The organism is Bacillus sp. R45 (assembly GCF_021729365.1).
GTDB lineage: Bacteria > Bacillota > Bacilli > Bacillales > Bacillaceae > Bacillus > Bacillus velezensis.
The window spans coordinates 691004-748674 of record NZ_CP091421.1; the positions used below are offsets into that span (position 1 = coordinate 691004).

General features: G+C 48.6%; 39 protein-coding genes and 2 pseudogenes (2 of these 41 running past the window's edge). 31 read left to right on the plus strand and 10 right to left on the minus strand.

Translation table 11 applies throughout. The annotated features are described in order from the left end of the window. From L3V45_RS03600 to L3V45_RS03630, 7 genes are all read left to right on the plus strand, one after another. Positions 1–1263, plus strand: the 3' end of a protein-coding gene (locus L3V45_RS03600) for a bifunctional cytochrome P450/NADPH--P450 reductase (protein ID WP_236837256.1). 1920 nt of this gene lie to the left of the window's left edge; only the last 1263 of its 3183 coding nucleotides appear in the window; its start codon lies beyond the left edge, outside the window; its stop codon occupies positions 1261–1263. A gap of 427 nt (positions 1264–1690) precedes the next feature. Then, positions 1691–3619 carry a lipoteichoic acid synthase gene (locus L3V45_RS03605; protein WP_003155677.1) on the plus strand — a complete coding sequence of 643 codons (1929 nt, stop codon included), beginning with the start codon at positions 1691–1693 and terminating at the stop codon, positions 3617–3619. A 214-nt stretch (positions 3620–3833) separates the two neighbouring features. Beyond that, positions 3834–4598, plus strand: a complete 765-nt coding sequence (locus L3V45_RS03610) for a glucose-1-phosphate cytidylyltransferase (RefSeq protein WP_003155676.1) — start codon at positions 3834–3836, stop codon at positions 4596–4598. A 6-nt stretch (positions 4599–4604) separates the two neighbouring features. Continuing rightward, positions 4605–5573 (plus strand): GDP-mannose 4,6-dehydratase, encoded by a 969-nt coding sequence (locus L3V45_RS03615; protein WP_032865771.1) that lies wholly within the window; start codon positions 4605–4607, stop codon positions 5571–5573. 24 nt (positions 5574–5597) lie between these two features. Continuing rightward, a complete protein-coding gene (locus tag L3V45_RS03620; RefSeq protein WP_015388567.1) occupies positions 5598–6509 on the plus strand; it encodes a putative nucleotide-diphospho-sugar transferase in 912 nt (303 codons plus the stop codon). 28 nt (positions 6510–6537) lie between these two features. After that, entirely contained in the window at positions 6538–7698 is a 1161-nt protein-coding gene (locus tag L3V45_RS03625) for a glycosyltransferase family 2 protein (protein ID WP_043866901.1), read from the plus strand. A 15-nt stretch (positions 7699–7713) separates the two neighbouring features. Continuing rightward, positions 7714–8652, plus strand: a complete 939-nt coding sequence (locus L3V45_RS03630) for a putative nucleotide-diphospho-sugar transferase (protein ID WP_003155671.1) — start codon at positions 7714–7716, stop codon at positions 8650–8652. 28 nt (positions 8653–8680) lie between these two features. Here L3V45_RS03630 and L3V45_RS03635 read toward each other — a convergent pair whose 3' ends face one another. After that, positions 8681–9910, minus strand: a complete 1230-nt coding sequence (locus tag L3V45_RS03635) for an MFS transporter (protein ID WP_003155670.1) — start codon at positions 9908–9910, stop codon at positions 8681–8683. Between the two features lie 117 nt (positions 9911–10027). After that, complete coding sequence (locus L3V45_RS03640; RefSeq protein WP_057080055.1) at positions 10028–11413, minus strand: branched-chain amino acid transporter BcaP; 1386 nt, start codon at positions 11411–11413, stop codon at positions 10028–10030. Between the two features lie 244 nt (positions 11414–11657). Between L3V45_RS03640 and L3V45_RS03645 the strand changes: the two genes are divergently transcribed. The 3 genes from L3V45_RS03645 (at position 11658) to L3V45_RS03655 (ending at position 15012) form a co-directional block, all read left to right on the plus strand. Next, complete coding sequence (locus L3V45_RS03645) at positions 11658–13115, plus strand: benzaldehyde dehydrogenase (RefSeq protein WP_003155667.1); 1458 nt, start codon at positions 11658–11660, stop codon at positions 13113–13115. A 465-nt stretch (positions 13116–13580) separates the two neighbouring features. After that, positions 13581–13985, plus strand: a complete 405-nt coding sequence (locus L3V45_RS19615) for a methyl-accepting chemotaxis protein (protein ID WP_369719111.1) — start codon at positions 13581–13583, stop codon at positions 13983–13985. Between the two features lie 127 nt (positions 13986–14112). Further along, on the plus strand, positions 14113–15012 hold the full coding sequence (locus tag L3V45_RS03655; protein WP_069473190.1) for an SDR family oxidoreductase: 900 nt from the start codon (positions 14113–14115) through the stop codon (positions 15010–15012). Positions 15013–15058: 46 nt separating this feature from the next. Here L3V45_RS03655 and L3V45_RS03660 read toward each other — a convergent pair whose 3' ends face one another. Further along, positions 15059–16126, minus strand: coding sequence for a glycosyltransferase (locus L3V45_RS03660; protein ID WP_060658614.1), 1068 nt, complete (start codon positions 16124–16126; stop codon positions 15059–15061). Positions 16127–16284: 158 nt separating this feature from the next. Here L3V45_RS03660 and L3V45_RS03665 point away from each other — a divergent pair, with 158 nt between their 5' ends. The 3 genes from L3V45_RS03665 to L3V45_RS03675 all read left to right on the plus strand — a co-directional run bounded on the left by L3V45_RS03665 (position 16285) and on the right by L3V45_RS03675 (position 20035). Beyond that, positions 16285–18174 (plus strand): ABC-F family ATP-binding cassette domain-containing protein, encoded by a 1890-nt coding sequence (locus L3V45_RS03665; protein WP_043866904.1) that lies wholly within the window; start codon positions 16285–16287, stop codon positions 18172–18174. Between the two features lie 190 nt (positions 18175–18364). Beyond that, positions 18365–18787: a MerR family transcriptional regulator gene (locus L3V45_RS03670; RefSeq protein ID WP_003155658.1), complete on the plus strand. Its 423-nt coding sequence runs from the start codon at positions 18365–18367 to the stop codon at positions 18785–18787. Between the two features lie 63 nt (positions 18788–18850). After that, positions 18851–20035 (plus strand): MFS transporter, encoded by a 1185-nt coding sequence (locus tag L3V45_RS03675; RefSeq protein WP_014304592.1) that lies wholly within the window; start codon positions 18851–18853, stop codon positions 20033–20035. Positions 20036–20076: 41 nt separating this feature from the next. On the opposite strand, the gene L3V45_RS03680 is transcribed toward L3V45_RS03675, so the two are convergent. Next, positions 20077–21633: an ABC-F family ATP-binding cassette domain-containing protein gene (locus L3V45_RS03680; RefSeq protein ID WP_003155656.1), complete on the minus strand. Its 1557-nt coding sequence runs from the start codon at positions 21631–21633 to the stop codon at positions 20077–20079. A gap of 171 nt (positions 21634–21804) precedes the next feature. On the opposite strand from L3V45_RS03680, the gene L3V45_RS03685 reads away from it, so the two are divergent. Continuing rightward, positions 21805–22935 carry a DEAD/DEAH box helicase gene (locus tag L3V45_RS03685; RefSeq protein ID WP_003155655.1) on the plus strand — a complete coding sequence of 377 codons (1131 nt, stop codon included), beginning with the start codon at positions 21805–21807 and terminating at the stop codon, positions 22933–22935. A gap of 72 nt (positions 22936–23007) precedes the next feature. After that, a pseudogene (locus tag L3V45_RS03690) lies at positions 23008–23454 on the plus strand (GNAT family N-acetyltransferase). Between the two features lie 52 nt (positions 23455–23506). Here the strand turns inward: L3V45_RS03690 and L3V45_RS03695 are convergent. Both L3V45_RS03695 and L3V45_RS03700 read right to left on the minus strand, forming a co-directional pair. Further along, positions 23507–24526, minus strand: coding sequence for an NADP-dependent oxidoreductase (locus tag L3V45_RS03695; protein WP_003155653.1), 1020 nt, complete (start codon positions 24524–24526; stop codon positions 23507–23509). A gap of 128 nt (positions 24527–24654) precedes the next feature. Beyond that, a complete protein-coding gene (locus tag L3V45_RS03700; protein WP_024084993.1) occupies positions 24655–25005 on the minus strand; it encodes a DUF3212 family protein in 351 nt (116 codons plus the stop codon). A gap of 191 nt (positions 25006–25196) precedes the next feature. Between L3V45_RS03700 and L3V45_RS03705 the strand changes: the two genes are divergently transcribed. The 6 genes from L3V45_RS03705 to L3V45_RS03745 all read left to right on the plus strand — a co-directional run bounded on the left by L3V45_RS03705 (position 25197) and on the right by L3V45_RS03745 (position 38155). After that, positions 25197–25544 (plus strand): YflT domain-containing protein, encoded by a 348-nt coding sequence (locus L3V45_RS03705; protein WP_003155650.1) that lies wholly within the window; start codon positions 25197–25199, stop codon positions 25542–25544. A gap of 163 nt (positions 25545–25707) precedes the next feature. Next, positions 25708–26973 (plus strand): pectate lyase, encoded by a 1266-nt coding sequence (locus L3V45_RS03710; protein ID WP_003155647.1) that lies wholly within the window; start codon positions 25708–25710, stop codon positions 26971–26973. A 125-nt stretch (positions 26974–27098) separates the two neighbouring features. Then, entirely contained in the window at positions 27099–28535 is a 1437-nt protein-coding gene (locus L3V45_RS03715) for an anion permease (RefSeq protein ID WP_003155645.1), read from the plus strand. 106 nt (positions 28536–28641) lie between these two features. Next, a complete protein-coding gene (locus L3V45_RS03720) occupies positions 28642–29349 on the plus strand; it encodes a hypothetical protein (protein WP_024084994.1) in 708 nt (235 codons plus the stop codon). A 114-nt stretch (positions 29350–29463) separates the two neighbouring features. Next, the gene (locus L3V45_RS19490; RefSeq protein WP_272904917.1) at positions 29464–36153 is read left to right on the plus strand and encodes an NTTRR-F1 domain; all 6690 of its coding nucleotides are present in this window, start codon (positions 29464–29466) and stop codon (positions 36151–36153) included. 181 nt (positions 36154–36334) lie between these two features. Continuing rightward, entirely contained in the window at positions 36335–38155 is a 1821-nt protein-coding gene (locus L3V45_RS03745) for an exosporium glycoprotein BclB-related protein (RefSeq protein WP_442863053.1), read from the plus strand. A 153-nt stretch (positions 38156–38308) separates the two neighbouring features. Here the strand turns inward: L3V45_RS03745 and L3V45_RS03750 are convergent, their stop codons facing one another. Next, positions 38309–39445 (minus strand): response regulator, encoded by a 1137-nt coding sequence (locus L3V45_RS03750; protein ID WP_257262503.1) that lies wholly within the window; start codon positions 39443–39445, stop codon positions 38309–38311. A gap of 15 nt (positions 39446–39460) precedes the next feature. Continuing rightward, positions 39461–41344, minus strand: a pseudogene (locus tag L3V45_RS03755) (sensor histidine kinase); the annotation flags it as partial. A 234-nt stretch (positions 41345–41578) separates the two neighbouring features. On the opposite strand from L3V45_RS03755, the gene L3V45_RS03760 reads away from it, so the two are divergent. From L3V45_RS03760 to nosA, 9 genes are all read left to right on the plus strand, one after another. Further along, complete coding sequence (locus L3V45_RS03760; protein ID WP_236837257.1) at positions 41579–42655, plus strand: response regulator; 1077 nt, start codon at positions 41579–41581, stop codon at positions 42653–42655. A gap of 180 nt (positions 42656–42835) precedes the next feature. Continuing rightward, a complete protein-coding gene (locus L3V45_RS03765) occupies positions 42836–48745 on the plus strand; it encodes a SpaA isopeptide-forming pilin-related protein (RefSeq protein WP_236837258.1) in 5910 nt (1969 codons plus the stop codon). Positions 48746–48852: 107 nt separating this feature from the next. Further along, positions 48853–49506 carry a class A sortase gene (locus L3V45_RS03770; RefSeq protein ID WP_024085002.1) on the plus strand — a complete coding sequence of 218 codons (654 nt, stop codon included), beginning with the start codon at positions 48853–48855 and terminating at the stop codon, positions 49504–49506. Positions 49507–49747: 241 nt separating this feature from the next. Further along, positions 49748–51352 (plus strand): sensor histidine kinase, encoded by a 1605-nt coding sequence (locus L3V45_RS03775; RefSeq protein ID WP_236837259.1) that lies wholly within the window; start codon positions 49748–49750, stop codon positions 51350–51352. Further along, entirely contained in the window at positions 51349–52029 is a 681-nt protein-coding gene (locus tag L3V45_RS03780; RefSeq protein ID WP_015388549.1) for a response regulator, read from the plus strand. Before L3V45_RS03775 ends, L3V45_RS03780 begins: the two co-directional genes overlap by 4 nt. A gap of 12 nt (positions 52030–52041) precedes the next feature. After that, positions 52042–53004 carry a tripartite tricarboxylate transporter substrate binding protein gene (locus L3V45_RS03785; protein ID WP_165625933.1) on the plus strand — a complete coding sequence of 321 codons (963 nt, stop codon included), beginning with the start codon at positions 52042–52044 and terminating at the stop codon, positions 53002–53004. Positions 53005–53196: 192 nt separating this feature from the next. Beyond that, positions 53197–54495, plus strand: a complete 1299-nt coding sequence (locus tag L3V45_RS03790; protein WP_014304607.1) for an Mg(2+)/citrate complex secondary transporter CitM — start codon at positions 53197–53199, stop codon at positions 54493–54495. A gap of 51 nt (positions 54496–54546) precedes the next feature. After that, entirely contained in the window at positions 54547–55341 is a 795-nt protein-coding gene (locus L3V45_RS03795; RefSeq protein ID WP_003155613.1) for an MBL fold metallo-hydrolase, read from the plus strand. Positions 55342–55464: 123 nt separating this feature from the next. Continuing rightward, positions 55465–56556, plus strand: a complete 1092-nt coding sequence (gene nosA / locus L3V45_RS03800; protein ID WP_044052979.1) for a nitric oxide synthase — start codon at positions 55465–55467, stop codon at positions 56554–56556. On the opposite strand, the gene L3V45_RS03805 is transcribed toward nosA, so the two are convergent. Beyond that, positions 56550–56822, minus strand: coding sequence for an acylphosphatase (locus tag L3V45_RS03805; RefSeq protein WP_003155611.1), 273 nt, complete (start codon positions 56820–56822; stop codon positions 56550–56552). The genes nosA and L3V45_RS03805 overlap by 7 nt on opposite strands. Before the next feature lie 67 nt (positions 56823–56889). Here L3V45_RS03805 and L3V45_RS03810 point away from each other — a divergent pair, with 67 nt between their 5' ends. Continuing rightward, positions 56890–57549 (plus strand): MOSC domain-containing protein, encoded by a 660-nt coding sequence (locus tag L3V45_RS03810; protein WP_032857481.1) that lies wholly within the window; start codon positions 56890–56892, stop codon positions 57547–57549. 40 nt (positions 57550–57589) lie between these two features. Here the strand turns inward: L3V45_RS03810 and L3V45_RS03815 are convergent, their stop codons facing one another. Next, positions 57590–57671, minus strand: partial view of a YflJ family protein gene (locus L3V45_RS03815; RefSeq protein WP_003155609.1) — the 3' portion only. Its footprint extends 53 nt past the window's final position; the window shows 82 of its 135 coding nt (coding positions 54–135); the start codon falls outside the window, past its right edge; the stop codon is at positions 57590–57592.

Here is a 57671-nt window from a genome sequence, read left to right on the forward strand (position 1 = left end):
AAGCTGAATGAAAATGCCGAAAAAGAGCGAAGTGCGCTGGGCCTTCAATTTGTCAGCGGGCTTGGCGGGTCTCCGTTGGCACAGACGTATGAAGCGGTTTACGCATCCGTTGCGGAAAACAGGGAACTTCAGGCGCCGGAAAGCGGCCGGAGCACAAGGCATATCGAAATCACTCTGCCGAAAGAGGCTGCCTATCATGAAGGGGATCATCTCGGCGTGCTGCCGGTAAACAGCAAAGAGCAGGTCAGCCGTGTTCTCCGCCGGTTCAATCTGAACGGGAATGATCAAGTGCTGCTGACGGCCAGCGGACAGAGCGCGGCTCATCTCCCGCTCGATCGGCCCGTCAGGCTGCATGATCTTCTGAGCAGCTGTGTCGAATTGCAGGAAGCGGCATCAAGGGCTCAAATCCGGGAAATGGCCGCTTATACGGTCTGTCCGCCGCACAAACGGGAATTGGAAGATTTTCTTGAGGAGGGCGTCTATCAGGAGCAAATCTTAACATCGCGCGTCTCAATGCTCGATCTCCTTGAAAAATATGAAGCGTGTGAACTTCCGTTTGAGCGATTTCTGGAGCTTTTGCGCCCGCTGAAGCCGCGGTATTATTCGATTTCAAGTTCGCCTCGGAAACATCCCGGGCAGGCCTCAATTACCGTCGGCGTCGTTCGCGGCCCCGCCCGGAGCGGTTTGGGTGAGTATCGCGGAGTCGCTTCGAATTATTTAGCGGACCGCCGCCCTGAGGATGGTATCGTGATGTTTGTCCGCACTCCGGAAACACGATTCCGGCTGCCGGAAGATCCGGAAAAACCGATTATTATGGTCGGTCCCGGCACAGGAGTCGCCCCGTTCCGCGGATTTCTGCAGGCTCGGGCAGCGTTAAAAAAAGAAGGAAAAGAGCTGGGGGAGGCTCATCTGTATTTCGGATGCAGAAACGATCATGATTTTATTTACCGTGACGAGCTTGAAGCTTATGAAAAAGACGGAATCGTGACGCTTCATACGGCTTTCTCCCGCAAAGAAGGCGTACCGAAAACATATGTGCAGCACTTAATGGCGAAAGACGCCGGCGCTTTAATTTCCATCCTCGGCCGGGGAGGGCACCTCTACGTATGCGGCGACGGCAGCAAAATGGCGCCCGATGTAGAGGCAACGCTGCAAAAAGCGTATCAGTCGGTCCGCGAAACAGACGAACGGCAAGCGCAAGAATGGCTTTTGGACCTCCAGACAAAAGGCATTTACGCAAAAGATGTTTGGGCGGGGATTTGAGCGATGTGATGAAAAGGACTGGATGACTCCGGTCCTTTTTTTACATCACCCAAAAAAAACCTTCAAGTTTTTCAGTCCCTTTGCATACAATAACTTCAGCCCGCCTGTTGGGCGGCTGTCTTTGATATTCATTTTTCGTTTTTAGAAGTTTGTGTTATTCTTATATTTGGTATCTCCTATTTTCAGACCGGGTCTGATAAGGTACCTTTTAATGCCAGAAAAAAATGTGAAACGAAGAACGGATATCCTGCGTCTAATGGCTGGCGGGATAAGATGTTCAATAGGCATGACACGAATGATAAATATATCGTTTTTTAAAATGGTGTGTTTATGGGGCTGTGTGATGCTTTCGTTTTGCTCGGAAAGCAGGAATTGAAGCAAAAAGTAAGAATACAGATTTAAAGTGTTTAGGAAAGTAGAGGTTGCCATGAAGAAATTATTTTCTTACAGACTTAGTTTTTTTGTACTGGCTATTATTTTGTTTTGGGCCAAAACGTATTTAGCCTATCATGCTGAATTCAACCTTGGGGTGAAGGGTCCGACGCAGCAGTTTCTGCTTGTGATCAATCCGTTCTCAAGCGCCATTTTCTTTTTAGGACTGGCATTGTTTGCGAAAGGCCGCAAATCAGCGATTATCATGGTGATTATTGATTTCATCATGACGTTTATTTTGTATGCCAATATCCTATTCTATCGATTCTTCGATGATTTCTTGACATTCCCGAACTTAAAGCAATCCGGTAATGTCGGAAATATGGGAGACGGCATCTTCAGCATTATGTCCGGCCATGATATTTTATACTTTGTTGATATTATTATTTTAATCGCGCTTCTGGTGTGGAGACGTGAGCTGAAGGAATTCAAGCTGAAAAAACGGTATACGTCATTAATTATCGTGACGGGTATTGTGTTGTTCTTCGTGAACCTGGCGATTGCCGAAGAGGACCGCCCGGAGCTGCTGACAAGAACGTTTGACCGCAATTACATTGTAAAATACTTAGGCCTTTATAATTACACGATTTATGACGGCGTACAGACGGCGCAGACGGAATCACAGCGTGCATATGCCAGCAGTGATGACCTGACGAGCGTTGAAAACTACACATCGTCGCATTATGCGAAGCCGAACGCCGAGTATTTCGGCAAGGCCAAAGGCAAAAATATCATTAAGATTCACCTGGAGAGCTTCCAATCATTTTTGATCAATTACAAACTTGACGGAAAAGAAGTTACGCCGTTCCTGAATAAACTCGCCCGCGGCGGAGAGGACATGACGTACTTTGATAACTTTTTCCACCAAACGGGCCAAGGTAAAACATCTGACGCCGAGCTGATGATGGATAACAGTCTGTTCGGACTGCCTGAAGGGTCAGCCTTCGTGACAAAAGGGGAAAACACGTATCAATCGCTTCCTGCCATCCTTGACCAAAGTGAGGGCTATACAAGCGCCGTTTTACACGGTGACTACAAATCATTCTGGAACCGTGACCAGATTTACAAACATATCGGCTACGATAAATTCTTTGACGCCAGCACATACGATATGTCTGATGACAACCTTGTCAATATGGGACTGAAGGATAAACCGTTCTTCAAAGAATCTATACCGAAGCTTCAGTCGCTGAAACAGCCGTTCTACGCGCATTTGCTCACGCTGACGAACCATTATCCGTTTACGCTTGATGAAAAAGACGCAACGATCGAAAAAGCGAAAACGGGCGACGCGACTGTGGATGACTATTTCCAGACGGCGCGTTATCTTGACGAAGCGCTTGAACAGTTCTTTAAAGATCTGAAGTCATCCGGTTTATATGACAACTCGGTGATTATGCTTTACGGAGACCATTACGGAATCTCTGAAAACCATAACCGCGCGATGAAAGAAATTCTCGGCAAAGAAATTACGCCTTATCAAAACGCGCAGAATCAGCGTGTGCCGCTTATGCTTCGCATCCCCGGCAAAAAAGGCGGGGTGAACCATACGTACGGCGGTGAAATGGACGTTGTGCCGACGATCCTTCACTTGGAAGGCATCGATTCTAAGAAATATATTAATTTCGGCACCGATCTCTTCTCGAAAGACCATGATGATACGGTGACGTTCCGCAACGGAGATTACGTCACGCCGAAATATACTTCCATCTCCAATGTCGTATACGATACGAAGACAGGGAAAGAACTGAAAGGCAATCAGGAAACGAAAAACCTGAAAGCCAGAGTCACAGAGCAGCTGAAGCTGTCTGACAGCGTGATGTACAAAGACCTGCTCAGATTCCACAAATTGAGCGACTTTACGCCGGTTGATCCGTCTAAATATCATTACGGCAAAGAAAAGCTGAATCAGGATAATAAATAATAGAAAGAGCCTTACGGAATTTCCGTGAGGCTCTTTTTTTTGTGTATCTTCACCAATCTGAAAAAAGAGAGAGCTTTTGGTCACAAAGGGCGCCAATCTCTCATATCTTACAGTAGATTTTGAAACCGGTGGTAGAGAATCGGACAAATTATCGGGTTGGTTTCTCTTATACGGGCGGTTTCGAATCCAATATTCACAGAGAAGAGGGGTAGAGATGAAAGCAGTCATTCTCTGCGGCGGAAAAGGAACGAGAATGAGCGAAATCACCAATGAACGTCCCAAACCGCTCGCCATGATAGGCGGCAAACCGATTCTATGGCATATTATGAAACTCTATCAATACTATGGCGTGAACGAATTTATCCTGCTTCTTGGTTTCAAAGGAGAAATGATTAAGGAATATTTCTTAGATTATGACTGGAAGAATCACAGCATGACGCTGGACAGCTCTACCGGAGAAGTGCGGATATTGGGAACATCCGAGCCGTGGAAAATCACTTTTTTAGACACGGGGGAACACACGCAGACAGCGGGGCGGCTTCTACAGGCGAAGGACATCATCGGTGATGAAACCTTTCTTATGACGTACGGGGACGGACTGGCGAACATCAACCTGTTTCATCTGATCAGCTATCATCAATCAAAAGGGGCTGCGGCAACCGTCACCGGTATAGAAAAGACCTCGCAATTCGGAACGCTGACGGTTGAAGACGGTATGGCGAAAAGCTTTTCTGAAAAAACCTCAAGTGACGGCATCATCAACGGCGGATTTTTCGTGCTCAGCCCGAAGGTATTTGATTATCTGCCGAAAGACAGGGACGTCATGTTTGAAGAAGAACCGCTGAAGGAGCTGGCAAAGGACGGCGAATTGGCGGTATACCGGCATTACGGTTTCTGGACGGCGATCGATACGTATAAAAATCTGCTGGAAATCAACAAGATGTGGGACCGGGGACAACATGTATGGAAGGTATGGTGATCAAGTTTGAGTTTCTGGAAAAATAAAAATGTGTTTGTGACGGGATGTACAGGTCTTTTAGGAAGCTGCTTGGTGAAGGAACTGATCGATCAGGGGGCTAATGTGACGGGACTTGTCCGTGACACTGTGCCCAAGTCGAACCTGTATCAGGGAGAACAAGTGAAGCAAATGAATATCGTGCACGGCGCGCTTGAAGATCTGGATGTGATTGAGCGGGCGCTGGGCGAGTATGAAATTGACACGGTCTTTCATTTAGCCGCTCAGGCGATCGTCGGCGTCGCAAACCGCAATCCGATTTCCACATTTGAAGCCAATATTCTCGGCACATGGAACATCCTTGAAGCGTGCCGCAGGCACCCGCTCATCAAGCGGGTGATCGTCGCGTCCAGTGATAAAGCGTACGGCGACCAGCCGACACTGCCGTACGATGAAAACATGCCTCTTCAGGGCAAACATCCGTATGACGTATCAAAAAGCTGTGCCGATTTATTAAGCCACACATATTTTAATACGTACGGACTTCCGGTCTGTATTACGCGCTGCGGCAACTTGTACGGCGGCGGAGATTTGAACTTCAACCGGATTATTCCGCAGACGATTCAGCTCGTGCTGAACGGTGAAGCGCCGGAAATCCGCAGCGACGGCACATTTATCCGTGATTATTTTTACATCGAGGATGCGGTCGAGGCATACCTTTTGCTGGCGGAAAAGATGGAGGAGCTCAATCTTGCGGGAGAAGCGTTCAACTTCAGCAATGAGATTCAGCTGACGGTGCTGGAACTTGTAGAAAAAATTCTTAAGGCGATGGACAGTGACCTCAAGCCGAAAGTGCTTAACCAGGGAAGCCACGAAATCAAGCACCAATATTTATCAGCGGAAAAGGCGAGGAAGCTTCTGAATTGGACGCCCGCGCATACCATTGATGAAGGATTAGAAAAAACGATCGAATGGTATAAAGCCTTTTTTCAAAAGTAACAGAAACAGAGGTGAGAGAAAGACGTGACAAGCGCATATTGCACAGTTTTATCAAAAGGAAGGCTGTATCAGGCTATCGCTTTGTTCGGCTCATTGAAAGCGGTTCAGGCGGACGCCCCCATTTTTACTTTGTGTATGGATCAAGACACCTATGACGTGCTTCAGGCAATGCGTCCGGATAATGTCACCTTGATTCAGGTGTCCGCACTGGAAAATGAGGAGCTCCTTGAACTGAAGCGGACGAGGGATCAGAGCGAATACTGCTGGACGGTGAAGCCGGTATTTCTCGAATTCGTGCTGGACGGACATCCGGAATTAGAGCGTGTCACGTACATTGATGCCGATTTGTTTTTCTTCGCTGATCCGCGCGCGATTTTTGACAATCAGCCGGATTGTTCGGTGCTTCTGTCACGGGGCGATATCGTCATTCCCTCATTTGAAAAACAGGAAATCGACATGCTGCAGCGTCTTTTAGGCCGGTATAATTCCGGTTTTCTCAGCTTCAAAACCGACAGTGCCGGCACAGATTGTCTCAGATGGTGGAAAGAACGCTGCCTTGAAGAATGCAAAAATGCGCCGGGCGAAGGAAAATTCGGAGATCAAGGCTACTTGGATTACATGTCCGGTCTGTTCCCGAACGTGTGTGACATCACCACGCCCGGCGTGAATATCGGCCATTGGAATTACGGCCGCCACACGTTTTCATGGAAGGACGGGCGTCTTGTGCTCGAAGACGGAAATCCGCTGATTTTCTATCATTTCAGCGGATACCGGATCGTCACAGCCGGCGACATTCGGCAGATTCATGAGACGGACCGGACCGACCTGCCTTTTGTCCATCAGCTTTATCAGGACATTCTGAAGCGGGTGATCGGGACGGTCAGCGCCGTCTGCCCGGAGTTCAGCGGCTTTGCATCTGAGGATGATAACAAATAAATGATCATATACAGGAAGTGAACGAAAAGTGAAGGCAAGCGTCATTGTTCCCGCATATAATTCCAAGGAGAGGCTTTATAACAGCCTGCTGTCCCTGAATGAACAGGAATGCACAGAGCCGTTCGAAGTGATTGTGGCTGACAACGGTTCGGAAGACGGAACCTTATCCATGCTTGAATCATTCAGCGCGAATTTTCCGCTGATTTTTGTGAGAATTAAAGAAAACAGAGGGATCGCTTACGGCCGGAATCAGGCGGTCCGCAATGCCAGAGGCGATATTTTGATTTTCCATGACAGCGACATGCTTGCCGAAAAGGATTTGGTGGCGAAGCATATCAAGGCTCATGAGAACCGGGACGATCTTGTCGTATGCGGTATGTTCTGGAAGCGGATTTACAGCTTTTATTATGACCGTTTTGAAAAAGAGCATAAGGAAAAACTCGCCGAACTGTATGAAGAGCTGCCGGGCGATAAAGAGCCGCTCCTTGATGAAAGTGACATCAGAGACGGAAGCTTTCTTGAACGATGCTTTGATTTAGATACCGACTTTATCCGGGTGCTGAAAAGCATTTTGGAAAAATACGGAGATGATTTGAACGGCTACCGTCTGCCATGGCGTTTTTTCATTACGAACAATTCATCAGTTAAGAGGCAGCACGTGGCAGATCTCGGCCTGTTTGATGAAGGCATTGTCAGATACGGCTTTGAAGATTATGATCTCGGCATCAGGCTTCATCAGTCGGGAATGAGATTTCAGCTGCGGCGCGATATCATGAGCGTCCATCAGGAGCATCCGAGCAACTGCGCTTCCGTTGATGACATCAGGGCGAATATCGCGTACATGTGCGACAAGTACAATGACATTCATTCGCTTGACGTGCACCTCGCGTTTAACGGCCCGTTTGACGCGGAGTTAACCAACAGCATAATGGCAGACATCGAAGTGCTGCTTGATTATGAGAAATATGAAAGCTTGCTGCACATTTTTCTCGAGCTTCTGCACGCGGTTAAAGACCGCAACCTCGATCCGGACTGGAAGACGAAAAGCCCGCGGATCACGGCGAACAGCTTCCAGCTGCCGGAGGTCGGAAAGCTTTTGGCAAAAGCGGAAAAAAAGCTGGGCGTCACGCACTTTGCAAGGGCGTTCAAAGCGCTGACTGCTGATTTACTGCATGTGGATCTTAAATAAATTGGATGTGATATGGTGAGTAAATATCATTTTTCAACCATTGTTTCCAGAACGCATATCTTTAAACTGATGCCGATGATTCATTCTCTCCATGAGCATTGCCGGGATTTTCATCTGTATGTGCTGTGTGTCGATCAGAAAGCGTACGAACTGCTTCAGCAGGTGCCGTGGGAACATGTCACGGCGGTTCAGCTCCATGAAATGGAGGACCCGGAGCTGCTTGAAGCAAAGGGCGGCCGGACGTTTCATGAATATTGCTGGACGCTGAAGCCGGCTTTTCTGTTCCATGTGATGACGGAGTATGATGAAGCCGAATATTTTGCCCATTTGGACACCGATCTCTTTTTCTTCTCAGATGCGGGCGAGCTGTTTGCGGAAAAGCCGGATGCTTCCCTTTTTCTGACGGATCACCGCAATTCAGAACGGTTTGCGTCTTATTACAAGCTGACGGGGCAGTACAACACCGGGTTTGTCGGCGCGCGGAATACCGGGGAAGCGTATCGGGCGGTCTGGCAGTGGAGACAGGATTGCATCTCCTATTGTACGGTGGAGATGAATGAAGAAAAAAAGACATACGGTGACCAAAGGTATGTTGAAAAGTGGCCCGCGCAGTTTGAACACGTGCATGTCACGGAGTCGATCGGCGCGAATGCGGCGCTGTGGAATATTGAGCAATATGACGTCAGCCTGCGCGACGGGGCTGTATATGTCAATGACACCCCGCTGATTTTTTATCATTTTTCAGGCTTTACGCTCGTCACGGAGAACGAATTCAATCTCTGCTGGTACTATCACATTGATGATGAGGCGACAGTCAGTATGATTTACGTCCCGTACATCAAAAACGTAAAAAAATGGATTGATGAAATTCAAAAAGCGTTTCCTGATTTCAGAGACGGGTTTATTCCGAAATATGCGGTTCCTGACACTCATTTTTATACGGTTGAAACATAAAATCCCTGCCTTTTCGGCAGGGATTTTTTTATGAATGCCATTCTTTTAATGTTTTGTCGCTCGGCAGGACAAAGGCGAGCAGACCTAAAACGGGCAGAAAGGCGACGGCTGTCATGGTCGGCGTCAATCCCGCTGAATCAATAAGAGCTCCGAGCGCAACCGCTCCGATCGCGCCCATTCCGAAGGCGAGCCCGACCGTAAGCCCTGACATCGTTCCGATTTTGCCGGGAACAAGCTCCTGCGCGTAGACAACCGTCACGGAGAAGCTGGACATCAGAACAACGCCGATCAGCGCCAGTACGCCATAGGCGATGACAGGTCCCGCAAACGGAAGGAAAATCGTCAAGGGAGCCGATGCCGTCATGGAAACGATGATGACGTTCCGCTTTCCGAAACGGTCTGCAAGCGGCCCGCCGAGAAACGTTCCGACAGCTCCGAAAAATAAAAAGACGAAGATGTAGCTCTGTGCCTGCTGAATGCTGACATGATAGGCATTCATCGCATAGAACGTATAGAAGTTGCCGATCGCGCTCACATACCAGGAGCGCGCGAAAATTAAGAAGATAATCATGATAAGTGCAAGAATAATCGGTTTTGTAATCACGGTCTGCACAGCGGCGGCCGGTGATTTTTTACTTGCGGCGCGCAAATGAATAAGGCGGCCTTTATACCATTTGGCGATATAAATGAGAAACAGCACAGCGATTGCGGCGACTAGCGTAAACCAGACAGAGCCGAATTGACCGAGCGGAACGAGAATCAGCGCGGTAATCAAGGGCGCCATCGCCTGGCCGGTATTCCCTCCGACTTGGTAAATCGATTGCGCCAATCCGCGCTTTTCGCCGGCGGCCATGTAAGCGACACGCGATCCTTCAGGATGAAAGACGGCGGAGCCAAGGCCGATAAAAAAGACACAGCATAAAATCGTCAGAAAAGACGGGGCGAACGCGAGACCTAAAATGCCGAGCATGCTTGCGGTGAGTCCGAGCGGCAAAGCATACGGCATCGGGCGTTTATCCGTATACCAGCCGATGACGGGCTGCATCACGGAAGACACCATATTCAGCGTAAAGGCGATAATTCCGAGCTGCGTAAATGTAAGATTCATGGAACGTTCCAAAATCGGAAACATCGCCGGAATCACCGCTTGCAGTGAATCGTTCAGCAGATGACAGATCCCGATAATGAACAAAATAGAATACATGGTTGTCTCGGGACGATGGACAGGTTTTTCTTTAAGCGGGGCGGCAATTGCCAAAGTGATTCTCCTCCTTTTTATGTAAACGAAGCATACACCATATTATTCATAAGGTGAATGAATTATCAAGGGCAAAAAAGGCTCTTCTTTCTCAAACAGAAAAAAGAGCCTCCCTTTTTATTTATTTAACAAACTGTGTTTTCTCGAATACATCATATATACCACGATCCCGGCGGCGATCCAGATGACAAAGGCGAGCCATGTCACGCCCGGCAGGCTGCTTGCGAGATACAGGCATAAGCATGCGCTGATGATCGGCACAAAAGGCACGAAAGGAACACGGAAGGAAGATTTGATCTCCGGATGTTTCTTTCTTAAAACGATGACGGCGATCGCAATGACCGTAAAGGCCGCCAAGGTTCCCATATTGACGAGATGCGCCAAGGTTCCCAGATCAATAAAACCTGCGATCCCGGCGGCAGCGATCCCCGTCACCCATGTGTTTTGAAACGGTGTTTTAAAACGCGGATGAACCTTGGAAAACATGCGGGGCAAAAGGCCGTCTCTGCTCATCGCAAATGTAAGGCGCACCTGAGCGTAAAGCAGAGCGAGCATGACCGTTGTAATCCCGATAATCGCGCCGACGGAAATAATGCCTGCTATTTTGTTCTGGCCGACAAATTGGAGCGCGAAAGATACCGGATCTCCGACATTCAGCTTGGTGTACGAAAGCATTCCTGTCAGGACGAGCGATACCGTAATGTAAAGAACGGTGCAGATGGCAAGCGCGCCGATGATTCCGATAGGCATTGATTTCTGCGGGTTTTTCACTTCTTCCGACGCGTTTGACACGGCATCAAATCCGAGATACGCGAAGAAAACGGTCGCGGCGCTCGTGATGACGCCTTTCATTCCGAACGGCATAAACGGCGACCAGTTTTCCGGTTTCACGTAGCCGAAACCGACGACGATAAACAGCAGAATGATCGCAATTTTCATCAATACAATGACATTGTTAAAGCGGGTGCTTTCTTTCACGCCCCTTGAAACAATCGCGGTAATGACCAAAATAATGATAACGGCCGGCAGGTTGAACACGGCACCCGTTTTGCTGCCGGGTGCGGCGGTCAGCGCCTCCGGAAGATGCAGCCCGAAGCCTGCAAGAAGCGACTGGAAATAGGATGACCAGCCGGTTGCGACGGCGGCGAGCGCGATAACATATTCAAGCATTAAGTCCCATCCGATTAAAAACGCGAGACACTCCCCGAGAGTGACATATGAATACGTATATACGCTGCCTGAAATCGGAATGGATGAAGAAAATTCCGCATAACAAAACGCGGCGAGCGCGCAGGCAAGGCCCGCGAGCACAAACGACAGAATCAAAGCCGGTCCTGCGCCTGTCGCGGCCACAGTCCCGGTAATCACAAAAATCCCCGTGCCGACAACACAGCCAATTCCGAGCAAAACCAAGTCAAAAGCGCTTAACGAGCGGGACAGGCTGGTCTGTTTGCTCTGGGCCTTTAAGTCGGCCAGCGGCTTTTTCCGAAATAGTAAAGACATATGGGTCCTCCTGAAAATTCATAATATTCTTATCATTATATACACTGACGTTTGTATTATATTGTCGAAATTTCTCGCAGTCAATTAAAGAATTTTCCACTTTAAAAGGACAAAGCTAAAAAGCGTCGATGCACGGAAGGAAAGGGAATTTTATTGTGAAATAGTTCAATTTTCTCACCTTAAGACCGATACAAAAGATGACTCATCAACTAATTTCAAGTTTCGGTGAAAGGGAGATGTTTACATGTTTCAATATGAAGAACTAAATAAGCAGTTTATCGGCGGCCGATGGAGGGATGGGAGCAGCCGGAACGTATTGGAAAACAGAAATCCTTATACTCAAAAAGTCATCACCTCATTCCGAAAAGCGACGCCTGATGACGTGGATGCGGCATATCGCGCCGCGGCTCTTGCGAAACAAGAATGGGACAAAGTAAACCCTTTTAAAAAGCGGGCCATTTTGGAAAAAGCCGTTTCTTTCATTGAAGAGCACGAAGAAGCGATTATTTACTTAATCATGGAGGAGCTTGGCGGAACACGGCTGAAGGCTGAGTTTGAAATCGGACTTGTCAAAAATATGATAAAAGAAGCCGCAACATTTCCGGTGCGGATGGAAGGGAAAATTCTCCCGTCCACGATTGACGGAAAAGAAAACAGGCTGTACAGAATACCTGCCGGAGTCGCGGGGGTAATCAGCCCGTTTAATTTCCCGTTTTTCCTTTCGATGAAATCTGTTGCGCCGGCACTCGGCGCGGGGAACGGCGTCGTGCTGAAGCCTCATGAAGAAACGCCGATCTGCGGCGGAACGCTTATCGCGAAAATTTTTGAAGCGGCCGGCGTACCGGATGGGCTGCTGAATGTCATCGTGACGGATATCGGGGAGATCGGCGACAGCTTTGTTGAGCATCCCGTGCCGCGGATAATCTCATTTACAGGCTCAACCGGAGTGGGCAGCTATATCGGACAGCTTGCGGTCAAACACTTTAAAAAACCGCTGTTGGAGCTTGGCGGAAACAGCGCGCTGATCGTGCTTGAGGATGCTGATCTTGAATACGCCGTCAATGCGGCCGTATTCAGCCGGTTTACGCATCAAGGCCAGATCTGTATGTCGGCGAACCGCGTGCTCGTTCACACATCTGTTTATGACAAATTTACAGAGCTTTACGAAGCGAAAGTGTCATCGCTGAAAGTCGGCGATCCGATGGACCCTGATACGGTTATCGGTCCTTTAATCAATGAGAGACAGGCGGAAGGCCTGAGACGGTCTGTCGAAAAAGCGATAGAAGAGGGAGCGGTTCCGGTGCTGTCCGGCCGATTCAGCGGAACGGTCGCTGAGCCCGTCATTTTAAAAGATGTGAAACCTGAGATGAGCATCGCGAAGGAGGAGCTGTTCGGACCGGCCGTCTGCATCATGCCGTTTGAAACGGAGGATGAAGCGGTAAGCATCGCAAACGCGACACCGTTCGGTTTAAGCGGAGCCGTGCATACGGCAAACGTGGAGCGGGGCGTTGAGTTTGCTAAGCGGATCGAAACCGGCATGATTCACGTCAACGATACGACCATTAATGATGAACCGAACGTCGCGTTCGGCGGCGAGAAACAATCAGGTCTCGGCAGGCTGAACGGCGAATGGAGCCTTGAAGAATTCACCACGCTGAAATGGATTTCGGTTCAGCATGAAAAACGCCAATTCCCATATTAAGAAGGAGTGAAAGAAATGAGTATACAGACGGAGCAGCAAACGCACAGCCTGCTTGACGCTTTTGTCAAAGTTGCGCCTTTTTTAAACAGCCTGATCCAAGATGACATCACCATCGGAATTTATGATACAGAAAAATTAATCGTGAATATTCCGGCTAAAACGTTTTCTCTTAATGTAAAGCCGGGAGATCCGCTGCAAAAAGGGGACATCATTACAGACGCGATCCGCATGAATCAGAAGAAGACAAGCATGGTGCCGAAAGAGCTGTTCGGATTTCCGCTGATCGCCAGAGCGATTCCGCTTCATGATGAAAACGGAAAAGTCATCGGCGGCGTCGGTCTCGGCACGAGCCTTGAAAAATCAGCCAAGCTTCATGATGTCGCTGAAAGCCTGTCCGCCGTCGTGGAACAGACCGCTTCGGCGATCGCGGATATCTCAGAATCCATCAGCGGTTTCTCAGCACAGATGACCGGGATTTCCGCTCAGGCGAAACAAGTCAGTGAAAGCGCGGGAGAAATCGCCGACATTTCCGTCACTGTCAAGGGCATCTCGGATCAAAGCAATCTGCTCGGTTTGAATGCGGCCATTGAAGCCGCGAGAGCAGGAGAATCCGGCAAGGGCTTTTCCGTGGTGGCGGATGAGATCCGCAAGCTTGCCACTCATTCAAAAGACAATGTCGGTCAAATTGACCAGATTACGAAAAAAATCCACAGCCTGCTGAAAGGGCTGGAGGACTCAATTGAATCCATCAACCAGAACACGGACGGCCAAGCGGCGGCGGTAGAACAAATTTCTGCCACGATGCAGGAGATTTCAGGAAGCGCCCAGCATTTAGCGAAAATGGCTGAAAACGTGCTCGGAGAATCATAAAAAAAGGGAGCTTACGGGCTCCTTTTTTGTTTTCCCTTATCAATCGGAAACTGCACTTACACGTTTGATCCGTCATGCTCAGGGGTACACATACGAATACATCACCAATGATAAAGGAGAGTCTTGTATGTCTGATGCAAATCTGCACAACCCGCTGACGAAATATGATCATGATGAATTTCCAAAACAATATCAAGAACCGCCCGGTTTGCAGAAAGAGATGAAGCCTGTGCCGGACTGCGGTGAAACAAGCTATAAAGGAGCCGGCAAGCTGAAGGGAAGAAAAGCCCTCGTCACCGGCGGCGATTCAGGTATCGGCCGGGCCGCCGCGATTGCTTATGCCCGGGAAGGGGCGGATGTGGCCATTAACTATCTGCCTGAGGAACAGCCGGATGCCGAAGAAGTGAAAGCGTTAATTGAAAAAGAGGGAAGAAAAGCTGTTCTGCTGCCGGGAGATTTAAGCGATGAAGCGTTTTGCGGAGAATTGGCGGAAAAAGCGTATCAAGAGCTTGGCGGTCTTGACACGCTCGCTCTTGTCGCCGGCAAACAGCAGGCAGTGGATGATATCAGCGATCTTGCCGCAGAACAAATCTATCAAACATTTGAAGTCAACGTATTCTCGCTGTATTGGCTCGTCAAAGCCGCGCTTCCGTATCTGCCGGAAGGCGCGTCTATTATCACGACAACGTCCGTAGAAGGGTATAATCCAAGCCCGATGCTGTTGGATTATGCTGCGACGAAACATGCCATTATCGGTTTTACCGTCGGCCTAGGAAAGCAGCTGGCGAATAAAGGAATCAGAGTCAACTCGGTAGCGCCGGGGCCGATCTGGACACCGCTGCAGATTTCGGGAGGACAGCCCGGAGAAAACATTCCGAAATTCGGCAAGGAAACACCGGCCGTTCCATTACAGCGTGCCGGACAGCCGGCGGAGCTGGCAGGAATTTATGTCTTTTTGGCCTCAGAAGAATCAAGCTATGTGACATCCCAAATTTACAGTGTAAGCGGAGGAATTCCGACAGCGTAATCAAAAAGGAGCTGCCCTTCATACGGGGCAGCTCTTTTTTTTGATGTTATGTGCCGAGCACGTTTTGATTATACAGGACACTCGGATGTGACGGATGATAGGAGGCGGCTTTGTCGTTATGAATCTTCGCTTTTTCTCTGTCGCCGAGCTGCCAGTGGCAGACGCAGAGCTGCAGATGGGGGTACCAGGTGGAATATTCGAGCTGGGTAAAGCCTGCATCACTGCTTTTGGCGGATAGGGCGAGCTCATACCAAAACACGCCCTGCCGGTATTGCCGTTTCTCCGCAAAATAGTCGCCGAGCCTGCAGCAGAACTCCGGCCGCGGACAATCGATCAGAAATGATTTTAAGAGAGACGTCATGGCGGCCTCTTCATGGCCGACCGCCCTGTAGCAATCGGATAGATATTGGCACGTTCTGATCTCGTCTTCGATCCAGCACTGTTTTGTGGAAAGAAAATGGTGATAATACGTGATGGCGCGCTGATACTGGCCGTGATCCTTTAATTCATTCGCGAAGTAAAACAAATCGCGCGGTGTCATCGATTCACTGTTTTCCGCCATTCTCTCATAAATCTTCAAGTTGCGGTCCGAGGGAGGCGAGTGCTTTTTTTCGGATTTCCGGTGTGTGACGGCAATATCGGTTTCTATGATGTTTCCGTATACCTCAAGATACTCATGCACGGCTCCGATCCAGCGGAACCCTTTTTCACGCTTGACGAGTCGGTTGCGGCGGTATCTGAAGCTGACCTCTCCCCGATCATCAAAGCCGACGTGATAATACATGGATACCGCGTCCACCTCTTTTGAAAGCGACGCCTTCAGTTCAATCAGCTTTTCACGGTCCTTTACCGTCAGCATATCGTCGGCGTCCAGCCACAGAATATAATCCATTTCCGCTTTCGAAAACACAAAATTACGGGCGGCGGCAAAGTGATCGATCCATTCAAAATCATAAATCTTATCCGTATAACGGGCCGCGATTTCTTTCGTCCGGTCGGTCGAGCCCGTATCAGCAATCACAATTTCATCCGCAATGTCTTTGACGGAATCAAGACAGCCCGCAAGCACTTCCTCTTCATTTTTCACGATAACGCACAAACTGACGCTGATCATGTCATCACCTCTTCCCCTCCAGTGTATAAAAGGAGAGGCGGAAACATTCTTCGGACAAAATGATCTCTTCCAAGAAATTTGTCTGTCCTTTTACTAGTTTTATTCCAGCGCCTGATTTAAAATGAACACATGAACTTACGTGAGGATTGATAGGAACCATGAGCATCATAAAAGCGGAAAACCTTTATAAAACATACGGAGATAAGACATTATTCGACCATATCTCCTTTCATATTGAAGAGAATGAAAGAATCGGTTTAATCGGCCCGAACGGAACGGGGAAGTCTACGCTTCTGAAAACCATTGCCGGCCTTGAATCAACGGAGGAAGGCGAGATTACGGCTTCAGGAAACGTGCATATTGAGTTCTTGCATCAGGACCCTGAGCTTCCGGCCGGACAAACCGTTCTTGAACATATTTATTCCGGCGGATCAGCCGTCATGAGAACGATGAGAGAGTACGAAAAAGCGCTTCAGGCGCTGAATGAAGAACCGGAAAATGACCAGCGTCAGAAACACCTGCTTGATGCGCAGGCCCGAATGGACGCGAATGATGCGTGGGAGGCGAATACGTTAGCCAAAACGGTTTTAACCAAACTTGGCGTCACCGATCTGATGAAGGATGTCAGCGAGCTGTCCGGCGGCCAGAGAAAGCGCGTCGCGATTGCGAAAAACGTCATCCAGCCGGCTGACCTGCTCATTTTGGATGAACCGACAAACCACTTGGACAATGAAACGATTGAATGGCTGGAAGGCTACTTATCGCAATATCCGGGCGCCGTTATGCTTGTCACGCACGACAGATATTTTCTGAACAGGGTGACGAACAGAATTTACGAGCTTGAGAGAGGCAGCCTTTATACGTATAAAGGAAACTATGAAGTATTCCTGGAAAAACGGGCCGAACGGGAAGCGCTGGCGGAGCAGAAAGAAACAAAACGTCAAAACCTCCTGCGCCGCGAATTGGCGTGGCTCAGAAGAGGAGCGAAAGCGCGCTCGACGAAACAAAAAGCGAGAGTGGACAGAGCGGAGGCGCTCAAGGAGCAAAAAGGGCCGGCAGTCTCCGGATCACTCGATTTCGCGATCGGTTCCCACCGTCTCGGAAAACAAGTAATCGAAGCCGATAACGTCTCCATTACCTATAACGGCCAAGCGCTGATCAGCCAGTTTAATGAGCTTGTCATCCCTGGGGAACGAATCGGCATCATCGGGCCGAACGGAATCGGGAAAACGACACTTTTAAACAGCCTCGCCGGCAGAATTCAGCCTGACAGCGGCAATATCACCATCGGGCAGACGGTCCGGATCGGCTACTACACCCAGGATCACAGCGAAATGAACGGCGATATGAAAGTCATTGAATATATAAAAGAGACGGCCGAAATCGTCAAAACGGCGGAAGGCGATGTCATCACCGCGGAACAAATGCTTGAGCGTTTTCTGTTCCCGCGTCCGATGCAGCAGACATATATCAGAAAGCTGTCAGGCGGGGAAAAACGCCGTCTGTACTTGCTGAATGTACTGATGCAGGAGCCGAATGTGCTGTTTTTAGATGAACCGACCAATGATCTGGACACAGAAACATTAAGCGTGCTCGAGGATTATATCGAACAGTTCCCGGGCGTCGTCATCACCGTATCCCATGACCGCTATTTCCTTGACCGCGTCGTGGACCGCCTGATCGTATTTGAAGGACACGGTGTCATTTCCCGTTTCCAAGGTTCATACAGTGAATACATGGAACAAGCAAAAGAGAAGAAGACGGCGGTAAAACAGCCGGCCGAAGAGAAAAAGGCGGAAGAAGAGCCGAAGAAAAAGCGCAAAAAGCTTTCGTACAAGGATCAGATCGAATGGGACGGCATCGAAGACAAAATCGCCGGCCTTGAAGAAAAGCATCAGCGTCTGGAAGCGGAAATCGCTGAAGCGGGAAGTGATTTCGGAAAGATACAAGAACTGATGGCCGAACAGGCAAAAACGGCTGAAGAGCTTGAAGCGGCGATGGAACGCTGGACCGAATTGTCACTGATGATTGAAGAACTTGAGAATTAAGAAAAGCCGGTACGGCCCCCGAGAAGATGGCGGGTCATACCGGCTTTTTTTATCTTACACAGATGTCTCCCGGCGCTTTAAAGACAAAGGTTCCGTCCAAGCCAAGTTTATCCGGCATAAAAAGTTTACGTTTACGTTAAGGTTCAAATGGTGTATAATAGAAACAGATACGACAAGAGGGGGATTCACCTTGGAATGGATGAAGATTGATCAAGTTGCCAAGCGAAGCGGATTGACAAAACGAACCATTCGTTTTTACGAGGAGATTGGTTTGATTCCTGCTCCTAAACGGACAGAAGGCGGCGTCCGGCTTTACTCTGAAGATGATATGGAGGAGCTCGAAAAAGTCACCAGCACAAAAGAAGTGCTCGGTTTTTCCCTTCAGGAACTTCAGCAGTTTATGGAGATGAGCCGTCAGCTGGAATTAAACAAAGAGGGGTACTTGTTGTCACTGGATCCGAAGGAACGGAAAGAAAAGCTGGAAGAGATTCAGCACGCTTTGAACCACCAGCTTGAGATGATTGATGAGAAGATCAGCACATTTCAGCATTTTAAAACGCGCCTTAACGGAATGAAAGAAAAAGCTGACCGCGCCATTCAATCAATCGAATGATTTTGCTGTAAACGCTATGGATATAGCGTTTCTTTTAATGGATAAAACAGGAGGTCTGGTCAAATGGATACATCATCACAACAGAAAACAGGCTTATTCAGCCAGCCGAAAGCCGTTTGGGCGGTTGCGTTTGCCTGTGTGATTTCCTTTATGGGAATCGGTCTTGTCGATCCAATTCTTCCGGCAATCGCCGCACAATTACATGCTTCACCTAGTGAAGTATCTCTGTTATTTACAAGTTATTTGCTCGTTACCGGTTTTATGATGTTTTTCTCCGGCGCGATTTCAAGCCGGATCGGCGCAAAATGGACGCTGCTTCTCGGACTTATTTTTATCATCGTGTTTGCCGCTCTCGGCGGAAGCTCAAGTTCAATCGCTCAGCTTGTCGGCTATCGCGGCGGCTGGGGACTTGGGAATGCTCTCTTTATTTCAACCGCGCTTGCCGTCATCGTCGGTGTATCTGTCGGCGGCAGCGCCAAAGCTATTATTCTGTATGAGGCCGCGCTCGGACTGGGAATTTCTGTCGGGCCGCTTGCCGGCGGAGAGCTAGGCAGCCTTTCATGGCGCGCTCCGTTCTTCGGAGTGTCTGTCCTGATGTTTATAGCGCTTTGCGCGATTTCACTCATGCTGCCGAAGCTGCCGAAACCGGCGAAACGCGTCGGTGTGTTTGATGCGATGAAGGCGCTCAAATATAAAGGCCTTTTGACAATGGCAGTATCTGCATTCTTATACAACTTTGGATTTTTTATTTTGCTTGCTTATTCTCCGTTCGTTCTGGATTTAGATGAACACGGTCTCGGATACGTCTTCTTCGGCTGGGGCCTTCTGCTGGCAATTACGTCAGTCTTTACGGCGCCGCTCGTGCATAAAGCGCTGGGCACAGTGCGTTCGCTCGTCGTTCTCTTTATCGCCTTTGCGGCCATTCTCGTTATTATGGGGGTCTGGACTGACCATCAGACGTTGATCATTACATGTATCGTTGTTGCCGGTGCTGTCCTCGGTATGGTGAATACGATCATGACAACCGCTGTGATGGGTGCTGCGCCGGTTGAACGTTCCATCGCGTCTTCAGCCTACAGCTCAGTCCGCTTTATCGGCGGTGCGCTCGCTCCGTGGATTGCGGGAATGCTGTCAGAACACTTCACCGCAAGCACACCATATACAGTAGGCGGGATTGTCGTTTTTGTCGGCATGCTTGTTCTTCTTATGGGACGCAAACATCTTGCCGGAATAAAAGCCGGACATTAAAAAAAAGGAACTTCCGCACGGGCGGGAGTTCCTTTTTGTGTTTACAGCACTTTCGTCGTCCAAGATTCACAATTCCATGTTTCCGTCGCGATATCCATGTAGAACTCGGGTTCGTGGGAAATCAGCAGAATGGAGCCTTTGTATTCTTTCAGCGCGCGTTTCAGCTCTTCTTTCGCATCGACATCCAGGTGGTTTGTCGGTTCGTCAAGCACGAGCAGGTTTGTTTCTGAATTGATCAGCTTGCACAGTCTGACCTTCGCTTTTTCTCCTCCGCTGAGAACGGAGACGCGGCTTTCAATGTGTTTGGTCGTCAGGCCGCATTTGGCGAGGGCGGCGCGGATTTCGTACTGGGTAAAGGAAGGAAATTCACTCCACACTTCTTCGATGCACGTATTGTTATTGGTTTCTTTCACTTCCTGCTCGAAATAGCCCGTGTATTGATGCTCGCCGCGCTCCACCGTGCCTTCCAGCGGCTGGATTTCACCGAGCAGGCTTTTTAACAGCGTCGTTTTCCCGATGCCGTTTGCGCCGTACAGGGCGACTTTCTGTCCGCGCTCCATTCTGAGATTGAGCGGGCGTGACAGCGGAGTATCGTAACCGATGACTAAGTCCTTCGTTTCAAAAATGAGCTTGCCTGACGTTCTCGCAGGCTTGAAATGGAATTCCGGTTTCGGTTTTTCGGCCGCCAGTTCGATCATATCCATCTTATCAAGCTTTTTCTGACGGGACATCGCCATATTTCTCGTGCTGACGCGGGCTTTGTTGCGGGCGACGAAATCTTTCAGCTCAGCCACTTCCTGCTGCTGTTTTTTGTAGGCGGCTTCGAGCTGCTGTTTTTTCACTTCGTAGACTTCCATAAACTGATGATAATCGCCGACATAACGCGTCAGCTCCTGGTTTTCCACATGGTAAATCAAATTGATTACGCTGTTTAAAAACGGAATGTCGTGAGAAATTAAGATGAACGCATTTTCATATTCCTGCAAATAGCGTTTCAGCCATTCAATATGCTGTTCATCAAGGTAGTTCGTCGGTTCGTCCAACAGAAGGATTTCCGGCTTTTCCAAAAGCAGTTTGGCGAGCAGCACTTTCGTCCGCTGTCCGCCGCTTAAGTCAGTGACGTCGCGGTCTAGGCCGACTTCCTGCAGGCCGAGGCCGCGGGCGATTTCTTCAACTTTGCTGTCAATCACGTAGAAATCATTGTTTGTCAGGGCGTCTTGAATGACACCGACATCTTCAAGCAGCTGCTCAAGCTCATCAGGGTCCGCTTCGCCCATTTTGTTGTAAATCTCGTTCATTTCTTCTTCCATCGCAAATAAGTAATGGAACGCATCCTTCAGCACGTCGCGGATCGTTTTTCCTTTTTCAAGCACGGTATGCTGATCGAGATAGCCGACACGCACGTTTTTCGCCCATTCAACCTTACCCTCATCAGGCTCAAGCTTTCCGGTAATAATATTCATAAACGTTGATTTACCTTCGCCGTTTGCTCCGATTAAGCCGACGTGTTCCCCTTTTAAAAGACGGAACGATACATTGTTAAAAAGCGCACGGTCACCGAAGCCGTGGCTTAAATCTTTTACGGATAAAATACTCATCATTACACCTCTATCGTTATCAGACACGCTTTTTTTATCATGTGTCTTTCTCATTTATGATTATAAAGGAGGAGACCGTTTGTTAAAAGGCTTGGAAGGAAAAAGAAAATTGCGTTTGCCGCGTGCATTTGAGATACTATGGAGTAGATTTTAAGAATTGAGGAGAACGACATGACCCAAACATGGCCATTTTTACAGCATACACAACCATTTATCGCCGAAAACTGGGAGGCGTCAGGCTTTCAGGAGCCGACCGTTATTCAGGAAAAAGCCGCTCAGGTGATCATGGAAGGGAAAGACGTCATTGCCGAATCCCCGACGGGAACGGGAAAAACATTGGCGTACACGCTTCCGGTTCTGGAGCGGATCAACCCGGAACAGAAACATCCGCAAGTGATCATTTTAGCGCCGTCCCGCGAGCTTGTGATGCAGATTTTTCAAGTGATTCAGGAGTGGAAAAAAGGCTCCGATCTTCGCGCTTTGTCTTTGATCGGCGGGGCAAACGTGAAAAAGCAGGTGGAGAAGCTCAAAAATAAACCGCATATCATTGCAGGCACACCGGGCAGGGTGCTCGAATTGATTCAGGCGAAAAAGCTGAAAATGCATGAAGTCAAGACGATCGTTCTTGATGAAGCGGATCAGCTCGTGACAAAGGAACACCGCGAAACGATGAAAAAAATCATTAAAACGACGCTGAAAGACCGACAGCTTTTAAGCTTTTCCGCTACGCTGCAGCCGGAGACAGAAGAGGTGCTGAATGCCATCGCACATGAACCGGCCGTTTTGAAAGTGGAGCGGAATACGGCGGAAAAAGCGCGCGTCACGCATCAATATCTCGTCTGCGATCAGCGGGATAAAGTGAAGCTATTGCAAAAGCTGTCACGGCTGAACGGCATGCAGGCGCTCGTGTTTGTCAGAGATATCGGAAATTTAAGCGTCTATGCGGAAAAACTCGCCTATCATCACGTGGATCTCGGCATCCTGCACGGAGAAGCGAAAAAAATGGAGCGGGCAAAGATATTATCAGCGTTTGAAGGGGGAGAATTTCCGCTGCTTCTGGCGACTGACATAGCGGCGCGCGGACTTGATATCGATGATCTTCCGTACGTCATTCACGCAGACATCCCGAATGAAGACGGATATATCCACAGATCCGGCCGGACGGGGCGGGCCGGTAAAGAAGGAACCGTACTCAGCCTTGTCACGCCGATGGAAGAATCCAAATTGAAAAAAATGGCCAAATCACTCGGAATTGAGCTGAAAGAGGCCGTTTATTCAGGCGGAAAATTATCTGAGAAATAAGAAACGGAGGGCGGGAAGCCCTTCTTTTTTATTGTGAAATAATAGAAAAGGTTCAGGCGGGGGAGTGGGAAGATGGGTTCAATAGACCGATTTCAAATATTGAAGGAACGTGGGCTGAAAATACTCGAACACTGGTTTAAGAACGATAACATCAGACGGAGAATGGATGCGATGCTGCCATTAGACGCGTGGTATGCACGATTGAATAAAGATGAAGACGATACTGTCATTATGGCATATGACGGGCAGCTTCAGGCAGGTATAGTCTCTATAGAGTTTGTGGAGGAACGGGCGTATATCGGATTGATCGTCAATCCTTTGTACCAGCTTCAAGGGTACGGAAAACAGATCTTGCAAAAACTGCTGACTGATCCTGGGTTTACCGGCGTGCGGGAATGGGCGGCAAGCATCTAAAAAGACAATCAAATCAGTTTAGTCTGCTTTCAAGCAGCGGGATTCACTTTGGAAAATACGGAGCCTGATGAAGACGGCTTTCTTACTTTGATTCTTCGCGGCTGATGCGAAAAAGCAGAAAAGGAGGGGAGAAAGCCCTCCTTTTTTCATCATCATGTTAACCTAGATCACTGACTTTGATGATCTGTTTGCCTTTGTTTTCTCCTTTAAACAAACCGAGGAACGCGTCAGGAATATGGCTGAATCCTTCCGTAATCGTTTCTTCATAATGAAGCTTCCCGTCCTTGAGCCATTCGGCCAATTGTTTCGCGCCTTCGGAAAAGCGGTCAGCATAATCACTGACGATGAACCCCTGCATCAGTGCTTTTGTTTTGATCAGCTTCGGCTGGACGCGGGGGCCCATGTCTTCCTCTTCACTTTCGGTATTATATGAAGAGATCGCTCCGCATACCGGAATGCGGGCGAATTCATTCAGCAGGTTTATCACCGCATCTGAAATCGGTCCGCCGACATTGTCAAAATAGACATCGACGCCGTCAGGGCATGCCTGTTCAAGCGCTTTTTGAATATCATCCGCCGTTTTGTAATTAATGGCTTCATCAAATTGAAGCTCCTCTTTCAGATACGCGATTTTTTCGTCAGAACCGGCGATGCCGACAACCCGCGCGCCTTTGATTTTGGCAATCTGCCCGACCGTTGAGCCGACGGCGCCCGCAGCCCCTGAAACGACGACGGTTTCGCCTTTTTTCGGACGGCCGATATCAAGCAGGCCGAAGTAAGCGGTCAGTCCGGTCATCCCTAAAATGCCGAGATACGCCTGGGCGGGTGCGATATCCGTATCCAACTTGCGGAGGGCGGACTCATTGACGGCTGAATATTCCTGCCATGCGAGATTTCCGATCACAACATCTCCTTTTTTCAGCTTATCGCCGTCTGTCAGAACTTCGGCAATCACTCCGCCTGTTATGGCTTCATCTAAAGCGAACGGCTCTACATATGATTTTGTATCCTGCATCCGTCCGCGCATGTACGGATCAACGGACACATAACTCGTTTTCACAAGCACTTCGCCGTCTTTCGGTTCGGGAACGGCAATCGTTTCAAAGCGGAAATCGTCATGGACGGGAACGCCTTTCGGGCGTCTTGCCAATTGAATCTGCTGCTGATTATTCGGCATACTGAATCCTCCTTCAAGATAAGTGTTTGTTCCAAATGTAACACGAACCATTTCCCGAATACAAAATCAAACCGTCCGCCGGCAACAAAAAAAGAAGGGCCAGGGCCCTTCTTTTCTTATATGCGTATTTAAAAGAATAACCGGTACACATCGGTGTTTTTCTCATGTTCCAAATATTCATAGGCATTCGTTTTTGAAGAATGAAGCATGTCAGAGGTAATCACGGGCTGAAGCGCAGTCAGATAAGAACCCAGCTTATTTTCAATTTCTGTCGGCAGAACGGATTCGATATCACCGATATTGATAATGATAGAGAAAACGAAATCGATATTAATATGAAAAGTATCTTCAGCGAAGGCCGTAAGCTCTTTTATTCCATCCGGGCAGCGGGTATGCCGGCGGAATACCTGCTTCACTAAATCACTGACAACCCAAGCGTTAAATCGCTGTTCCGGTGAAAAGTAATGAATAGGAACCACCTCCCTGCTTAATCGGCTCATGAAGATTTTTATTTTTCTGATAAAGGTTACTTTCCCTACTGTAACATGTCCCGCCGGAAAATATCCACCGACAATCTGCCCGTTTTTTCCCGGAACTCTCTTTCTTTTGTTTGACCTTTGGTTGAGCGGGTAAACATCCAATATACAAAAACAAAAGGGAGGACTTATCAATGAAACCGGTAGTAAGAGAATATACAAATGATCAAAAACTGATGCAGGACGTAAAAGAGCTTCAGCAATTGGGTGTCGCAAAAGAAGACGTATATGTGCTTTCACATGATGACGACAGAACGGACCGTCTGGCGGATAATACTGATGTCAATACCATCGGAGCGAAAGAAACGGGCATTAAACACGCGGTCGGCAATATGTTTAATAAAAAAGGCGACGAGCTCCGCAACAAAATTCACGAAATCGGCTTTTCAGAAGAGGAAGCATCACAATTTGAAAAGCGCTTAGATGAAGGAAAAGTTCTTCTGTTTGTCACGGATAACGAAAAAGTAAAATCATGGGCGTAAGCTGAACAGATCCCAAGGGGTTTTCGGTCCCTTGGGATTTTTTTGCGGTTTCCGCAATAAAACCGAAAGGCACATGCTGTACATTTTCGGTGCCGTTTCTCAACTGATTTGATACAATCCAATTGTAATAAATTGGAACAGAGAATCAGGAGGAGCACAATTTATGAAAAAAATGTTACTTATGCTGGCGGTTTGTTTATGTATGATCCCTGCGGACGTCTATGCCGCTGACCTGGGACGGCAGACGTTAGGAACAAATGACGGCTGGGGAGCCGCTTCCGGCGGGACAACCGGCGGCGCGAAAGCCTCTTCATCGAATGTCTACACCGTATCAAACAGACAGCAGCTCGTTTCTGCATTAGGGGGAAGCGCCAACAGCACGCCGAAGATTATTTACATACAAGGCACAATCAATATGAATACGGACGACCGGAATAAAACGCTCGGCTTTAATGATTATAAAGATCCGGCATATGATCTCAACGCTTATCTGAAGGCGTACGACCCGGACAAATGGGGGAAAAAAGCGCCGTCAGGCACCCAGGAAGACGCCAGACAGCGATCTCAAAAAAACCAGAAAGCACGGGTCGTGATTGACATTCCTTCAAATACGACGATCATCGGTTCGGGTTCAAATGCCAAAGTGACAGGCGGAAGCTTTAATATAAAGAACGGCGTCGACAATGTCATCATCCGCAACATTGAATTTCAAGACGCTTACGACTATTTTCCGCAATGGGACCCGACGGACGGCAGCAGCGGCAACTGGAACTCGGAATATGACAATATCACCATTAACGGCGCGACGCATATCTGGATCGATCATTGCACCTTTAATGACGGATCGAATCCCGACAGCGGTTTTCCCTACTATTACGGGAGAAAATATCAGCACCATGACGGCCAGACGGATATAGCCAACGGGGCGAATTATATTACATTGTCCTATAATAAATATCATGACCATGACAAAGGCTCCGTCATCGGAAACAGCGACAGCAAGACGTCGGATGAAGGAAAACTGAAGGTGACCATTCACCATAACTATTACCAGAACATCGTCCAGCGCGCACCGCGGGTCCGGTACGGGCAGGTTCATATTTATAATAATTTTTACGCAGGCTCTAAAAGCGCCGCATACCCGTTCAGCTATGCGTGGGGCGCAGGCCACGCGTCAAAAATATATGCCCAGAATAATGTCTTTGAAGTGCCGGGACTGGCTGCTGATAAAGTCATCAGCGTCTTCAGCGGCGGAAAAGCGCTTCATGAAGACGGCACTCTTTTAAACGGCGCCGCAATTAACGCGTCAGCTGCCAACGGATTAAGTCAGTCCGTCGGCTGGACACCGTCATTGCACGGTTCCATCGGCTCATCATCAAATGTAAAATCAGATGTTATATCTAAAGCCGGGTCGGGTATATTAAAATAATAAACAAGAAGCACAAAGGAAAATATTCCTTTGTGTTTTTTAATTAACAAAAACGTTTATTAACTTAGTTAAGTAGTAAAATGGGATAGGGGGATGGAAGACAACAAAATAGGAGGAGACCTGTAATGGCTTCAGAAAAAGACGCAAAAAAACAGCAGGCAGTAAAAATCATTCCTTTGCTTATTACTGTTGCTGTGGGATTAATCATTTGGTTTATTCCCGCGCCGTCCGGACTTGAACCTAAAGCATGGCATTTGTTCGCTATTTTTGTCGCAACAATTATCGGCTTTATCTCCAAGCCCTTGCCAATGGGCGCAATTGCAATTTTTGCATTGGCAGTCACCGCGTTAACGGGAACGCTATCTATTGAAAATACGTTAAGCGGATTTGGAAACAAGACAATCTGGCTGATTGTCATCGCCTTTTTTATTTCCCGGGGATTTATCAAAACCGGGCTTGGCGCCAGGATTTCTTACGTATTCGTACAACGGTTCGGGAAGAAAACACTCGGCCTTTCTTATTCACTGCTGTTCAGTGATTTAATTTTATCACCTGCCATTCCGAGCAACACGGCACGGGCGGGCGGCATTATTTTTCCTATTATCAGATCATTATCCGAAACTTTCGGATCAACGCCGGCAGACGGAACAGAGCGGAAAATCGGCGCTTTCTTATTAAAAACCGGTTTTCAAGGAAACTTGATTACGTCTGCGATGTTTTTGACGGCAATGGCGGCGAATCCGCTGATCGCCAAGCTGGCCCACGATGTCGCAGGGGTGGACATCACATGGACAAGCTGGGCAATCGCGGCCATTGTACCGGGATTGGCGAGCTTAATCATTACGCCGCTCGTCATTTATAAGCTGTATCCGCCGGAAATTAAAGAAACACCGGACGCGGCTAAAATCGCAACGGAAAAATTGAAAGAAATGGGTCCGTTTAAAAAATCCGAACTCTCCATGGTTATCGTCTTTTTATTGGTGCTTGCGCTGTGGATTTTCGGAGGAAGCTTCAATATCGACGCAACGACGACGGCCCTGATCGGATTATCCGTTTTGCTTTTGTCACAGGTATTAACATGGGAGGACATCAAAAAAGAACAAGGTGCATGGGATACGCTGACTTGGTTCGCGGCGCTTGTGATGCTGGCGAATTTCCTGAATGAGCTCGGCATGGTGTCTTGGTTCAGCAATATGATGAAATCATCTGTTTCCGGTTTTTCATGGATTGTGGCATTTATGATTCTGATTGTCGTGTATTATTACACGCATTACTTCTTTGCGAGCGCAACCGCGCATATCAGCGCCATGTATGCGGCATTTCTCGCCGTCATCGTGGCGGCAGGCGCTCCGCCGCTGTTGGCGGCGCTCAGCCTGGCGTTTTTCAGCAACCTTTTCGGTTCGACGACGCATTACGGCTCAGGAGCGGCTCCGGTCTTTTTCGGAGCGGGTTATATCTCGCAAAGCAAATGGTGGTCCATCGGCTTTATCCTGTCAATCGTCCATATTGTGACATGGCTTGTGATTGGCGGATTATGGTGGAAAGTATTAGGGTTATGGTAGAAGAAAAAAGGCAGACTCAGGTCTGCCTTTTTTTATTTCTGTAAGGAATGGGAAGGGCCTGCACATGATGACTTCAGTGCGAATAGAATATTGCCGGGGTGATATTATGAGCAGCGGCCGTAATCAATACATGATATTGAAACAGAAACCATACAAATATATGAGCAGACATATGAAACGCCGGTATGAACAATTACCATGTGAACTTGAAAGTCCGGAAACAGGGACGGAAAAACGGTTTCCGTCTTCAGATGAAAATCGATCTGCCTTGTGCGTACCCGGGCTGCGAGGTCCCGAAGGCAAAAGAGGACCCGCCGGCTCCCGCGGTCCGCAAGGGGAGGCGGGTCCGCCGGGTCCGCCCGGTCCCCCGGGGCCTGAGGGGCCGCCGGGAGCGGTTCCTGCGGTAGCTTTTCAAAATACAGCAGACCTAATGACGCTTCCGTTAGAAGGAACACCGATAAACGTGTTAAGCGCAGTGATAGCTGCGCCGACAGATCAATTGGTGAAAACGGATGCCGTCATACAAGTAAATGTGGAATTAGATCCGCTTGCGTCTCATTTCTCATTGGTCTTAGCTGTCGAGCTGCAAAGAAATGGCGTAACGATACAAACACAGAGACAAGAGCGGAACCTCTTTTCTTCAGGCGGACAAATCATAGGAATTCCTTTTACGTACATCGACGAAATGAAGGCGGATGAAACAGCCGCGTATCAGCTCTATTTATCCGTCCTTTCTTCGAACTACGTAACACAAGTCGCAGCAGCAAACCGCTCCCTCATTGCGACGGGATTCCCCATTCAAGGATCGGATTAAGGTGATGAAAAGAAATCACCTTTTTTATTTAGGTTGTCAAAACACAGCCCGTATTAATATGCTGTCTTAATAAGTAAGACGGTCAACAACGGGAAGGAGAGGGAAAAAGATTGAATGAATAATCCGATTATAAACGGAAGCTTTGAAACCGGCACATTAGCGGGGTGGAGTTCGGCAAATACCCAGATTAACAGTTTGTTTGCACATTCAGGGAGATATTCTGCGCAATTTATTGGAGCTCAGCCATATGCTTACCTCAGTCAAATCGTTCCCATTTCAGCCAAGTCAGTGACTCTATTCGTATCACTCGCAACGCTCGGAAATGATCCAAGTCCCCAAGTCACTCTCCAGATCATCTATGTCAGCGCAGCAGGTGAACAAATCAGTTCCATTCAAGAAAATATTACACCCGGAAATTTGCCGAACGTGCTCTTTCACACATGGTCTGAAATCTATAAAACAAGCAGTGTGCCTTCTGGCGCGGCCTCTGCCGTCATTGTATTAAGTAAAGTTTCTTCCGGCACGGTTTTAATAGACGATGTTTCATTGGCGCAAACCGGGGGTGAACCTGGCGTAACAGGAATTACAGGTCCCACTGGAGTGACGGGCCCAACAGGAGTGACCGGCGCAAGAGGAGCGACGGGAGTAACTGGTGCAACCGGGGCAAGAGGAGCGACGGGTGTAACCGGTCCAAACGGAGTAACTGGTCCGACAGGAGTAACTGGAGCAACCGGCTCGACTGGTGTAACAGGAGCGACCGGAACCACGGGCTCAACCGGAGTGACTGGAGTAACGGGAGCAACTGGTTCAACCGGTTCAACCGGAGTGACTGGGGCAACGGGGATAACCGGTGCAACCGGCCCAACCGGAGCGACTGGGGTAACGGGTGTAACTGGGGGAACGGGAACAACCGGCCCAACTGGAGCAACGGGGATAACAGGAGCAACAGGCCCATCCGGAGCAACGGGGATAACCGGCGCGACCGGTATAACAGGTCCAACTGGATCGACAGGAGAAACCGGCCCAACCGGAGTAACAGGGGCGACAGGAGAAACCGGTCCAACCGGAGCAACTGGTTCAACGGGAGTAACTGGAGCAACCGGAGCAACTGGTTCAACAGGAGAAACCGGAGCGACCGGTGTAACAGGGTCAACAGGAATAACCGGTGTAACTGGCTCAACCGGCCCAACAGGGGTAACTGGAGAAGCCGGTCCAACCGGAGAAACTGGTTCAACGGGAGAAACTGGAGCAACAGGCCCAACAGGAACAACCGGTCCAACGGGAGTAACTGGAGCAACAGGCTCGACTGGCATAACGGGAACAACCGGCCCAACTGGTGAAACCGGAGAAACCGGGGCGACGGGAGTAACCGGATCAACAGGAGTAACAGGATTAACCGGTGCAACGGGATCGACAGGCTCGACTGGGGTAACAGGATCAACCGGTGCAACGGGAGAAACTGGTTCAACAGGAGTAACTGGCTCAACCGGTGTAACGGGAGTAACAGGAGCGACCGGAGTAACAGGGGTAACGGGATCGACAGGCCCAACCGGCCCAACAGGGGCAACGGGTGTAACTGGGGGAACGGGACCAACAGGTTCAACCGGAGAAACTGGTGTGACTGGCCCGATCGGGGTCACGGGATCGACAGGAGCAACCGGGGCGACGGGGATAACCGGCTCAACCGGCACTACCGGTGTAACGGGAGTGACTGGGTCAACGGGAGAAACCGGTGCAACCGGAGTAACGGGATCAACAGGAGCAACCGGTCCAACCGGGTCGACAGGTTCAACTGGAGTTACTGGTGCAGCAGGATCAACTGGACCCACGGGAGAGATCGGTCCAACGGGATCGCCAGGCTCAACCGGAGAAACCGGTGCAACGGGAGCGACTGGGGTAACTGGTATAACCGGGGGAACGGGAACAACCGGCCCAACCGGAGCAACGGGGGTAACAGGCGCGACTGGCTCAACAGGGCCAACAGGAGTTACTGGCGCAACCGGATCAACTGGCCCAACCGGAGCAACAGGTGCAACCGGAGAAACCGGCTTGACCGGGGATACCGGAGCTACTGGAGTAACCGGCCCAACAGGGGCAACGGGTGTAACGGGAGCGACCGGAGTAACAGGGGTAACGGGATCTACAGGCTCAACCGGCCCAACCGGCCCAACAGGGGCAATGGGTGTAACTGGAGAAATCGGCGCAACTGGAGAGACCGGTCCAACTGGATCTACAGGTTCAACCGGAGAAACCGGGGCGACGGGAGTAACCGGATCAACAGGAGTAACAGGATCAACCGGTGCAACGGGATCGACAGGATCGACTGGGGTAACAGGATCAACCGGTGCAACGGGAGAAACTGGCCCAACAGGAGTAACTGGCTCAACCGGCCCAACCGGTGTAACGGGAGTAACAGGAGCGACCGGAGTAACAGGGGTAACGGGATCGACCGGCCCAACCGGCCCAACCGGCGCAACAGGGGCAACGGGTGTAACTGGTGTAACGGGCCCAACCGGACCGACAGGAGAAACAGGCGCAACCGGGGGAACAGGTTCAACTGGTTCAACAGGAGCAACAGGAGCAACGGGATCAACCGGTCCAACCGGTCCAACCGGGTCGACAGGTTCAACTGGAGTTACTGGTGCAGCAGGATCAACTGGACCCACGGGAGAGATCGGTCCAACTGGATCGCCAGGCTCAACCGGAGAAACCGGTGCAACGGGAGAAACTGGTTCAACAGGAGTAACTGGCTCAACCGGTGTAACGGGAGTAACAGGAGCGACCGGAGTAACAGGGGTAACGGGATCGACAGGCCCAACCGGCCCAACCGGCCCAACAGGGGCAACGGGTGTAACTGGGGGAACGGGACCAACAGGTTCAACAGGAGAAACTGGAGCGACGGGAGAAACCGGATCGACTGGCGCAACGGGATCAACTGGAGTAACAGGATCAACGGGAGAAACGGGCCCAACAGGAGTAACTGGGGCGACTGGCTCAACCGGCCCAACCGGTCCAACGGGTGTGACTGGAGCAACTGGAGAAACCGGCGCAACGGGAATAACTGGAGAAACCGGAGCAACCGGAGTGACTGGAGCAACAGGAGCCACCGGTGCGACGGGGATAACCGGCTCAACCGGAGTAACAGGTCCAACGGGAGAAACCGGTGCAACTGGAGTAACTGGAGCAACAGGAGTGACTGGTTCAACAGGAGAAACCGGAGCAACTGGTCCAACTGGTGTAACGGGAATAACTGGTGTAACAGGACCAACTGGAGCAACAGGTTCAACAGGAGCAATAGGACCGACTGGAGCAACCGGAGAAACTGGCTCGACCGGGGAAACCGGAGCTACTGGAGTAACCGGCCCGGCAGGAGCCACGGGGGTAACAGGAGCAACCGGCCCAACGGGAGAGACCGGTCCAACCGGAGTAACAGGAGCAACGGGGGTAACAGGCGCGACTGGCTCAACCGGTCCAACAGGAGTTACTGGCGCAACCGGAGAAACTGGCCCAACAGGAGTGACTGGGGCAACGGGAGTGACTGGAGCAGCAGGAGCGACCGGGCCAACGGGAGAGGCCGGTCCAACCGGATCAACAGGCTCAACCGGAATAACAGGGGCAACAGGATCGACCGGAGCAATTGGTTCAACCGGACCGACAGGCTCAACGGGAGCAACCGGCTCCACCGGAGTAACGGGTCTAACTGGTGTAATGGGATCGACAGGAGCGACTGGGGTAACGGGAGCAACCGGCCCCACCGGAGTAACGGGTCTAACTGGTGTAACGGGATCGACAGGAGCGACTGGGGTAACGGGAGCAACCGGCCCCACCGGAGTAACGGGTCTAACTGGTGTAACGGGATCGACAGGAGCGACTGGGGTAACGGGAGTAACCGGCTCAACTGGTGCGACGGGATTAACTGGAGAAACAGGCGCCACAGGATCGACAGGCCCAACCGGCCCAACCGGCGCAACAGGGCCAACAGGTTTAACAGGATCAACAGGAGCAACCGGAACCACGGGCTCAACTGGAGTAACAGGAGCGACAGGAGAAACCGGTGCAACAGGGGCAACGGGGGTAACTGGAGAAATCGGACCAACTGGCTCAACTGGCTCAACTGGCTCAACCGGCGCAACCGGAGTAACGGGTCCAACTGGCGCGACTGGCTCAACCGGCGCAACCGGAGTAACGGGTCCAACTGGCGCGACTGGTTCAACAGGAGAAACCGGTGCAACTGGATCGACTGGCGCAACCGGTCCAACGGGTGTGACTGGAGCAACGGGAGAAACCGGCTCAACTGGCGCAACGGGTGCATCCGGGGCGACCGGCGCAACGGGAATAACTGGAGAAACCGGAGCAACAGGATCGACTGGGGTAACTGGTGTAACCGGAGCAACAGGCTCAACTGGTTCAACGGGAGTGACAGGAGCAACTGGTTCAACGGGAGTGACAGGAGCAACTGGGGCAACGGGGGTAACTGGAGCGACCGGTCCAACCGGATCAACTGGTTCAACGGGAGTAACTGGAGCAACCGGATCAACTGGTTCAATAGGAGAAACCGGAGCGACCGGTGTAACAGGGTCAACAGGAATAACCGGTGTAACTGGCTCAACCGGCCCAACTGGTGAAACAGGAGCGACGGGAGTAACAGGCCCAACAGGTGTAACAGGAGAAACCGGAACCACGGGATCAACCGGAGTAACTGGGACAACGGGAGAAACCGGTGCAACTGGAGTGACTGGAGCAACGGGGATAACAGGAGCAACAGGCGCGACGGGCCCAACCGGTGTGACTGGACCAACAGGGGTTACTGGCTCAACAGGAGAAACCGGCGCAACGGGCTCAACTGGAGTAACTGGGTCAACAGGAATAACAGGAGCAACCGGCTCAACAGGTTCAACCGGAGAAACCGGCCCAACAGGTGTAACAGGAGAAACCGGCCCAACAGGTGTAACAGGAGAAACCGGAACCACGGGATCAACCGGAGTAACTGGGACAACGGGAGAAACCGGTGCAACTGGAGTGACTGGAGCAACGGGGTTAACCGGATCAACAGGCGCGACGGGATCAACCGGAGTAACTGGGACAACAGGAGAAACCGGCGCAACGGGCTCAACTGGAGTAACTGGAGCGACCGGTGTAACTGGGTCAACAGGAATAACCGGACCGACTGGCTCAACTGGCTCAACGGGAGAAACCGGAGCAACAGGGTCAACTGGTGTAACGGGAGTGACTGGTTCAACTGGAGCGACTGGGGTAACTGGTGTAACGGGAGTGACTGGTTCAACTGGAGCGACTGGGGTAACTGGTATAACCGGGGGTACGGGAACAACCGGCCCAACCGGAGCAACGGGGATAACCGGCGCGACCGGAGAAACCGGTGCAACTGGCTCGACCGGGGATACTGGAGCTACTGGAGTAACTGGTGCAACAGGAGTGACTGGTTCAACCGGAGAAACCGGAGCGACCGGTGTAACAGGGTCAACAGGAATAACAGGAGCAACAGGCTCAACAGGTTCAACCGGAGAAACCGGACCAACTGGGGTCACGGGCTCAACTGGAGTAACAGGAGCAACCGGAGAAGCCGGCCCAACAGGTGTAACAGGAGAAACCGGAGCAACGGGCTCAACTGGAGTAACCGGTTCAACGGGTGTGACTGGAGCCACAGGAGTAACGGGATCAACAGGAGCCACTGGAGTGACTGGGGCAACGGGGATAACCGGAGCGACTGGCGCAACAGGAGTAACAGGTTCAACCGGAGAAACGGGTCCAACAGGTGTAACAGGACTAACTGGAGCAACGGGAGTAACAGGCCCAACCGGTCCAACGGGTGTGACTGGAGCAACGGGTGTGACTGGAGCAACGGGTGTAACTGGAGCAACGGGTGTAACTGGAGCAACGGGTGTAACTGGAGCAACGGGTGTAACTGGAGCAACGGGTGTAACTGGAGCAACGGGTGTAACTGGAGCAACGGGTGTAACTGGAGCAACGGGTGTAACTGGAGCAACGGGTGTAACTGGAGCAACGGGTGTAACTGGAGCAACGGGTGTAACTGGAGCAACGGGTGTAACTGGAGCAACGGGTGTAACTGGAGCAACGGGTGTAACTGGAGCAACGGGAGCAACGGGAGCAACCGGAGTAACAGGAGCAACGGGAGTAACGGGAGCAACCGGAGTAACAGGAGCAACTGGAGTAACAGGAGTAACGGGATCAACCGGAGTAACCGGGGTGACTGGCCCAACGGGAGTAACAGGAGCAACCGGAGTAACAGGAGTAACGGGAGCAACGGGAGTAACGGGAGCAACCGGAGTAACAGGAGCAACGGGAGCAACGGGAGTAACCGGGGTGACTGGCCCAACTGGAGTAACGGGCCCAACCGGACCAACCGGCGCCACAGGCAGTACACCAACCTTGCTCTTCACAAGAACCAACGGGCCGCTCACTGTTTATCCGCCGTTAAATACAGAAGTTCCCGTTGCTACGCTGGCAATCCCAGTTAATGCTTTGCAGAATGTAAAGCTGGATTATGCACTCAGTGCCGCGTTAACAACTGCAGCGAATTCAAACTTTGTTTTTGAAGTGAGATTATATAGGGGAGCAGTGCAAATTCATACAAGAACTCTGTCGCGAACCAGTACTCTCGCAGCTACGGATAGTTTTTCGATTGCTGATACAACAGTGGATACTGCGCCGACCGCAGGAACGAACACTTACCAGCTCAGGGTTATTTTCACAACTGCTAATAATTTAACGACAGCAACTGCACTCAATATCGATTTTAACAGCATAAGTTTTCCGACAACCTAATACAACAGCAGACTGATATTTTAAAGATGAAAGACCTGACTTATGCACAGTTAGGTCTTTTTTCTGTAAAATGCTGTGCATGATGCAGTCTTAACGAACATTTGAAAAATTGCCCAATAGAAGTGGGGTTTTGCCACACCTTTTTTCTCTGTGGAAATATTATGAAAATAGAGGTGGTGTAATGAGAAAAGGAGATACTTGGTATAACAGATACGACTCTTGGGATTACGACTGCCGGAATTGTAATGAGTGCTGCTGTCATTTTCAACATAAAAGAAGAAATCAAAGGCGCAGTTATCAAAATCGGGCACATTGCTGTGAAGGATTCTGTTGCGAACCCCCTTGCTGTCATGAAAGATGGTGTCCATGCTGTCATCCAAATCATTTTCACGTAAGAGGATTCACCGGAGCAACAGGACTGACCGGAGCAACAGGACTGACCGGAGCAACAGGACTGACCGGAGCAACAGGGCTGACTGGAGCAACGGGGTTCACTGGAGCAACAGGGCTGACTGGAGCAACGGGGTTCACTGGAGCAACAGGGCTGACCGGAGCAACGGGCTCGACCGGGAATACCGGAGCGACTGGGGTAACCGGTGCCACTGGAGTCACTGGAGATCCCGGCGCCACGGGAGTAACGGGAGCCACCGGGGTAACAGGCTCGACCGGGATCACCGGAGTCACTGGAGTAACGGGATCAACTGGAGTAACCGGAGTAACAGGCGCTACCGGAGTAACAGGAGCCACCGGGGATACTGGAGCCACTGGGATAACAGGCGCTACCGGAGTAACAGGAGCCACCGGGGCTACTGGAGCCACTGGGATAACAGGCGCTACCGGGGTAACCGGAGCGACAGGAGTAACGGGAGCGACAGGAATAACAGGAGCCACCGGGGTAACAGGCGTAACCGGAGCGATTGGAGTAACGGGAGCCACTGGAGTAACCGGGGCTACTGGAGCCACTGGGATAACAGGAGCTACAGGAGTAACGGGAGCAACCGGGGTAACAGGTGCTACAGGAGTAACGGGGGCAACCGGGGTAACAGGCGTAACCGGAGCGATTGGAGTAACGGGAGCCACTGGAGTAACCGGGGCTACTGGAGCAACTGGGATAACAGGCGCTACCGGAGTAACGGGAGCCACCGGGGTAACCGGAGTGACCGGAGTAACTGGGGTAACCGGAGTAACAGGAGCCACCGGGGATACTGGAGCCACTGGGATCACCGGAGCTACCGGGGTAACAGGCGCTACCGGAGTAACAGGAGCGACAGGAATAACAGGTGCAACTGGGATCACCGGAGCGACTGGAGTAACTGGGATCACCGGAGCGACTGGAGTAACTGGGGTAACCGGATCGACCGGAGTAACGGGAGCAACCGGAGCAACCGGGGCTACTGGAGCAACAGGCGCCACCGGGATCACCGGAGTAACCGGAGTAACAGGCGCTACTGGAGCAACAGGCGCCACCGGGATCACCGGAGCAGGCGCGATCATTCCTTACGCTTCTGGTCTTCCAACTGCCGTGACGACCATTGCCGGCGGATTAATCGGAACGGTGAGCCTTGTCGGGTTCGGCAATTCTGTGACGGGCGTCAATGTCGGAGGGGGAGGCGCAATTGATCTTACCGGGGCTGGAGGAACTCTGCTGAACTTTGCTTTTTCTGCTCCGAGAAGCGGAACCATTACATCAATTGCCGCTTATTTCAGTACAACCGCAGCATTGTCGCTTGTCGGCTCGACTGTTACGATAACCGCACAACTATACAGTTCTACTGTGCCGAACAATACGTTCACGCCGATCCCCGGAGCATCCGTCACTTTAGCTCCTCCCCTCACCGGCGTATTGTCAATCGGCAGCATCAGCAACGGAATCACGACAGGGCTGAACATTGCGGTAACTCCTCAAACCCGGCTGTTAATGGTATTCTCTGCCACTGCGACAGGCCTTTCGCTTATTAATACAGTGGCGGGATATGCAAGCGCGGGGGTTACGATTTCTTAAGTGAGAACGGCCAGACTGGTGCGGATCATCTAAGCTAAGCTTGGAGAAGATATCATTTTTTCTTCAAGCTTTTTTGTTTTTACGTCTTTCTGTAAAGGCTGACGGGAATTTCCCGACAGCCGGCAGAAGTATTTACATGCCTTTTGAAGTTAATCAGTATCTTAATGAAGACGTTTTTAGTGAGATCAAATCATCCGTTGTGCCGGGAGTGTGAATCATCATCGAAACAGCGGTGCCCTCATCCGGGGTGCTGGTGATCGTCAATTCGCTTCCGCAAAAATGCTTCAGCCGCCGATTGATATTTTTCAGGCCGACACTGCGATTAACATCAGAAGACAAAATATCTTTCTGTATGTCCGGCATGATGCCGGTTCCATTATCCTCCACTTTGATAAGATACGTGTTTTCGCCTTGTTTTTTCGCTGTCAGCTTTATCCGTCCGCCGCCTCTTTTCTTACTGATCCCGTGATGAACGGCGTTTTCCACCAATGGCTGTATCATTAAAGGCGGAAGGGGGAAGTCAATGTCCTGTTCAATATCAAAAAGGATATCAAGCCGTTTGCCGAAGCGTGTTTTTTCTATAGAAAGATATGACGTAATGATAGAAAGTTCGTTTCTGAATGAGCTGATGTCCGAAGTGTTTTGAAAATCAAAACTCATCCTTAAATAGTTTGTAAATGCAGCAGTGGTTTCCCTTGCTTTTTCAATATCCAAATGGCTGAGCGCGATAATCGTATTTAATACATTGTAAAGAAAATGAGGCTTAATCTGCGACTGAAGAAATGCCATTTCTAAATTTGTGGCTTGGTGAGCCGTATGCTTCATTAAAATTAAATTTTTAATACGCGCGGTGAATTCAGAGTAATGATAAGGCTTTTGTAAAATGTCGTTTGCTCCGGCATGAAACGCCTTGTATTTGTCATGGCTGATAATGGCTGCCGTAACGATAAGAACCGGCAGATCGACCATGCTGAACCTTTCGCGGATGTTTGTGCAGACTTCAAAACCCGTCATGTCAGGCATCATCAAGTCTAATATGACCAAGTCAAGCTTCGAGGAAGAGACAGCTTGAAGCGCCTCTTTTCCGCTTTTTACTGCGATTACGTTATAAGGAACACCTTCCAGCATATCAATTAAAATTTTCAAACTCTCGATATTATCGTCGACAATCAGAATCGTCGGAGCATCGATTTTCTCTGAGTGATAAGGCGTGACCAGCGAAATATCCGGTATTCTCTGTCCGGGCTGTGATTTAGGAAGTTCGGTCTTTGCTTCCGGTAAAGAAACAATTTGAGCGGCGGGTAACGTAAAATGAAAGGCTGATCCTTGCGCCGCCGCTGACTCCGCCCAGATGTCCCCGTTTTGGAGCTTGACGAGCTGTTTCACAATACTTAAACCTAAACCCGTTCCATCTTCTTCCTTCCCTCCCGCTTGCTGAAAAGAATCAAAAATGGTTTCAAGATCAGCCTCAGGAATGCCGCTGCCGGAATCGGTCACGGTTATTTGAATCATTTTGTCATTCAGGTTTTCGGCGGAAAGAATAATGTTCCCCTCGGATGTGTACTTGATTGCATTTTCAATAAGATTGGTTAAGATTTGCCGGAATCGGTTTTCATCTGCAAGCACCAAAGGGAGATCGTCCGGCACATGATTAAGAATCGCGAGTTTTTTATGTTTGGATAAAAGCCGGTAGAAGTTCATCTCACTGCATATGACGGCATGCACATCGACGGGAACCGGACGAATCTGCAGCATCCCCTGCTTCATTTTTTCCAAATCAAGAATATCATTTACGAGATCGGAAAGTCTGTAGCCCATACGGATGATCAGCTGCATATTTTCTTTCTCTTCCTCTATCGTCTTCTTTTTTCTGCCGGCTACAAGGGTTTGGCATATATTAATAATGCTGTTCAGCGGCGTCTTGAATTCGTGTGAAGTTTTGGCGATAAATTCATCTTTCAGTTGGTCCATTTTGACTAATTTCCGTGAGAGGACTTCATTGTCCCGGAAAGCTCCGGCGAATTGCTGCGCCATCAGGAGAACCACCGCCAATAAAGCGATGACTGTCGGCAATGAATAGATCGAATTAAAAGAAAAAGCTGTTTTGCCGCTGTAAGCTGAAATGGTCGTAAGAATCACAAAAGCGCTCATCGAGACGGATGCGAGTGTAAGGTACGTGCTTCCTTTTATTTTTCTTATGGCGGCAATCGTAAAAATATATGTAATATAAAACAGAGTCGTAACGGCCAGCACAGAATGTAAAATGTATGAGAGGTGATCAATGAAACTTCCGGACATAAAATCAGTGATCAAGATGATCCCGGATAAAGCGGTTAAAATGGTGATCGTCGTTTTTGAAACAATTTCTCTGTATGCATAAAAGAGATAAAGAAAAACCGCCATGCTGACAAGCACGGTTGAGATGATACGCAAGGAATTCAGCAATGAAAATGAAATAGACGGAAAGAGGAGAAAGATAATTCTTTCTTTCCCGATCATAAGAATAATGGCTGAAAAAAGCAGACACATCACGGAAAAGAACAATAAATGTTTATCCTTTGTCCGTTGCAGAAAAAAGCCGAGAAAATATAAACCGGTAATGAAAAAAGCCGTAATCATAATGGAATCATTAAAAAAGGAAATTTGATTCTCGCGTATAATTTGTTCTTGAGTCCCAAACGTTATCGGTTTTGCGATCCCCCAGCCGGGAACTTTTCCGAAATTCGAAAAATGCAGGACAAGTTCATTGTCACCCTTGCGAAGCCTGAAAAAGCTGCTGTACGGTTTGTTCTGCGCCTTAAAATCAGCTTTTTCTGAAGGATTGCCGCTCTGTCCGATTACTTTTCCATTAAGATAAAGGCGGTTTGAACTGTAGATATAAGATGTGCTGATCCCCAAAACCTGATTGTCTTCATTTGATCGGATTGTCAGTTTGTACGTTCCGTAATCCACGTCGGCTGTTTTTCCGAACAGCTTCACATTGACAGGGACATCAACGAGTACGGGATTTTTTCCTTTTGCTGAATGAAGCGCCTGCGGTGACAGCATCTGATTTGGATATAGAATCCATTTCCCGTTCAGCTGGACATTTCCATCCTTTTGAAAATCCCAATTTTCCAGATTGATCACGCCCTGTTCCGCTTGAGGGAGGGATGATCCTGAAAAATGATCCATGGCCATAAAAATCATAAAGAAAGCAGCATAGCCGCAAATAATCGTAATCGAAATAAATTTTTCTTTCACATCATTACTCCTTTATCCCATTCAGGGGCATTCTATTATCCTATTTAATGTATAAATATTGTAATCACAAACGTTATAATACAACAAGAGAAAGAAAAAGAATCCAACTATATAGGGCATTGGGCATGGTATAATTGAAATTATTTTCAGATATATCTATATTGACGGGTGGGATGCGGTTTGAAAGCGTTAATTGTGGATGATGAGGAACTGGCATTGCTTCATTTTAATCGTATGCTTGAGCGGACAAACGCCTTTCAATCTATTATAACGTTTCAAGATCCGGCGGAAGTTCTGGAGCATTCGGAACTTTCAGCAGCTGATGCGGTGTTTCTTGACATTGAAATGCCCGGGATAAACGGTATTGAGCTTGCTGAATCGATTCAGGAGGTCAATGAAAATATCCAAGTTATTTTTATCACCGCTTATAATGAATTCGCGATCAAAGCGTTTGAATTGAATGCTGTCGACTATCTATTAAAACCGGTTGACAATGCCCGGCTGCTGACAACTGTTGAGCGGATCCGAATGAATAAAAAACTCAGGTCGGCGGACGGGAATACCGGGACGGATTATGTTATACAATGTTTTGGGAACCTGGACTTTTATCAATCGGTAAATGGTGTCAAAACATACATAACAGTCAAGTGGAGAACATCCAAAGCCCGTGAACTGTATGCATTTTTACTTCTTAATCAAGGGCGCACGGTCAGTAAAGACATGCTGATGGAGATGTTTTGGCCTGCTTATGATATATCAAAAGCAAGCACCCAGCTCTACTCGACAATATATCAGATACGGAAATTAATCGGTCAGCTGCCCTTCAGCCAATCAATAGAAAATACTGATATAGGATACATTCTCCGGCTTTCCGGGGTAAAGATTGATACAGTTGAATGGGAAAAAACATTCAAAGAGGCTCCTCCGCTCAGCGCAGCTGCACTAACCCGGCACATGAACATTGTCATGTCATATCAGAACCATTATCTCATGGAGAATGGCTATCTGTGGGCAGAGCCGGAAAAGGCGCGTCTTGCCCATCTGTGGCTCAGCAAAGCGTACGAACTGATTGGTTTTCTCATCCAAGAGAAGAACAATCATCAAGCGATGGACGTTTGCCTGCAGGTTGAGAAAATAGAGCCCGGTGACGATAAAGTTATACAATACAAACTGCAGTTATTTAATAAACTGGGAAAGGTAGAAGAGGCGATAAAGGAATACGAACGATATAAACAATTAAAAGATAAAATCAATTGACGATTGAATGACCGGACCGGCTGATGCCGGTCTTTTTTTGTGCGCTATTTCTGAAATGATCCCATGTACAGAATTTGTATAGGCCGATTTCATACAATGTAGTTTGGTTCGGATAAGGAGAATCCCATGCTTACCGGCTTGTTCGAACGTAAGTCTATATAAAAGGGGAGGAATAAGACATTGGGAGTGAGGAACTTTTCGTTCAGCCCGAAAAAAAGCAAAAGGCTGAGGGCGGCATTGATTTCATGCTTCACGCTGTTTTTCATCTTCAGCCAAGTTGTCAGCTTTACTCCGATCGCAGCCGCTTCCGGATCACAACATAGCGAGAGCGGGTTCTTTGATTCAGTTGCAGTCAAAGACGGCAGACAGCAGACCGTTGACGGATCAAAAGCCGGTGAACCGGCTTTAACACCGGGAGATAAAGTGACACTGACATACGAATGGTCACTAAAACACAAAGAAGATGCAAGTGACCGGAATATCACTGTAAAGATTCCGGAAAGTTTTACATTAGATAATGATGCCGAAGGTGAGCTGAAATCAGCTGATCGGGTGATCGGTATATATAAAGCTGAAGCAAACAGAAGCACGCTGGAAGTGAAAGTGAACGATGCTGAAGCGGATGCCGGGGATGCCAAAGGCTCCATTACACTGTCGGCGAAGTTTACTCCCGACATAACAGATAAGACGAAAATGGCAAAAGCTCTTTTTCAACTGGATGCCGGCAAGACCCAGCAAGTGTTAATACCTGTGAAGAAAGACGGAACAACGGATTCCGATACAGAAAAAAACACCTCTTCAACACCTGCTGAACCTCAGGATAAGACAGAGAAAAAATCAGCATCTGCAGACGGCGGGGATAAAGCAGAACAGGCAACGAAATCAAAACCTTCTGCTAAACGCAGTCAATCAAAAATGGTGATTACAAGCAAATCTGCCGCTAAAAGCCTTCAATCAGGCGGAAACCGGATTACGCAAAATATTTTAACTGATGTGAAATTGACGGATGAAAAAGGAAAACCATATGACAAAAACAACCGTGCGAATACGAACTCTCCGGCGAATATCACCATCCAATGGGCGATTCCGAATGAGCTGGGGAAAACAATAAACGACGGTGATCGATATGAATTTGACCTGCCTAAAGAATTTATTATGCATAATGACATTACGAACCAGCCATTGACCGACGGCGATAGTACGTACGGAACTTTTTCCATTAATACGAGCGGCCATGTCATCATGACGTTTAACGGCGAGGTAAAAGAAGATTCTAACGTCAAGGGGTCATTGTATGTAAACACCCAATTCAATCAGAAAGAAATAAAAGGATCAACCACACAAAAGATTAAGTTTCCGGTTAACTCTGATACGCCGGACGTAACGGTTTATTTTAAACCGAATGTCAATAAAACCATTGAGAAATCAGGGTCATTGGATAAAGGCATTAATCCCGGAAAGGTAACGTGGACGGTTGACCTTAATAAAAAGGAAGAAGAAGTTAAAAATGCGAAATTGACTGAAAGCCTTCCGGACGAATTGACTTTCCGCTCTGTGAAAGTGTATGAACTTGATGTGAATATTGACGGCTCGGTGAGTCAGGGAAATGAGATAACTTCAGGTTATACCGTTGGCGAAAACGGTAATGTCACCTTCGCCGGGACAATTGATTCAGCCTACCGGCTCATATATGACACGGAAATTAAAGATGAGGCAAAGCCGGGTAAAGGCGGAAACATCACGCTGACAAACAAGGCGGCATTCAGCGGAGACAATGCGGAGCCGATTTCTGCGGAAGCTTCCGTAACAGCGGGTTACGGAAAAATGATAGAAAAATCTTCGACAGGTTATAAAGGAGAAACCCAAACGTTCAGCTGGGCTGTTATGTACAACTACGGTGAGAAAAAGATTGATCAATCCAAAGCCGGCATTAAGGATACGTTCGGATCAGACGATCTGCATCTAGTTCCCGGATCATTGAAAGTCCTTCCGATTACATTCAGCCAGAACGGCAGCGAACAAGAGGGCGCCCCATTAAAAGAGGGTGAGGATTATACGCTGACTGATAACGGGAACGGCTTTGAAATAAAATTCAAGCAAACTGTCACAGGAGCATATAAGATCATTTATCAATCTCAAGTCAACGATGGGGTCATTATTGACAGTCCTGTCAAATACACCAATACAGCAATGACAGATACGGGGGATTCAAAGGAGACTCCGGGAACCGCCATTCAGCAGAATCTGATCAAACATTATTCAAACGCAGACTATGAGAAGAAGACGGTTGATTGGACAATCACAGTTAACAAAAACGGTTACACAATGAAAGACTGGACGCTGGATGATCAATTCACCAGCGGAGGCCTGGCGCTCATTGACGATTCATTTAACATGCAAGACACGACTGAAAACAAAACGCTGAAAGAAGGAACGGATTATACATTAACAAAAAAGCCCGGAAATCAAGGCTTTACAATAGCATTGATCGGGGACTACGCAGAAACAAACAGTCAGTTTAAGATCACGTATAAGACAAAATTCAACGCTGACTTTTCAAACGAAACGATTAAAAATACGGCGGAGTCGACATGGACCGATAAAAACGGCAACAAACGCACAAATAAGGAATCGAGCGACTTCACACCGAACAATCAGACGTCCCATAACGGATTCAAAAACGGCTCATACAACGCCGTTTCAAAAGAAATCACATGGAAAGTCGGCATCAATTACAATGGCGAACCTTCAAAACATCCTTATATAAAAGATACGATCACAGATGGTCAGCAATTTTTGCATGGGTCGGTTGCTGTTAAAACGTATACCATCAGCAAAAACGGCTCCATCACTGAAGGAGAGGCGCTGGATCCTTCAAAATATGAAATAGAAGAGCCGTCAGACGGCAACAAAAATACGTTAACCGTACATCTCAAAACAGATGACGCTGTACCATACCTGATTGAATTTAAAACGTCATTAAAAGGCCAGGTCATTAAACAGAATCAATACACAAACAAAGCAGAGTACTTTAATAATGACCATGCAGACCGAACGCTGACGGGTTCAGTTTCCGTCGCAAACGGAGGAAACCTGATTTCTAAAGGCGGCAAACAGAACGGAAACAATATCGATTGGAACATCAATGTCAATGCCAGCCAATCGACACTGGATGACGTAAAAGTCAAAGACACACCGGATGAGAATCAAATAATAGATGAAGATTCTTTTAAAGTATATCAAGCAAAATATAATGAGAACGGCGTTATGAAAGACAGCAGCGGAAATCTTATTCCGGGTGATGTGCAGCTTGAGAAAGATAAGGACTATAAATTAGATATGAAAACTGACAATGCCACCGGTGAACAATCATTTGTCCTTACCTTTACAGGCGGCTATAAACAAATCGACCGTGCGTATGTCATACAATATCGTTCTCTCATTAATATTTCCGGCAGCAGCGGTCAGGTCAACAACAAAGTGTCGATATCAGGGACGAATGTTGAGGAGCAGACCCAAGAGAACAACAGCTCAGTGTTTGTCGCTATTTCAAGCGGCGGCGGCTCAGGGTCAGGGGAGAAGGGAAGCCTGACGATATCTAAAACAGGATCAGACGGAACATCTCTTTCAGGAGCAGACTTTCAATTATGGTCTAAAGACGGCAAGCAGCTGTTGCGTACGGGCACAACAGACGATGCCGGTAAACTTACGTTTGGGAATATCCGTTACGGAACCTATGTACTGAAAGAAATAAAAGCGCCGGACGGCTACACTATCAGCGATGCTTATGTAAACGGGGTCTCCGTTACGATTGACGGCAAATCCTCCGCAGCAGGAGCACTCTATAAAGTCATAAATCAAAAAAATAAGGTGACGCTTATCAAAAAAGACGAAAACAATAATCCTTTGGCCGGTGCTGTATTTAAGCTTGAGAAAAAATCAAGCGACGGTACCTATACTCTGATAAAAAATAATATTGAAAGCGATAAAAATGGGAAAGTTGAGATCAACGGTTTGCCTGCCGGATACTACCGGCTGATGGAGACGAAAGCCCCATCAGGGTTTATCGTAAACACAAAAGCCATTCACTTCTCAATCGCAAAGAACGAAAAGAATCAAGTACCTGATGTTGAATTGGGATCAATGGTGAATTATAAAGGAAAAGCCGCTTTAACGAAGAAAGATGCAGACGGCGGGAACCTTAAAGGCGCAGTTTTCAAAATCGTCGATAGTGATGGAAAAATAGTTCAGGACGATCTGGTTTCAGATAAGGACGGAAAAGTAGAAACATCCGGCCTTGCCCCGGGTCATTACGCCTTCATCGAAACGAAAGCGCCGGACGGCTATGTGTTAAATACGAAGAAAGTGGAGTTTACCATCTCAGAAACAGCGGAAGGAAAGCCGGAGTCAACTGACGCAGGAACGGCCGTCAACTATAAAGGCTCTGTCCGGCTGACGAAGGAAGATGCGGAAGGCCGAAACCTTGAAGGTGCAGTCTTCAAAATCGTCGACCGTGATGGAAAAACGGTTAAAGACGATCTGATTTCAGATAAAGACGGAAAAGTAGAAACATCCGGTCTTGCCCCGGGTCATTACGCCTTCATCGAAACGAAAGCGCCCGACGGTTATGTGTTAAATACGGAGAAAGTGGAGTTTACCATCTCAGAAACAGCGGAAGGAAAGCCGGAGTCAACTGACGCAGGAACGGCCGTCAACTATAAAGGCTCTGTCCGGCTGACGAAGGAAGATGCGGAAGGCCGAAACCTTGAAGGTGCAGTCTTCAAAATCGTCGACCGTGATGGAAAAACGGTTAAAGACGATCTGGTTTCAGATAAAGACGGAAAAGTAGAAACATCCGGTCTTGCCCCGGGTCATTACGCCTTCATCGAAACGAAAGCGCCTGACGGTTATGTGTTAAATACGGAGAAAAAAGAGTTTACCATCTCAGAAACAGCGGAAGGAAAGCCGAAGCCGTCCGAGAGCGGCACCTTTGTCAACTATAAAGGCTCTGTCCAGCTGGTTAAGAAGGATCAAGACGGAAACGTTTTAGACGGTGCAGTATTTAAAATCATTGACAGTGATGGAAAAACCGTAAGAGACGATCTGATGACAAAAGAAGGCGGTAAAATTGACGCCGGCGGTTTGGCGCCCGGAAACTATCAATTTGTTGAAACAAAAGCGCCGGATGGTTATCTGCTGTCAACAACCCCTGTGCCGTTTACGATTAAGGCTGAGAACAGCGGAAAACCGAATCAGGCTGCCCTGACTGCAGTTAACATCAAGAACAGTGTTGTTCTCACAAAATTGGATCAAGGTGACAAACGGAAAGTCCTGCAAGGTGCGAAGTTTAATCTGACAGATGCAAACGGCAAAGTGCTGAGAGAAGGTCTGACGACAGATGAGCACGGACAGATTGTTGTACGGGGACTGAAAGCAGGCGAATATCAATTTATCGAAACAAAAGCGCCTGAACTTTACAGTTTGGATCAAACGCCAATATCATTCAAGATCACAAATACCGACATAAAACCAGTCGAAATCAGTGCGGAGAATACACTGACGCCGGGTGATGTAACACTGACAAAAGTTGATCATGACGATAAAAATAAGGTGCTGGAAGGTGCTGAATTCAAGATAACGGATTCTGCCGGACATCCGGTAAACACCGGCGGCAGCAAAGAACGGCCGGCGGTATGGAAGACGGATCAAAAGGGCCGGTTTACGGTGAAAGGATTAGCGCCCGGGCAGTATCGATTTATCGAAACAAAAGCGCCTGACGGCTATCAGCTGAACGAAAAACCAATTGAATTCACAATTGAAAAAGGACAGTCAAAAGCTGTTGAGGTCGTCGTTTCTAATAAGAAATTAAAAAACCCCGCACCTGGGAAAGACACACCGAATCATCAAACGAATCAAGGCGGGCATCACCCTGATACCAATGGTAAAACCAATCACCCGAATACAGGCAAAAACCTGCCGAAAACCGGTGATACGGACGGTATGATGCCGGTCACGGCCGGTATTCTGCTGCTATTAGCCGGCGGAGCCGCGGCTGTTGTATCAAGAAAGAAGAAAGCAAGGAATAGATAGACGTTATCGCACCTGATCATGTAAGAATCGATCAGGTGCTTTTTTAAAAAGAGAATCATTTCTCACCAAATACTCACCGCATGACGTACAAGAAAGGAATTTTCTTCATGGTTAAAAAAATGATCATTGCCGTTCTTATTTTGTCCGGGCTGCTTCTCATTTCCTCTCCTCTCATGAAAGGCTGTTTGATCGCGTACCTCAGTAAAAGCCAAATTGAATCGGAATTGACCGCAGAACAGGCGCGAAAAAATAACATGAAAAAAGCGGACTATGAATTTGAATCCATTCATCCGCCCGGTTTCAGGGAAACAGTTCAGTCAAGTTTTAATCGCAAACCGAAACCGATAATCGGACGGATAACCATCAGCAGCATCGATTTAGACCTTCCGATTTTAAAAGGCACAACCAATGAAAACCTGCTGATCGGCGCGGCAACTATGCGTCCGGATCAGAAAATGGGCGAGGGAAACTACCCGTTGGCAGGCCACCATCTGAAGCAGGAGAACCTATTGTTCGGCCCTCTTTTACACATAAAAAAAGGTGCGCAAATCGTGATTACCGACTTTAGAAAAGACTATATTTATTCTGTAACATCAAAAACCATGATTTCAGAAATAGAAGCAAACGCAATTCAGGAGACAAAAGATAAAGAGATTACATTAATCACATGCGACAAGGCGGTAAGAACCGAAGGACGCCTGGCCGTCAAAGGAAAATTGATTGATATTTCCGGTCATTCAAATGTATCTCAGCCATCATAGAGAAACACTTTGTCAACTGAATATACGTCCGTTGTGAAACATCCCGAGACTGGCTCCTGTCAGTCTTTTTTTGCGCAGTGATTATAAAAAGTTCATCCTTCTTATCTCTCTTGAGGGAAATTATACCAGACTGCACTTTTTGAAAGAAATGACAAGAGAAAAAGATCACGAAAATTCTCAAAAATGAGAAATGAAGATTTAAAAAATGGTATGATTTTAGGAGGAAAGGACGGCTGGTGCTGTGTTGGAAGCGAAGCGGTTTTATGTCTCTCTGCAAATGAAAATCGCCGGATTAATTACGGCTTTATTAATACTTGTCATCGGAACGCTCACGGTTATATTTGCCTTTCAGCAATTAAAGGAAGGGCAGAAGCAGGCTGAACAGTTGGCGGTGCAAACGGCAAAAACCATTTCATATATGCCTCCCGTAAAAGAGGCGTTCCGGCTTGCGGATCAAGAGGCTTTTACAAAGTTAGACGTCATTGAACAAATGAAAGAACAGGCAGGCGCGCACGCCGTCTACATCACTGATCAAAAAGGGCATGTTGCATTTCATTCGGCCCGAAGCAGTATTCCGAAAGAAAATCAAAATCTGCAAAATAAAACCGTCATGTTCGGCGGGTCTCCGGTTTCCGACGGAATGAAGGCCGTCCGGGGAAGCGCCCCGGTTATTTTGGAGGAAAAAAATCATAACGAAGTCGTCGGAACGGTGACAGTCGAATTTCTACAAGATGAGATAGAAAAAGATATGAAGGCGCATTTGCGGCATTTAGGCTATTTTGCATGTTTGGTGTTTCTTATCGGCATCGGGGGAGCGGCGGCGCTCGCAAAAAGCATCCGTAAAGATACACTCGGCCTTGAACCGCATGAAATTGCAGCGCTGTACAGGGAACGCAATGCGATGCTCCTTGCGATGAAAGAAGGGATTATCGCCGTAAACAAAGAAGGCGCGGTAACCATGATGAATTTATCTGCGGCTGATATGCTGAATCTTCCGGAACCGATGATCGGAAGGCATATAAAAGAAATCATGCCGGGCGCAAAGCTCATGCCGGTGTTGGCAGGGGGAGAATTACCGCCGAACGTGGAGGTGCGTGCCGGAGATAAAGTATTTATCTTAAACGTGAAAGAAATGAAGCAGAACGGACAAGTATACGGAGCGGTGATCAGCTTCCGCGAAAAAACGGAGCTCAAGAAACTGATTAACAAGCTGACTGAAATGAAAAAATACTCGGAGGATCTCCGGGCGCAAACGCATGAATTCTCGAATAAGCTTTACGCGATACTCGGTCTGTTAGAGCTGGGAGAATATAATGAAGCCATTGAACTGATAAAAGAAGAGTACGCCATCCAGAATGAACAGCACGAAATCCTCTTTCAAAACATTCATTCACAGCGGGTTCAGGCCATACTATTAGGAAAAATGGGAAAGGCGTCTGAGAAGAAAGTGAAGATTTCAATAGATGAAAACAGCTTTTTAGAATCGCTGCCGGAGCATGTGGGTTCATCCCAGCTCATTACGATCATCGGAAATCTTATTGATAACGCTTTCGAAGCCGTCGCCGAAAAAGAGAAAAAAGAGGTATCCTTTTTTATGACCGATATCGGCAGGGATATCGTCATCGAAGTGGCGGATTCAGGAGACGGCGTGCCTCAGGAAAAAACAGAAACGATATTTGAAAAGGGCTACTCTTCAAAGGGGACAAGGAGAGGATACGGCTTAGCCAATCTGAAAGAAGCCGTCAGTGAATTGCAGGGAGCGATTGAGATTTCGCAGCAAAAGAGCGGCGGTGCCGTATTTACGGTGTTTATACCGAAAGAAAGGCCAAAGGGGGAATCGGTGTGATTAACATCGCGATTGCAGAGGACGACTTTCGAATAGCGCAAATTCACGAAAAATTTATCGAACATCTTGATGGATTCAATGTCATCGGCAAAGCAATCAATGCCAAAGACACCATATCGCTGCTTGAGAAACGGCAGCCTGATCTGCTGCTATTGGATATTTATATGCCGGATGAGCTGGGAACAGATCTGCTCCCGCTTATCCGCGGCCGTTTTCCTTCCGTTGATATCATCATTATTACGGCTTCTGCCGAAACAAGGCTGCTGCAGGAAGCGCTCAGATCAGGCGTTGCCCATTATGTCATAAAACCGGTGTCGGCACATAAATTTACAGAAGTGCTTTTGCAGTACCGTGAAAAAAGAGAATGGCTGCACTCACAGCCGGAGCTGAGCCAGTCCGTGATTGACATGTTTTTCGGAAGCGGTCAGAAAGAACAAAAACAGCACAATGATCTGCCGACCGGGATTAATTCGATTACGCTTCAAAAAATCAAAAACGCGCTCAGAACGGCCCAAAAAGGGATGACGGCTGAAGAACTGGGAGAAAAAATGGGTGCCTCCAGAACAACGGCGCGGCGCTACGCCGAGTTTCTCGTTTCTCGGGAAGAAGCGCTCGCTGAATTAGAGTACGGCATTATCGGCAGGCCGGAACGGAAATATTATTTAGCACATGAGTAAGGGATGGGAGAAATGAAGCGGTTGGGAGTGCTTCTTGTCATGCTGGCGGCGCTGGTTTCTTTTGACGGACGGCAGGCGGCGGGCATCCGTTCAGCTGAAGGGCCGGTTGAAATAGTCGTCCCGGCAGCGCCTCAAGGGGGCTGGGACGTAACGGCAAAAGCTTTGCAATCGGTAATAGAGCGGAAGCAAATATTAGGCCGGCCCGTAAAGATCATCTATAAACCCGGAGGAGGCGGAGACAGCGGCTGGAAATATGTAAACGAACGAAAAACGGATGTCATCAGTATGAATTCAAGTCTGCTGTTAAGCAATGAAATTTTGGGACAAAGCCGGCTGAAGGCAGCTGATTTTACGCCTTTGGCCATTATCGCAAAAGAGTGGCAGACCGTCGCTCTTCCGAAGGATTCAAAGATAAAAAGCGGAAAGCGGCTGCTCGGCGATATTAAAGCAAATCCGGGCGGCATAAAAATCGGATTTGCGCCCGGCCTCGGAAATGATGACCAGCTCTCCTTTGCGAGAGCGGCGGAAATGGCCGGAATTTCTCCGTTTGATATCCGCTTTTTTCAATACGGAAGCAGCAATGAAGTCATTGAAGCTCTTATCAGTCACGAGATAGACGCCGCCTCAATGACCATTTCAGAAGGGAGAGACGCCTATCGGAAAGGGAAAATCACATTGGCGGCCGTTACGTCTGACAAAAGGCTCTCCGGCTTCAGCGATGTGCCGACATGGAAAGAGCAGGGGGTGCCGTTTGTCTTTGCGCACTGGAGAGGCATCATGGGGCCGAAAGACATGACCGAAGGCGAGATCGCCTATTGGGATCAGGCTTTGAAACAGATTACTTCATCCGCGGAGTGGAAGCAAATGTTGAAAAAACGGGATTGGGAGAGCTTTTATAAAAACAGCAGCGGCGCAAAACGCTTTTTAGAAGAGCAGACCGAGTTTTATAAAGAGATGATGAGCAGCGAAAAATAAGCCTTCCGCATATTTGCGGAAGGCTTTTGATTTATAAATGAACAAAATGAACGAAAAGGTTATAAAAAATTAAAAATCTTTAAAATCCAAAATATTTACTTCAATATCCAATTCTCATAAGATAGCAAAAAGGCGGATAAAGGGGATCGGGCCTTTAAAATGTAAGCGTATTCATAATAAGGGGGACATACTGTGTTAGCAATCTTAGGCTTTCTTATGATGCTTGTTTTTATGGTGCTGATTATGACAAAACGGCTTTCAGTGTTAACGGCGCTCGTATTAACGCCGATCGTGTTTGCGCTGATTGCCGGGTTTTCTTTTAACCGGGTCGGCGAGATGATGATCTCCGGTATTGAACAGGTGGCGCCGATCGCAGTGATGATTATGTTTGCGATTCTTTATTTCGGCATTATGATTGATACCGGTTTATTTGATCCGATGGTGTCGCGTATTTTAAAGCTGGTTAAAGGCGACCCGCTCAAAATTGTAGTCGGAACAGCCGTTTTGACCATGCTTGTCGCACTGGACGGAGACGGCTCGACGACGTATATGATTACGACAAGCGCAATGCTGCCTTTGTATATCATGCTCGGAATCCGTCCGATTATTTTAGCGGGAATCGCCGGGGTCGGCATGGGTATCATGAACACGATTCCATGGGGCGGCGCGGCGCCGCGTGCGGCGAGTGCGCTCGGCGTTGATCCGGCAGAGCTGACGGGGCCGATGCTGCCTGTCATCGCGAGCGGAATGGTGTGTATGATTGTGGTCGCTTATGTACTCGGAAGGATGGAAAGGAAACGGCTCGGGGTGATCGAATTAAAGCAGCCGTCCCATACAAATGAAACGGCTGCGGCTGCGGAAGATGAATGGAAGCGGCCGAAACTGTGGTGGTTCAATTTACTGTTAACGCTTTCTTTAGTGGGATTTTTAGTGTCAGGAAAAGTGAATTTAACCGTGCTGTTCATCATTGCGTTTTGTATCGCGCTGATTGTCAACTATCCGAAACTTAATGATCAAAGGGAGCGCATTTCAGCCCATTCGAGCAATGTGCTTGCGATCGGTTCGATGATTTTTGCCGCAGGCGTGTTTACCGGAATTTTAACGGGGACGAAGATGGTTGATGAAATGGCCATTTCCCTCGTATCGCTTATTCCGGAACAGATGGGAGGTTTTATTCCGGCGATTGTTGCCTTAACGAGCGGTATCTTTACGTTTCTGATGCCTAATGACGCCTATTTTTACGGCGTGCTGCCCATTTTATCTGAGACCGCCGTGGCGTACGGTGTAGATAAGGTGGAAATCGCCCGCGCTTCGATTATCGGCCAGCCGATTCATATGTTAAGCCCGCTCGTGCCGTCGACGCATTTATTAGTCGGGCTTGCCGGGGTCACCATTGATGAACACCAGAAATTTGCGATGAAATGGGCGGTTCTTGCCGTTATCGTCATGACGGCTTTTGCGCTCATCATCGGCGCAATCACGATTTTTTAACATAAAACACCCGGTTCGTCGCACACTAAAGGCATCAGAGGAGGTGCCATGATGAGTGATCCGTTTATGCCGCTTTTTTCAGTGAGAAGCGGCGCCGGTTTTAAAGCGGCGGACGGCGTTTACGGACTGACCGTGCAGATTGCGAATGTTTACTTTATCGAAAATCCCTCAGCTCCGCGGGAAATCATTCTGGTTGACGCGGGAATGCCTCAATCGTCGGAGATGATTACAAATGAAATGAAACGCCGGTTCAAAGAGGGGTATGAACTGAAGGCGGTCATTTTGACACACGGTCATTTTGATCATGTCGGTGCGATTGAAGAACTGCTTGAGCTTTGGAATGTACCGGTTTACATTCATGAAAAGGAGCTTCCGTACGTCACGGGGAAAGCGGATTATCCGCCTGCCAGGCCCGATGCGAAAAAAGGGCTTGTCGCAAAGCTGTCACCGCTGTTTCCGCGCCATACGATCCGCATTCCGTCCGTTCAGGCACTGCCTTCAGACGGTACCGTTCCGTTTCTTGAAGAATGGAAATGGGTGCATACGCCCGGTCACACACCCGGCCATATTTCATTATTCCGGGATAAAGACCGCGTGCTGCTTGCCGGTGATGCCGTGATCACTGTTGAACAGGAATCGCTTGCGGACGTTGTCATTCAAAAGCAAGAGCTTCACGGTCCGCCCGCCTATTTTACAGCGGATACGCAGACGGCGGCCGCATCCGTTCAGAAATTGGCGGAACTGGAGCCGGAAGCGCTTTTGACGGGTCACGGAATTCCGATGACGGGAAAAAACTACCGTGAGGATTTGCTTACACTGGCTGAAAAACTGCATTCCGTTTTGTAAAACACCTGCGAAAATCACAGGTGTTTTTTCTTCGCAGTTTCCAGTATGATACAAAAAAACCATTGTGTTCACACCTAAAAACGATACAATGGGAAACAGATGTAAATTGAAGGAGAGAGTTTTTTGAAACATACGGAAATACTTTGGGATGAGGCGAAGGATTTTATTGATGTCTGCTATCACGAACTCGGAATGGAATCGCAAATCAACGCGCGACTGCACGCGATAAAAGATGAGATAGATCGGACGGGAAGTTACGTCCATACGGCGGAAGAGCTTGAACACGGGGCGAAAATGGCGTGGCGCAACAGCAACCGCTGTATCGGGCGTCTGTTCTGGCAATCGCTGAACGTCATTGACCGGCGCAATGTGAACACGAAAGAAGAGGTGCGTGACGCATTATTTGAACATATTGAAATCGCCACGAACGGCGGAAAAATTAAACCGACGATTACGATTTTCCCTCCTGAGAAGAACGGGGAGAAACAAGTGGAAATCTGGAATCACCAGCTCATCCGCTATGCGGGATATGAGACTGAAAAAGGAAGAGTCGGTGATCCGGCATCATATGAGCTGACGGCTGTCTGCGAAAAACTCGGCTGGCGCGGGAAGCGGACCGATTTTGATATTCTGCCGCTGCTTTTCCGGATGAAAGGGGACGGGCAGCCGGTCTGGTATGACCTGCCTCAGACGCTCGTGAAAGAAGTGCCGATCACCCATCCGGATATTGAAGAGTTTGCCGATTTAAATCTCAGGTGGTACGGGGTTCCGATTATCGCCGATATGAGGCTTGAAATCGGCGGACTGTCGTACAACGCGGCGCCTTTTAACGGATGGTATATGGGAACTGAAATCGGCGCAAGGAACCTTGCTGACGAAAAGCGGTATGATATGCTCAAAAAAGCCGCTTCGGTCATGGGGATTTCCGCCAGCCTGAATACCGACCTGTGGAAAGATCAGGTGCTGGTGGAACTGAATAAGGCAGTGCTCTATTCATACAAAAAACACGGTGTCAGCATTGTCGATCACCATACGGCCGCGAATCAATTTAAACGCTTTGAAGAACAGGAACAAGACGCGGGCAGAAAGCTGACGGGCGACTGGACCTGGCTGATTCCGCCGATCTCGCCGGCTTCCACCCACATTTTTCATAAATCATATGACAATACGATTGTGAAGCCGAATTATTTTTATCAGGACAAGCCTTATCAGTAACTGATGGAAAAGGTGCGGTACCCTTTCAGACGGTGTGATTCTTCGATGGTTACGTTTGTGACATTTGAGAAGGGGCTGCCTTTTCTGACCGCTTCGGCAAATTGTTTTAACGACTCTTCAGGGCCTTCGGCAAGGATTTCCACCCGGCCATCATCACGGTTTTTTACCCAGCCGGCTATCTTATGTCTGTCGGCTTCCATCTGGACGAAGTAGCGAAAACCTACGCCCTGAACCCGGCCGTCTGCAATCATATGATACTGAAGCATGGAAAAACCACCTTTTTCTTACTATGATAAAGGAAAGGTAGGATATTTCGCAAAGGATGTGAACGAGATGACGCAAGACTATTCTGTCTTATCTATCAATCTCGGAAAGCCCGCAATTCATGAATTTGCCGGCAGACAAATCAATTCAGGCATCATCAAGCGGCCCGCAGATTCTCCCGTCATGCTGTATAAAACCCATTTTGACGGGGACGGGCAGGCTGATCTGAAGCATCACGGAGGTCCCGATAAAGCGGTGTGCGTGTATCCCGCCGAGCATTATTCATATTGGGAAACAACGCTCGCGAGAAAACTTCCCGCCGCCGCGTTCGGAGAGAATGTAACGGTCAAAGGACTGGCCGAACAAGACGTGTGGATCGGAGACGTCTTTCAGCTAGGTGAAGCCGTCGTTCAAGTAAGCCAGCCGCGCCAGCCCTGCGTCAAACTCGCGCTCAAATATGGCATCAAAGATATGGTGCTCCGTGTACAGCAGACGGGATTTACCGGCTTTTATTTCAGGGTGCTTGAAGAAGGATATGTCGATCCGCGTCCCGTCCTCAAGCGTCTGTCGAGAGGCAAAGAAAGCATTTCCGTCTGGTATGCGAACGAAGTGAAATACCGTGATTCAGACAATCTGTCAGCGATTGAAGAAATACTGCGGGAAGAAGCGCTGTCAGAAAGCTGGAGGGAGTCCTTCCTTAAAAAAAGGGACAGGCTCACTAATGTATAGAAAAAAAGCCGTGCTGCACTGACAGCACGGCTGATTTACGTTATGCTTGTTTCTTTGTTTCCAGCAGATTGGCAAGGAAGTACTTTTTGAAGCTTTGAAGCTTTCTTCCTTCATAGTGGGTA

Coding starts and splice junctions, on each gene's coding strand:
- L3V45_RS03680 (WP_003155656.1), bottom strand. CDS start 21,633: ATGAGTATTTTATCCGTAAAAGATTTAAGCCACGGCTTCGGTGACCGT.
- L3V45_RS03610 (WP_003155676.1), top strand. CDS start 3,834: ATGAAAGCAGTCATTCTCTGCGGCGGAAAAGGAACGAGAATGAGCGAA.
- L3V45_RS03705 (WP_003155650.1), top strand. CDS start 25,197: ATGAAACCGGTAGTAAGAGAATATACAAATGATCAAAAACTGATGCAG.
- L3V45_RS03655 (WP_069473190.1), top strand. CDS start 14,113: ATGTCTGATGCAAATCTGCACAACCCGCTGACGAAATATGATCATGAT.
- L3V45_RS03720 (WP_024084994.1), top strand. CDS start 28,642: ATGAGCAGCGGCCGTAATCAATACATGATATTGAAACAGAAACCATAC.
- L3V45_RS03785 (WP_165625933.1), top strand. CDS start 52,042: ATGAAGCGGTTGGGAGTGCTTCTTGTCATGCTGGCGGCGCTGGTTTCT.
- L3V45_RS03715 (WP_003155645.1), top strand. CDS start 27,099: ATGGCTTCAGAAAAAGACGCAAAAAAACAGCAGGCAGTAAAAATCATT.
- L3V45_RS03805 (WP_003155611.1), bottom strand. CDS start 56,822: ATGCTTCAGTATCATATGATTGCAGACGGCCGGGTTCAGGGCGTAGGT.
- L3V45_RS03645 (WP_003155667.1), top strand. CDS start 11,658: ATGTTTCAATATGAAGAACTAAATAAGCAGTTTATCGGCGGCCGATGG.
- L3V45_RS03685 (WP_003155655.1), top strand. CDS start 21,805: ATGACCCAAACATGGCCATTTTTACAGCATACACAACCATTTATCGCC.
- L3V45_RS19490 (WP_272904917.1), top strand. CDS start 29,464: ATGAATAATCCGATTATAAACGGAAGCTTTGAAACCGGCACATTAGCG.
- L3V45_RS03795 (WP_003155613.1), top strand. CDS start 54,547: ATGAGTGATCCGTTTATGCCGCTTTTTTCAGTGAGAAGCGGCGCCGGT.
- L3V45_RS03710 (WP_003155647.1), top strand. CDS start 25,708: ATGAAAAAAATGTTACTTATGCTGGCGGTTTGTTTATGTATGATCCCT.
- L3V45_RS03660 (WP_060658614.1), bottom strand. CDS start 16,126: ATGATCAGCGTCAGTTTGTGCGTTATCGTGAAAAATGAAGAGGAAGTG.
- L3V45_RS03665 (WP_043866904.1), top strand. CDS start 16,285: ATGAGCATCATAAAAGCGGAAAACCTTTATAAAACATACGGAGATAAG.
- L3V45_RS03675 (WP_014304592.1), top strand. CDS start 18,851: ATGGATACATCATCACAACAGAAAACAGGCTTATTCAGCCAGCCGAAA.
- L3V45_RS03745 (WP_442863053.1), top strand. CDS start 36,335: ATGAGAAAAGGAGATACTTGGTATAACAGATACGACTCTTGGGATTAC.
- L3V45_RS03640 (WP_057080055.1), bottom strand. CDS start 11,413: ATGTCTTTACTATTTCGGAAAAAGCCGCTGGCCGACTTAAAGGCCCAG.
- L3V45_RS03810 (WP_032857481.1), top strand. CDS start 56,890: ATGACGCAAGACTATTCTGTCTTATCTATCAATCTCGGAAAGCCCGCA.
- L3V45_RS19615 (WP_369719111.1), top strand. CDS start 13,581: ATGACCGGGATTTCCGCTCAGGCGAAACAAGTCAGTGAAAGCGCGGGA.
- L3V45_RS03770 (WP_024085002.1), top strand. CDS start 48,853: ATGGTTAAAAAAATGATCATTGCCGTTCTTATTTTGTCCGGGCTGCTT.
- L3V45_RS03605 (WP_003155677.1), top strand. CDS start 1,691: ATGAAGAAATTATTTTCTTACAGACTTAGTTTTTTTGTACTGGCTATT.
- L3V45_RS03695 (WP_003155653.1), bottom strand. CDS start 24,526: ATGCCGAATAATCAGCAGCAGATTCAATTGGCAAGACGCCCGAAAGGC.